Annotated in this window: 47 protein-coding genes, 1 tRNA gene and 3 riboswitches (2 of these 51 only partly in view); of the genes, 26 read left to right on the top strand and 22 right to left on the bottom strand. The window is 46.0% G+C overall.

The genetic code is table 11. The annotated features are described in order from the left end of the window. Positions 1 to 1,752: the 5' portion of an asparagine synthase (glutamine-hydrolyzing) gene (gene asnB / locus MKX30_RS08600; RefSeq protein ID WP_028541532.1), read on the bottom strand. The gene continues 93 nt to the left of window position 1, outside the view; 1,752 of the gene's 1,845 nt are visible here — the first part of the coding sequence; its start codon is at positions 1,750 to 1,752; the stop codon falls past the left edge of the window. A gap of 163 nt (positions 1,753 to 1,915) precedes the next feature. Between asnB and MKX30_RS08595 the strand changes: the two genes are divergently transcribed. Next, positions 1,916 to 2,275: a hypothetical protein gene (locus MKX30_RS08595; RefSeq protein ID WP_013311672.1), complete on the top strand. Its 360-nt coding sequence runs from the start codon at positions 1,916 to 1,918 to the stop codon at positions 2,273 to 2,275. A gap of 319 nt (positions 2,276 to 2,594) precedes the next feature. Here MKX30_RS08595 and MKX30_RS08590 read toward each other — a convergent pair whose 3' ends face one another. Then, positions 2,595 to 2,888 carry a DUF4870 domain-containing protein gene (locus tag MKX30_RS08590; protein ID WP_016324668.1) on the bottom strand — a complete coding sequence of 98 codons (294 nt, stop codon included), beginning with the start codon at positions 2,886 to 2,888 and terminating at the stop codon, positions 2,595 to 2,597. A 174-nt stretch (positions 2,889 to 3,062) separates the two neighbouring features. Between MKX30_RS08590 and MKX30_RS08585 the strand changes: the two genes are divergently transcribed. After that, positions 3,063 to 3,136 (top strand) — tRNA-Arg (locus tag MKX30_RS08585). Between the two features lie 127 nt (positions 3,137 to 3,263). Here MKX30_RS08585 and MKX30_RS08580 read toward each other — a convergent pair. Further along, the gene (locus MKX30_RS08580) at positions 3,264 to 3,872 is read right to left on the bottom strand and encodes a TetR/AcrR family transcriptional regulator (RefSeq protein ID WP_053325995.1); all 609 of its coding nucleotides are present in this window, start codon (positions 3,870 to 3,872) and stop codon (positions 3,264 to 3,266) included. A 191-nt stretch (positions 3,873 to 4,063) separates the two neighbouring features. Here MKX30_RS08580 and MKX30_RS08575 point away from each other — a divergent pair, with 191 nt between their 5' ends. Continuing rightward, complete coding sequence (locus MKX30_RS08575) at positions 4,064 to 5,038, top strand: nitronate monooxygenase (protein ID WP_023990023.1); 975 nt, start codon at positions 4,064 to 4,066, stop codon at positions 5,036 to 5,038. A gap of 95 nt (positions 5,039 to 5,133) precedes the next feature. On the opposite strand, the gene MKX30_RS08570 is transcribed toward MKX30_RS08575, so the two are convergent. Next, positions 5,134 to 6,477 (bottom strand): 6-phospho-beta-glucosidase, encoded by a 1,344-nt coding sequence (locus tag MKX30_RS08570; protein WP_013311670.1) that lies wholly within the window; start codon positions 6,475 to 6,477, stop codon positions 5,134 to 5,136. A 185-nt stretch (positions 6,478 to 6,662) separates the two neighbouring features. Here MKX30_RS08570 and MKX30_RS08565 point away from each other — a divergent pair, with 185 nt between their 5' ends. From MKX30_RS08565 to MKX30_RS08555, 3 genes are all read left to right on the top strand, one after another. After that, positions 6,663 to 7,637 (top strand): LacI family DNA-binding transcriptional regulator, encoded by a 975-nt coding sequence (locus MKX30_RS08565; RefSeq protein ID WP_076295599.1) that lies wholly within the window; start codon positions 6,663 to 6,665, stop codon positions 7,635 to 7,637. A 158-nt stretch (positions 7,638 to 7,795) separates the two neighbouring features. Continuing rightward, the gene (locus MKX30_RS08560; RefSeq protein WP_341062723.1) at positions 7,796 to 9,214 is read left to right on the top strand and encodes a helix-turn-helix domain-containing protein; all 1,419 of its coding nucleotides are present in this window, start codon (positions 7,796 to 7,798) and stop codon (positions 9,212 to 9,214) included. A gap of 392 nt (positions 9,215 to 9,606) precedes the next feature. Beyond that, positions 9,607 to 9,774 (top strand): aspartyl-phosphate phosphatase Spo0E family protein, encoded by a 168-nt coding sequence (locus MKX30_RS08555; RefSeq protein ID WP_071558335.1) that lies wholly within the window; start codon positions 9,607 to 9,609, stop codon positions 9,772 to 9,774. Here MKX30_RS08555 and thiE read toward each other — a convergent pair. From thiE to MKX30_RS08530, 5 genes are all read right to left on the bottom strand, one after another. Beyond that, positions 9,719 to 10,432 (bottom strand): thiamine phosphate synthase, encoded by a 714-nt coding sequence (thiE, locus tag MKX30_RS08550; protein ID WP_069080421.1) that lies wholly within the window; start codon positions 10,430 to 10,432, stop codon positions 9,719 to 9,721. The genes MKX30_RS08555 and thiE overlap by 56 nt on opposite strands. Further along, positions 10,429 to 11,259 carry a bifunctional hydroxymethylpyrimidine kinase/phosphomethylpyrimidine kinase gene (gene thiD / locus MKX30_RS08545; RefSeq protein ID WP_069080420.1) on the bottom strand — a complete coding sequence of 277 codons (831 nt, stop codon included), beginning with the start codon at positions 11,257 to 11,259 and terminating at the stop codon, positions 10,429 to 10,431. Before thiD ends, thiE begins: the two co-directional genes overlap by 4 nt. After that, on the bottom strand, positions 11,256 to 12,098 hold the full coding sequence (gene thiM, locus MKX30_RS08540) for a hydroxyethylthiazole kinase (RefSeq protein WP_179086212.1): 843 nt from the start codon (positions 12,096 to 12,098) through the stop codon (positions 11,256 to 11,258). The genes thiD and thiM overlap by 4 nt, the downstream gene beginning before the upstream one ends. A gap of 74 nt (positions 12,099 to 12,172) precedes the next feature. Further along, positions 12,173 to 12,862, bottom strand: a complete 690-nt coding sequence (gene tenA / locus MKX30_RS08535; protein ID WP_341062722.1) for a thiaminase II — start codon at positions 12,860 to 12,862, stop codon at positions 12,173 to 12,175. Between the two features lie 136 nt (positions 12,863 to 12,998). Further along, positions 12,999 to 13,101, bottom strand: a riboswitch (TPP riboswitch). 92 nt (positions 13,102 to 13,193) lie between these two features. Next, positions 13,194 to 14,915 carry an NAD-dependent malic enzyme gene (locus MKX30_RS08530; protein ID WP_341062720.1) on the bottom strand — a complete coding sequence of 574 codons (1,722 nt, stop codon included), beginning with the start codon at positions 14,913 to 14,915 and terminating at the stop codon, positions 13,194 to 13,196. Between the two features lie 505 nt (positions 14,916 to 15,420). Here MKX30_RS08530 and MKX30_RS08525 point away from each other — a divergent pair. The 4 genes from MKX30_RS08525 to MKX30_RS08510 are packed head-to-tail and all read left to right on the top strand — an operon-like array spanning position 15,421 to position 19,893. Continuing rightward, positions 15,421 to 16,542 (top strand): glycosyltransferase, encoded by a 1,122-nt coding sequence (locus MKX30_RS08525; protein WP_028541542.1) that lies wholly within the window; start codon positions 15,421 to 15,423, stop codon positions 16,540 to 16,542. Between the two features lie 4 nt (positions 16,543 to 16,546). Further along, on the top strand, positions 16,547 to 17,812 hold the full coding sequence (locus MKX30_RS08520) for a transporter (RefSeq protein WP_341062719.1): 1,266 nt from the start codon (positions 16,547 to 16,549) through the stop codon (positions 17,810 to 17,812). Further along, entirely contained in the window at positions 17,796 to 19,022 is a 1,227-nt protein-coding gene (locus MKX30_RS08515) for a glycosyltransferase family 4 protein (protein ID WP_023990011.1), read from the top strand. Before MKX30_RS08520 ends, MKX30_RS08515 begins: the two co-directional genes overlap by 17 nt. Further along, positions 18,982 to 19,893: a glycosyltransferase family 2 protein gene (locus MKX30_RS08510; RefSeq protein ID WP_023990010.1), complete on the top strand. Its 912-nt coding sequence runs from the start codon at positions 18,982 to 18,984 to the stop codon at positions 19,891 to 19,893. Before MKX30_RS08515 ends, MKX30_RS08510 begins: the two co-directional genes overlap by 41 nt. Here MKX30_RS08510 and MKX30_RS08505 read toward each other — a convergent pair. Next, positions 19,861 to 20,565 carry a response regulator gene (locus MKX30_RS08505; protein ID WP_023990009.1) on the bottom strand — a complete coding sequence of 235 codons (705 nt, stop codon included), beginning with the start codon at positions 20,563 to 20,565 and terminating at the stop codon, positions 19,861 to 19,863. The two genes, MKX30_RS08510 and MKX30_RS08505, sit on opposite strands and share 33 nt — an antisense overlap. Before the next feature lie 45 nt (positions 20,566 to 20,610). Here MKX30_RS08505 and MKX30_RS08500 point away from each other — a divergent pair, with 45 nt between their 5' ends. The 3 genes from MKX30_RS08500 to MKX30_RS08490 are packed head-to-tail and all read left to right on the top strand — an operon-like array spanning position 20,611 to position 27,274. After that, positions 20,611 to 21,060 (top strand): hypothetical protein, encoded by a 450-nt coding sequence (locus tag MKX30_RS08500; RefSeq protein ID WP_023990008.1) that lies wholly within the window; start codon positions 20,611 to 20,613, stop codon positions 21,058 to 21,060. Then, complete coding sequence (locus tag MKX30_RS08495; protein ID WP_068941713.1) at positions 21,057 to 22,793, top strand: ATP-binding protein; 1,737 nt, start codon at positions 21,057 to 21,059, stop codon at positions 22,791 to 22,793. Before MKX30_RS08500 ends, MKX30_RS08495 begins: the two co-directional genes overlap by 4 nt. Before the next feature lie 50 nt (positions 22,794 to 22,843). Further along, entirely contained in the window at positions 22,844 to 27,274 is a 4,431-nt protein-coding gene (locus MKX30_RS08490) for a hypothetical protein (RefSeq protein WP_338532763.1), read from the top strand. 42 nt (positions 27,275 to 27,316) lie between these two features. Here MKX30_RS08490 and MKX30_RS08485 read toward each other — a convergent pair whose 3' ends face one another. Then, positions 27,317 to 28,012 (bottom strand): response regulator transcription factor, encoded by a 696-nt coding sequence (locus tag MKX30_RS08485; RefSeq protein WP_023990005.1) that lies wholly within the window; start codon positions 28,010 to 28,012, stop codon positions 27,317 to 27,319. Positions 28,013 to 28,172: 160 nt separating this feature from the next. Between MKX30_RS08485 and MKX30_RS08480 the strand changes: the two genes are divergently transcribed. Continuing rightward, positions 28,173 to 29,531, top strand: a complete 1,359-nt coding sequence (locus tag MKX30_RS08480; RefSeq protein ID WP_338533717.1) for a sugar phosphate nucleotidyltransferase — start codon at positions 28,173 to 28,175, stop codon at positions 29,529 to 29,531. Between the two features lie 196 nt (positions 29,532 to 29,727). On the opposite strand, the gene MKX30_RS08475 is transcribed toward MKX30_RS08480, so the two are convergent. The 4 genes from MKX30_RS08475 to MKX30_RS08460 form a co-directional block, all read right to left on the bottom strand. Further along, a complete protein-coding gene (locus MKX30_RS08475) occupies positions 29,728 to 30,243 on the bottom strand; it encodes a thioredoxin family protein (protein WP_023990003.1) in 516 nt (171 codons plus the stop codon). Positions 30,244 to 30,499: 256 nt separating this feature from the next. Continuing rightward, positions 30,500 to 32,356, bottom strand: a complete 1,857-nt coding sequence (locus MKX30_RS08470) for a beta-glucoside-specific PTS transporter subunit IIABC (RefSeq protein WP_023990002.1) — start codon at positions 32,354 to 32,356, stop codon at positions 30,500 to 30,502. Between the two features lie 230 nt (positions 32,357 to 32,586). Beyond that, positions 32,587 to 33,429: a BglG family transcription antiterminator LicT gene (gene licT, locus MKX30_RS08465; protein ID WP_023990001.1), complete on the bottom strand. Its 843-nt coding sequence runs from the start codon at positions 33,427 to 33,429 to the stop codon at positions 32,587 to 32,589. 233 nt (positions 33,430 to 33,662) lie between these two features. Next, the gene (locus MKX30_RS08460; protein WP_023990000.1) at positions 33,663 to 34,634 is read right to left on the bottom strand and encodes a LacI family DNA-binding transcriptional regulator; all 972 of its coding nucleotides are present in this window, start codon (positions 34,632 to 34,634) and stop codon (positions 33,663 to 33,665) included. 213 nt (positions 34,635 to 34,847) lie between these two features. Between MKX30_RS08460 and MKX30_RS08455 the strand changes: the two genes are divergently transcribed. Both MKX30_RS08455 and MKX30_RS08450 read left to right on the top strand, forming a co-directional pair. Further along, complete coding sequence (locus MKX30_RS08455; protein WP_069079901.1) at positions 34,848 to 36,305, top strand: glycoside hydrolase family 1 protein; 1,458 nt, start codon at positions 34,848 to 34,850, stop codon at positions 36,303 to 36,305. Between the two features lie 172 nt (positions 36,306 to 36,477). Further along, a riboswitch (glycine riboswitch) is annotated at positions 36,478 to 36,554 on the top strand. An 18-nt stretch (positions 36,555 to 36,572) separates the two neighbouring features. After that, positions 36,573 to 36,667: riboswitch (glycine riboswitch) on the top strand. Between the two features lie 159 nt (positions 36,668 to 36,826). Continuing rightward, a complete protein-coding gene (locus tag MKX30_RS08450) occupies positions 36,827 to 38,245 on the top strand; it encodes an alanine/glycine:cation symporter family protein (RefSeq protein WP_023989998.1) in 1,419 nt (472 codons plus the stop codon). A 57-nt stretch (positions 38,246 to 38,302) separates the two neighbouring features. On the opposite strand, the gene MKX30_RS08445 is transcribed toward MKX30_RS08450, so the two are convergent. From MKX30_RS08445 to MKX30_RS08425, 5 genes are all read right to left on the bottom strand, one after another. Beyond that, positions 38,303 to 39,475, bottom strand: coding sequence for an iron-containing alcohol dehydrogenase (locus tag MKX30_RS08445; protein WP_053325982.1), 1,173 nt, complete (start codon positions 39,473 to 39,475; stop codon positions 38,303 to 38,305). A 151-nt stretch (positions 39,476 to 39,626) separates the two neighbouring features. Further along, complete coding sequence (locus MKX30_RS08440; protein ID WP_023989996.1) at positions 39,627 to 40,454, bottom strand: carbohydrate ABC transporter permease; 828 nt, start codon at positions 40,452 to 40,454, stop codon at positions 39,627 to 39,629. 22 nt (positions 40,455 to 40,476) lie between these two features. Beyond that, entirely contained in the window at positions 40,477 to 41,352 is an 876-nt protein-coding gene (locus tag MKX30_RS08435; protein ID WP_034095207.1) for a carbohydrate ABC transporter permease, read from the bottom strand. A 31-nt stretch (positions 41,353 to 41,383) separates the two neighbouring features. Then, positions 41,384 to 42,667, bottom strand: a complete 1,284-nt coding sequence (locus tag MKX30_RS08430) for an ABC transporter substrate-binding protein (RefSeq protein ID WP_023989994.1) — start codon at positions 42,665 to 42,667, stop codon at positions 41,384 to 41,386. Positions 42,668 to 42,896: 229 nt separating this feature from the next. Next, positions 42,897 to 43,769, bottom strand: a complete 873-nt coding sequence (locus MKX30_RS08425; protein ID WP_023989993.1) for a LysR family transcriptional regulator — start codon at positions 43,767 to 43,769, stop codon at positions 42,897 to 42,899. Positions 43,770 to 43,944: 175 nt separating this feature from the next. Here MKX30_RS08425 and MKX30_RS08420 point away from each other — a divergent pair, with 175 nt between their 5' ends. The 7 genes from MKX30_RS08420 to MKX30_RS08390 all read left to right on the top strand — a co-directional run bounded on the left by MKX30_RS08420 (position 43,945) and on the right by MKX30_RS08390 (position 51,094). Beyond that, positions 43,945 to 44,808, top strand: coding sequence for an ACP S-malonyltransferase (locus MKX30_RS08420; protein WP_023989992.1), 864 nt, complete (start codon positions 43,945 to 43,947; stop codon positions 44,806 to 44,808). After that, positions 44,805 to 46,451 (top strand): malonate decarboxylase subunit alpha, encoded by a 1,647-nt coding sequence (mdcA, locus tag MKX30_RS08415; RefSeq protein WP_023989991.1) that lies wholly within the window; start codon positions 44,805 to 44,807, stop codon positions 46,449 to 46,451. Before MKX30_RS08420 ends, mdcA begins: the two co-directional genes overlap by 4 nt. 4 nt (positions 46,452 to 46,455) lie before the next feature. Then, complete coding sequence (locus MKX30_RS08410) at positions 46,456 to 47,280, top strand: triphosphoribosyl-dephospho-CoA synthase (RefSeq protein ID WP_023989990.1); 825 nt, start codon at positions 46,456 to 46,458, stop codon at positions 47,278 to 47,280. 27 nt (positions 47,281 to 47,307) lie between these two features. Beyond that, positions 47,308 to 47,607: a malonate decarboxylase subunit delta gene (locus MKX30_RS08405; RefSeq protein WP_023989989.1), complete on the top strand. Its 300-nt coding sequence runs from the start codon at positions 47,308 to 47,310 to the stop codon at positions 47,605 to 47,607. Continuing rightward, on the top strand, positions 47,597 to 49,270 hold the full coding sequence (mdcD, locus tag MKX30_RS08400) for a biotin-independent malonate decarboxylase subunit beta (RefSeq protein WP_023989988.1): 1,674 nt from the start codon (positions 47,597 to 47,599) through the stop codon (positions 49,268 to 49,270). The genes MKX30_RS08405 and mdcD overlap by 11 nt, the downstream gene beginning before the upstream one ends. Further along, positions 49,264 to 49,884 (top strand): malonate decarboxylase holo-ACP synthase, encoded by a 621-nt coding sequence (locus MKX30_RS08395; protein WP_028541558.1) that lies wholly within the window; start codon positions 49,264 to 49,266, stop codon positions 49,882 to 49,884. Before mdcD ends, MKX30_RS08395 begins: the two co-directional genes overlap by 7 nt. Positions 49,885 to 49,963: 79 nt before the next feature. After that, positions 49,964 to 51,094, top strand: coding sequence for an acyltransferase (locus tag MKX30_RS08390; RefSeq protein ID WP_023989986.1), 1,131 nt, complete (start codon positions 49,964 to 49,966; stop codon positions 51,092 to 51,094). 141 nt (positions 51,095 to 51,235) lie between these two features. Here the strand turns inward: MKX30_RS08390 and MKX30_RS08385 are convergent, their stop codons facing one another. Continuing rightward, entirely contained in the window at positions 51,236 to 52,714 is a 1,479-nt protein-coding gene (locus tag MKX30_RS08385; RefSeq protein WP_339200759.1) for a PTS transporter subunit EIIC, read from the bottom strand. Between the two features lie 316 nt (positions 52,715 to 53,030). Here MKX30_RS08385 and MKX30_RS08380 point away from each other — a divergent pair, with 316 nt between their 5' ends. Then, positions 53,031 to 53,855: an MIP/aquaporin family protein gene (locus MKX30_RS08380; RefSeq protein ID WP_028541560.1), complete on the top strand. Its 825-nt coding sequence runs from the start codon at positions 53,031 to 53,033 to the stop codon at positions 53,853 to 53,855. Positions 53,856 to 53,887: 32 nt separating this feature from the next. Continuing rightward, positions 53,888 to 55,381 (top strand): glycerol kinase GlpK, encoded by a 1,494-nt coding sequence (glpK, locus tag MKX30_RS08375; RefSeq protein WP_341062717.1) that lies wholly within the window; start codon positions 53,888 to 53,890, stop codon positions 55,379 to 55,381. 85 nt (positions 55,382 to 55,466) lie between these two features. Here glpK and MKX30_RS08370 read toward each other — a convergent pair whose 3' ends face one another. Continuing rightward, the gene (locus MKX30_RS08370) at positions 55,467 to 56,507 is read right to left on the bottom strand and encodes a LacI family DNA-binding transcriptional regulator (protein ID WP_023989982.1); all 1,041 of its coding nucleotides are present in this window, start codon (positions 56,505 to 56,507) and stop codon (positions 55,467 to 55,469) included. Positions 56,508 to 56,791: 284 nt separating this feature from the next. Between MKX30_RS08370 and MKX30_RS08365 the strand changes: the two genes are divergently transcribed. Further along, positions 56,792 to 57,671, top strand: the 5' portion of a protein-coding gene (locus MKX30_RS08365) for an ABC transporter substrate-binding protein (RefSeq protein WP_071558347.1). The gene runs 449 nt beyond the window's last position; only the first 880 of its 1,329 coding nucleotides appear in the window; it begins with the start codon at positions 56,792 to 56,794; the stop codon falls past the right edge of the window.

Below are 57,671 nucleotides of genomic sequence, written 5' to 3'. Positions count from 1 at the left end.
AGGCAGATTGGTGGATGCCTCCGGTGAGGCGGCAATATCGCGTACCTTTTGCGCATCGATCAGCTTGAGCAGTGGGGAAGAGGAATCATCCAGCAGCTGCAACGCCTGCTTTTTCACAGCCTCAAGATAGGAAGGGTTATGCGTTTTGGGATATGGGCTTTTTTTGCGATACAGCACATCATCCGGCAATACGCCCTCCAGCGCCTTGCGCAAAATACCTTTTTCACGTCCGCCTGTCATCTTGATACTCCACGGAATGTTCCATACATATTGTACCAATCGATGATCGCAATACGGCACCCGCACTTCGAGTCCGGCTCCCATACTCATCCGATCCTTGCGATCCAGTAGAGTAGGCATAAAGCGGGTGATGTTCAAATAGGACATGACGCGCATTTGCGCAGCTTTTCCTGTTTCCCCCGGTAGCTTCGGCACTTCTCCTACCGCGTCTGAGTAGCGATCGTTCAAATACTCCAGCGGCTTGATCCAGTCCCGTACCTCGGGAGACAACAGACTGGCTCTCATATCGGGTGCAACTGCCCACGGGAATGTACCCGAATTCAGCATATCTTCCCGGTGGAACCAAGGATATCCGCCAAAAACTTCATCCGCAGCCTCGCCGGAAATAGCGACCGTGGCTCCTTTTTTAATCTCCCGGCAAAAGAGATACAGCGACGAATCCACGTCCGCCATGCCGGGTAAATCCCGCGTTAGTGTGGAGTTGTTCAGAGCTGCTACGACTTCTGGTGTATCGAATTCAATCCAGTGATGATTTGTCCCTAATTCATCCACCATCCGCTGAATCCAGGGGGCATCGGCTCCGGGTTGAAACGCATGGGCTTTAAAATGCTTGTCGTTATCCACATAATCCACCGAATACGTATGAACTTGTCCTTGCCCGGTACGGTTGTAATAATCGACAGCTAATGCGGATAGAGCGCTTGAATCCAGCCCGCCAGACAATAAGGTGCACACTGGAACATCCGAAATGAGCTGCCGCTCCACCGTATCCAGCAACAGTTCTCGTACCTTGAGCGCCGTTTCTTCGGTGTTATCCTCATGCGCAATGCTTTCCAACTTCCAGTAGGCTTGAATGCGCACGCCGTCGCGGGTGTAGGTTAGCGTATGCCCGGGACGTAGCTCCTTCATGGACGAATAGACGCCGTGTCCGGGGGTACGTGCAGGCCCAATGATAAAAATTTCGGCCAATCCCTCGGCGTCCACTGCTGCTTCTACTGCTGGATGCTGAAGCAGTGCTTTGGGTTCTGAGCCAAATACGAATACTTCTTCGGTCTGGCTATAAAATAACGGCTTCACTCCCAGCCGATCCCGTGCCAGAAATACCTGCTCCCGCTCGCTATCCCAGACCGCAAACGCAAAAATGCCGTTTAACCGATCCACACATTCAGGGCCCCATTCGATATAGGATTCGAGCAGCACCTCCGTGTCGCATTGTGTACGGAAAAAATGCCCGCGCTGTTGCAGCTCTTTTTTCAGCTCAGGCGCGTTATATATTTCCCCGTTATATACAATCGTATAAGTGATATCCTCCAGCTGCCGGATCATGGGCTGAGCGCCATTTTCCGGGTCCATTACGCTCAGTCTTCGGTGTCCGAAGGCACACGGGTTGGATATCCAGGTACCCGCAGCATCCGGTCCGCGATCGGAGAGCGTTTGTGTCATATTCAGCAGCAGCTCAGATTGATGCATTAAGTCTCCGTTCCACTGTATGAAACCTGTAATTCCGCACATGTCTGTTCATCCTCTCTTTGTCGTGTTCATCCAGTGTTGGAATGAATCAAAAACTAAATCCCCAGTTCATCAGTATATATGCCGAAAAGAAGCATAAAATGTCTGTCCGTTCCGAAAACTACAGATGGGGAAACCCGTCTACTCGCAAGGAAGGAGGGAGACCATGTACTACATCAAGGATGCCAAAATACGCCGCTTCACTGAACTTGACGGAGTGCGCTGCGCTGAGGTAGAGGTGCGGCCCGGTGCCGCAGATGACCCGGAATTGCTGGTCTATATCACGGCCAAGGATCAGACGGATGGTCAGCATGACTATGACATGGTACGGATCATCCGCAATGACGCCGATCTGGAGCTGGATTGGTACGACAATAATCTGCATTCGGCATTTGAGGAAGTGACAGACAAGGCTTTTACCGACTCTACACACATTACTGCTGGTGAGGAGCGAGAGAAGTTTAAAAAAGAATTGCTCTCCTATGGGCAGCTCAGCACAGAGTTCGCCAAGGAGTTCGGGGCATGAGGATATGGTGTGCTATGCCTCGGCTTTTGTTGATTTGGGCTCCGGCGCCATCGCCAGATCAGCGTGAAAGGAGGGGGAAATCATAGACGGCAAAGCGAAGTATAAGAAAAACAAAGGCAGCAGTTATATTCATAACAATGAGTTCGCGGAAGAAGTGCTGGAGAAAAACGTAAGACATGAAGTACGGAAAAGTCCTAAACGCTTTGGGAATAAATAAGCAGCCATTGAACTAAATAGCAACAGCAACTCATCAAAAATGACCCTAAAGAAGCCTCCGTATCCCGCCAAATTTGCGGTATGCAGGAGGCTTCTTTTTGAACTAAGCCGCTTCACGCAGCGTCATAATCCCTTTGTAGATGTTATAAACAAAAACCCCGAGATAGACCACTACGAATAGCAGTACAAACCCGATCACTGAACCTGCATGATTCGCCGTAATAATAAAATACACTAGCGGAATTGCCGCAATAATGGGGAAAATATGCGATAAAATAGCCTTTTTTGCATGTCCCTGAACATATTCGTCCCGTACTGCAATCCACACAATGACAGGTACTAGAAAAGGTGCGAAGAAAATGCTGAAATAACAAAGTGACGACAAAAGACCTCTCACGGATTAACCCCTCCTTTATGCATGGTTCTTTGTACATAATACCCCGTTAGCGTCCAAATGATTCCTTTTGCAGCCAGCTTCCCTGTATCATAAAAAAATGCTTTTGACAGTTGGCCGAATTGTGATATAATAATCAATGCGCTGAATACATAAGGTTTTATTGATCACCATCTTGTCCCAGTAGCTCAGCTGGATAGAGCAACGGCCTTCTAAGCCGTCGGTCGGGGGTTCGAATCCCTCCTGGGACGTATAGCAAAAAGCTTCCTACATGTAGGAAGCTTTTTTGTTTTTCAGTGCTGCCAAAGCGCTGCGCTACGATACCTGCGCACATGGTGGATTTTATCCGGTGAAGCTAATGGAGAGGGTATTCCATGTTCATGGAGCTTGAAAGAAGGTATGATGCATTCCAAATTTGATATTATCCATAATAATATTTGCCACATCCTTTGGAGTCATATTTGGTGAATATTCATACCACCATTTAACCGTTGTCATTGCAGATGCTGCAAACAAACGAGTTAATAACTCCTGCTTTTCTGAAAGTTCCTTCTTCGTAATTTCTGTTCCATTGCTATTTTCACGAAGACATTCCCCGGTTCTCCTTTCAAATATGCGTGTCATATCTTCATAGACATATAACTCCATATTTTTATTCCACAATATAAGGTACCAATCTTTATGATCATACATAAATTGGAGTTGTTTTCTTAAAGCATTCAAGGATTCGATGTCATTATTCTCCAGATTAAAAGATGCTAGATTAATATTGTTTGAAAGTTCTTCTAATGTTGATTTTACCAATGATTCTCTTAGCTGATATTTATCTTCATAATATTTGTAGAATGTAGAACGATTAATTCTTGCAGTTGTAGTAATATCTTTTACGGAAACAGATGAAAAGTTTTTTTGACTAATACATTTAGCAAACCCATGTTTTATATTTTCAAGTGTTTTCACAACACGTAAGTCTGTTATCTCATTCAATATGTGTCACACTCCAATTCACTAATTCTACATTTTAAAAACAACAAAAGCTATCAGAACTGTTGTTTAAGCAACATTCAGGGTAAGCCTTACTGATATTCTGAATCTTTTTTCTTTATTATAATCTTAATATAAAAGAATATTTGTATAAATGGTATCCATTTTGTTCAATATGAAAAGGAGAATTTTTTATGTCTAACAATCGTTTATGTAAAGTTTTAGGAATTGAAAAACCAATTATTCAAGGACCTATGGCTTGGGTTTCAACAGCACCATTAGTTGCAGCAGTTTCTGAAAGTGGAGGTCTTGGTGTATTAGGAGTAGGATTTGCTCCTTTAGATTTTATTAGGGACCAGATTATTGCTACAAGAAATCTTACGAGTAAACCGTTTGGAATCAATGTAATTATGAACTCTGAATTATTAGATCATGTAACTAAAGTTGCTTCGGAGGAAAAACCACCAGTAATATATGCAGATACGCTAGTGGGACTTGATTTTGAGTTATCCCGAAAATACTTTTCTATATGGCATGAATTAGGAATAAAAGTAATCGTAAAAGCAAGTACAATTCAAGATGCAATGACTGCGGAGAAGGCGGGGGCTGATGCAGTTATTGTAAAAGGCTGGGAAGGTGGCGGACATACTACTTATGAAGCAACAACGGTTCTTGTTCCACAAGCAGCGAACTGCTTATCTGTACCAGTGATAGCCTCTGGCGGTATTGCAGATGGAAGAGGAATGGCAGCAGCTATCGCTCTTGGTGCTGAAGGCATTGAAATGGGAACCATTTTTATGTGCGCAGAGGAAACAGTAGTACATGCAAATGTAAAAGATGCCATGTTAAAAGCTGGTGACATGGAGACTGTGATAACAGGATATTCTACTGATGAGCCATGCAGACAATTGAAGAACAAGCTTTCAGAGGAAATGACGGAAATTGAAAACAATTACAGCAAAAAAGAAGCAGCAGTAAAACTAAAAGAAGTTGCTGAAAGTTCTTTGAAAAAGGCGATGCTGGAAGGCGACGTTGAAGAGAAGGGCGCTGTTATGGTAGGACAAATAGTACCACTAATAACTGAGATTAAGAGTGTAAAAGATATCATAAATGATGTATTAGAAGGATACCATGAAACAATATCTAAGATGACTAAGTTTGAAGTTTAAAAGTTAATGTCATTATAAACGGCCGTGATCCCAACCGAAATGAGGGAGACGACCGTTTTTTCATACGTCCAGCATGAACAATCTGTTTTATAAATTTATACCGTTGCCTTCTCCTTATGAGCAAAAAATTGCGGTAAATGCTCTTTATGTGCTTCCAGCAATTCATCCAGTACGGTTTGAGCAATGTCCCCGCTTGGTACGAGCGGATTCAGGGTGAAGGCTTGCAGTGCGGTTGCATAGTCACCGGTGACCGCCGCTTCAATCGTCAGCTCTTCCATTGCCTTCATCACTTGCAGCAAGCCCCGCTGTGCAGGTGGGAATTTGCCAAAGTTGACAGGTTCGGCACCATGGGCGCGAATGACACTGGTCACTTCGATGGCGCTATCATAAGGAACATCATCAATCGCACCATTGTTACGTGTACTAACCACCATCAATGTGCCTTTGTTGTTATAAATGGAATTAATGATCTCACAGGCTGCATCGCTGTAATGCGCACCGCCGCGTTTGGATAGTTCCTCTGGTTTGTAATCCAGATTCGGATCTTTATACAATTCAAACAGACTTTCTTCCAGACGTTTGACCACTTGACCCCGAGTTCCTTCGTTTTTGGCTTCCTCTAATTCTTCCTTGAGCATGTTATCCGTCATATAGTAATACCGATGGTAAGGACAAGGCAGCATTTTCAATTGACGAACTTGATCATACAGGAAGCGCATGTTCTTAATATTTTCAACGACTTTCTCTGGCTTTGCGCCCGGAGCGTACAGTCCTTCAATGACTTGCTCTGTTAATTCTGCTCCTGTTTTGTCATAAACTTTGTGCCAATGAAGGTGGTTAATCCCTGCAAATTTAAAGAACAACTCTTCTTCCGGTTTGTCCAGCACAGCCGATGCACTCTTGATCGCGCCGATTGGAACATTACATAATCCAATGACTTTATCCCACTGACCATAACGAAGCACAGCTTCGGTGACCATACCCGCAGGGTTGGTAAAATTAATCAACCATGCATTCGGACACAGTTCTTTCATATCTTCGACAATACTGAGGATAACGGGTATGGTGCGAAACGCTTTGAACATTCCTCCGGCACCATTGGTCTCCTGACCGATCATGCCATGTTTTAACGGAATACTTTCATCCTTAATCCGGGCTTCCAGCAAGCCTACCCGAAATTGGGTCGTTACAAAATCGGCGTCCTTCAACGCTTCCCGACGATCCAGGGTCAAATGTACCTCACAATCAATGCCTGCGGCCTTCACCATCCGTTTGGCCATGGCGCCTACGATCTCCAGTTTTTCACGTCCTGCCTCAATATCTACCAGCCACAATTCCCGAATGGGAAGCTCTGCATAACGTTTGATGAAGCCTTCTACTAATTCTGGTGTATAACTGGAACCTCCGCCAATGGTTGCAATCTTTATGCCTTTTTTCATGGTTAGTGCCTCCTAAGTATGTTTTTTAACCGCTTTCTTAAGCACAAATTCACTGTAATCCCTGTAATGCATTACAGGTCAAGCGCTTTTAAAAAACTTATTTTGGGAAGGTGACAATTATAGGGCGGGCACTACGAACATGCTGAACACGAACATGCTAAAATAGAAAGAACGAGGTGAGAAAAATGGCGAATATTCATGAAATTGCAAAGCTGGCAGGTGTATCCTCGGCTACGGTGTCCCGTGTCATCAACAACCATCCGTACGTAAGTGAACCGACAAGACAGCGTGTGCAGGAGGTCATAGACCGACTGGATTATGTTCCTAATCTAAATGCGGTATCTTTAAAAAAAGGCATGACCAAGCTCATAGGGATTATTTCACTTTCTTTTAATGATTCATTGGGTTTATTTGTGCGTGGATTTACAATGTATGCCCAGGAGCATGGCTTTAATATAGCACTGTTTATTACGAATGGGGAGAAGGGGCGAGAACTTGAAGCGCTGGAAATGTTGCGGAGAAAGCAACTGGACGCCTTGGTCTGTATGATTCGTGTTAATGAGTGGAGTGTGATTGAGCACTATACAAAATATGGTCCGATTGTGACCTGGCAGCGTGTAAACATTGAGGCAATCCCGTCTGTATTTATGGATCAGTATCAGGGCTATACGATGGCGTTGGAACATTTGTACGCCCGAGGATATCGGAAAATTGTGAATGTGTACGGCAGCATGCGGGGGTTGAACACAAAAGAACGCATTCGAGCTTATCATGACTTTTGCGAAAAATACGATTTGGATGCTGAGGCCTTCCCGCATTTTTATGATTTAAATTCAATAGAAGCTGGTGAACAAATAGCTCATTGGTGGGCAGAACGAGAACAAACAGATAGACCGGATGCCTTTGCCTGTTCTACCGATTATTTGGCAGCAGGTCTTTTGACTGAAGCACGGAGACTCGGTGTTTCTGTACCAAGCGATTTTGCAGTAGTAGGCTTTGATAACACCGAAATCTCGCATTTGCTTGATTTAACTACGATTCATTATCCGATAGACAAGCAAGCGGAGAATGCGTTCATTATGATTTGCAATGCCCTTGAAGGGCTGGATGAAACGATACATCATCTGGAATTCAAATTAGTAGAACGAGCGACCACCTGATTCCAAAAGGAACTTCATGTTAGTGGTTATTAATTACCATATTCAAGTTTATATAGTAGGAATAATGGAAGAAAAATGTTGACACATGTTAATAATTGGTGAATAATTTGAGGTGAAAGTATAAAATTTGGATTTTTTGTATGAAGGGTGGTTATGACTTGGGACATACACCTACGATTTTGGCGAAGTTAGAGGATTATTTAGGGGAAAATAATTTGACGCTGGCACAATTTGCCGAATATTCAGGTGTTCATCAAAGAACACTTAATAATTGGATTGCCAAGCATCGTCCTGTTGCGATACATCAGCTAGATCGAATCACTTGGGCTATGGGACTACCAGAAGGTTTTTTTTACGAACTATACATAGATAACTACATCATTGAGCGTTCCCCGGATTGGAGGCGAATTGAGCCGTTGTTGTTTCGCTGTGCGGAACTGGACAAGTTGGATGCTATCCAGCTTGTAGTGGGACATATTATGGACAATCTTCTATATTCCCCAAAGTTATTTGATGCAGCAGAAAAATTATTCGCACAAGGTCAGCACAATGCTGCATTGTTGCTCTACGAAGGGATTGCGGAAGGCGAGAAGTACCAGCACTCTGAACGCTTGGCTGTCTGTCAGTATCGTCTGTTTACCATTCAGGTAGGGAACAATCAGATCCGAAATCTCAAGGCGGCTACACGATTTGAACCCTTTGTGGAACGTCTGAATGAAATAGATCAACTCGATGCGTTAAAAGATTTGGCGAATGTGTATCGTTCTCTGCGTGAATGGGACAAGCTCGATGCAACTGCTCGAAAAATGAGAGCCAAAGCGGAGATCCAATATTCTTTGAAACATCAACAGAAAAAGCGAGAGTGGGAGGAGTCTGAACAGAGGCTGAGTCGCCCGATGTTTGTGTACATTACCTATGCTGATTTACTGTGTGCGAGTGTCTGTGAAGCGCAAGGCGATTATCAGCAAGCATTACAATTTACGTACGCCTACTCTGATTTAGATTGGGTGATCGAGACAGACCAGGAAACCCAACACTGGGTCAACTTGTTCAAGCATTGGGCAGAAGGTAATACTTTTGTAAATAGACTCCTATCTGGAGATACCAATGTGCTTCCTCATTATGTTGAATATATTGCATCCACATCAATCACTACCGAGAATGAAAAGCTATCCAAGTTGCTGAACGTTATGATTGCTGCTAACCGATATGCAATAGATATCAATGATATCCTTTCACGTTTTGAAGTGGAGATTAATTCTTTTGCTCTGCTATCACAATCTACTGATATGTACACCCAACAAGTGATGCCGGATTATTTTGCATGGTTTGGTTACGAACTGGCTTATTACTATTTAAGGCGGGGAATGTACAATGATGGCTTTAAACACTTAATATATGCACTGGTAAAAGCCCACCTACTAAACAATGAGACTTATTTTATAAACTGTACAGGGCTTTTTGCACATTTCCAAGCACATGCGCTTCCCGAAACAAGGGAAGAGTATTTCAAACTATTAGAAAAGGTGTGGTTAGACAATGTTGAAAAAAATGATTCTGCTGGTCATCGCAGCTAGCTTCTTGTTTATTTTAGCAATGCCTGTTCAGTCGCATAACCAAAATCAAAGAATAACGCCTCACGTACAAATTGGAGGTGCTTAAACGGCTAGAAACAAAGACAATTCTCACCGACTAGTTCAAGTTTGGGGAGTTCAGCGACTATTAGAGATCAAACCAAATAAGGTTAATCTCTAGGTCAGAATTGGCATGTATGCTCTATATTCATTGGATTTCTTTATGAAAAGGGCCTCTGTTCCACTTAATTAGTGGAAACGGAGGCTCTTTTAACGTGGATTTAGGGGCATCTTTGTTTATGCAAACTTTTGGGATGTTCTTTTTTTGTTAGGCGCATCATTCGAAAATCCAAAAAACGTCTTTTTGTCATAAAATATGACATATAGGAGGGATCATGCTGATGAACCAAGGTGTGACTTTACTTTGTGTCGAACGAGCTAGGAAGAAACTGTACCAGGTCCAGAAAAAGTATGGATTTTTAACACATCCCAAAGTAATAGAACAATCTAAAAAGCTGGATGATCTGTTGAATCATTATCAAACATGTAGATCGGATCATTGAGAAATGATACCATATTTTTCTTTAATTCCTTGACCGCACCTCTAACCTGTTCTGACTGTGTCACGGCTGAAATCACCGCCACACCATCTGCACCTGCACGTGCGACTTCCTCAACACGGTCCACTGTAATACCTCCGATCCCAACAATCGGCACATCAATTCCCGCTTTACGCATCTCATATAAAATTGCCGGTCCCTGTACGGCATGGGCATCATCTTTCGAGATGGTGGGATAGATGGGTCCGACGCCGAGATAATCAGCACCTTGCAGGATGGCTCGACGTGCTTCCTCAATGGTATGGGCAGAGACGCCTAGAATTCGATTTCCGATTCGCTCGCGGACGGATTCGGCGGATTCATCGTCCTGACCGATGTGAACACCGTCGGCGTCGAGTTCAAGAGCCAGCTCCACATCGTCATTGATGATGAAGGGGACACCAGCGTGACGGCACAGTTCCTGTAGCTGGCGCGCAAGTTCGAACATAGGAACGCCCGTTAACGCGCCGAGACCCTTTTCCCGGAACTGGACCATGGTTGCGCCGCCAGCTAGAGCCTCTTGCACGACCCAGCCTGGTTCCGCGAGGCAATTCACGCTTCCAAGCACCAGGTACATCTGTAGCTGGCGGCGCACCACCTCTGACAACATTCTACCGCTCATAGCAGCACCTCCTGACGACGTTGGTAGGCCCAATGATTGGTGGGTCCATGTCCTTGTCCAAGCTGCAAAGGTTCCTCAATCGCTGCCTGGATGAAGGCTTTGCCATTCGAGATAGCCTCCGGTACAGACATCCCTTTCCCTAATTCCGCGGTAATCGCTGCTGAGAAGGTGCATCCTGTTCCGTGTGTATGAACAGTCCGTACTCGCTTGCCGCTCAGCTCTGTAAAGGCGGTTCCGTCAAAGAGTAGGTCCACAATCTGTTCGCTGCTCTCGCTCTCGTCAGCGTGGCCACCCTTGATCACAACGAATTTTGATCCCATACTGCTAATATGTCTCGCAGCCTCGCGGCGATCCTCCATCGTATGGATACTGATCCCTGTCAGGGCTTCCGCCTCCGGGATATTCGGTGTAACGACCAGGGCCAAGGGGAGCAGGTCGTCCTTCAGAGCCTGCATCGCTTCTGGCTGCAGCAGCTTTGCGCCTCCCTTGGCAATCATCACGGGATCGACGACAACCTTTTTCCAGCCGAACTTTCGAATCTGCTTGCTCACAAGACGGATGATGCCCGCATGAAACAGCATGCCAGTCTTCAGGGCATCCACTCCAAGGTCTAATCCTACAGCTTCGATCTGTTCCGCTGTTGCTTCCTGTGGCAGCGGATATACGCCGTGGACCCCTAAAGTATTCTGTACGGTAATGGCCGTAATAGCCGACATGCCGTAAACGCCAAGCTCCTGAAAGGTTTTGAGATCGGCTTGAATCCCGGCCCCGCCGCCACTGTCCGAACCGGCAATCGTCAGTGCTCTGGGTACACGAACGTCTGTCATCGCGCACCACCTGCTGTGGTTGTTCCGGCTTCACGGACAGTGACATGCCCCTCTAGCGAACCTGTATGTAGTTTGGCGAGCTCGTCGAGAAAGGCAATCTGGAAGCTGCCGGGCCCCAGCTCTGCGGTACGTGCTGCGGCTCGGGAAGCTGCTGCACCGTAAAATGCCAAGCCTGCTGTACCTGCGAGCAGCAGGCTGGGTTCAACAGCTGCAAAGGCACCTAACACAGAGGTCAGCAGGCAGCCTGCTCCGGTTACCTTCGTGAGCAGCGCGTCTCCACCGCTTATCATTCGTGCTTCGGCCCCATCGGTGATGACGTCCTCTTTTCCAGTAATGACAACCATTGTATTGAGCGTTTGAGCAGCCCGAATTGCCAGATCGACATTTCCGCTGTCAGCACTGTCACCAGCATCTACGCCTTTAATCTCACGCGCTTCTCCAACAAGATGCGCGACTTCGGCTGCATTGCCCCGCACCAATGAGATTTTGACTTCTCTCAGGATTCGCAGTGCCGATTCGGTTCTAAAGCTCGTTGCTCCCGCACCGACCGGATCTAGCAGGACCGGAACACCGTGTGCATTCGCCGATTGTCCAGCAATGATCATGGCATCCACCAGTTCGCGGTTCAGCGTACCGATGTTTAACACGACGGCTCCCGCTATTTTTGCCATGTCTGCTACTTCCTCGGGTGCATAGGCCATCACCGGGGAGGCGCCCAATGCATACAGGCCGTTGGCCGTAAAGTTAGTGACTACCACATTGGTCATATTGTGAACGAGGGGTTTGCTGTTTTGTACCTTCGTCAGGAGATCCGAATAACTTTTTTCCCATGTACTCATAATGATTATCCTCTCTATAGTTGGTGGTTCAACAGGGCATTAACTGTACTTCACGCATCGAATTGCCAGGCTGACTATTCCAAGACCGCTTCCTGTATCTGGACCGGCCATTCTTCCTGCTTATAGGCCATGTCCCAGAACTTATATTCCAGCTGGCAGCTCAGTATAAAATGCTCAATCATCCGCTCTCGCTCAGCAGCCGTTGCGCCTTCTGCCCAAGCATCTACACGTTCTCGGAACTTGAGTGTTGTATCATCAAGCTGGTCTCCATAGAAGCCCATCCATTCATAGAACGGATGAGACTCATCCGGCTTTACTTCATCCAGCAGCCTGCGACCAATCTCGGCATAGGTCCACATACATGGCAGCAGCACAGCCAAGATCTCGCCCAGGCTGCCCTCATGCGCAACCGTCAGCATGTGACGGATATAGTGATGGGCCGACGGAGCGAGCGGATATCCCTGCAACTCTTCATAGCTCACCCCTGCGACAGCACAGAAATTTTGATGCGGATGAACCTCGCTGTGGAGAATAAAAGAGATTTGTTCATTAAATACAGCCATGTCCTCCCGATTCGTGCATTTGGAGATTGCGATGCCGTATATCCGCATGTAGGCGTTCAAATATTCAAAGTCCTGTTTTACATAGTGAATCAGCTGTCCCCTTGTCAAACTTCCTTCAGCAATACCTCTCACAAAGGGATGCTCAAAAATCGCTTGAAAAATGCCGTCCGCCTGCCGACGGAGTTCTTGTGTAAAACTCAATTTCCCCACCTCCATTAAATTGAAGAGCAAGAAGTCCTGTAAGAATATAATTCCGGAACAACGCTAAAAAGCCGCCCCGGAAAAATGGAGCGGCTTCAACAATAGGCCCAATGCGCAAAAAACGCTTGAAACCTTATATACGAAGGCTCCACTTTCCTACGCTAGTACGAACTAGATCAGGTTCAAAGGGTCCAAGATACGCTCTTGTCTCAGCCATAGTGGCTCCCCTAGTGGACTTCTATTCTTTTGACTATTACTGTACATTCGTTCATATGCTATGTCAAACATAGTGTACAAAATATTAAATTTCCTCTAGTTAGGTGTTTTGGGCTTAGTGAGGGTGATGAATTACACTTTCCACTGCTTTGACCTTGGCATATTTCGGTTTCCACATTGCATCTTGTATAGCTTGTTCCACATCTGAAATGTGCGCCTGCGCTACCTGATCCTGAATCGCGGCTTTTGCAACCGCAATCGCAACAGCGTACGAAACTTCGCGTAATTTTCGGATATGAGGGAGTAGCGCACCGCCAGGCGTATTCGAATCTACACCATTGGCAACAGCAACTGCTGCCGCTGTAAACATCGCAGGGGTAATCCTTTTGGCTTTAACCACAATCGCACCCAGACCCAGTCCCGGAAAAACAAAGGCATTGTTCGCCTGTCCAATCTCAAAATTTGTATCGTTATAGGTAACGGGCTCAAAAGGACTTCCGGTTGCGATCAGTGCTCTGCCATCTGTCCACCGGATCAAATCCTCGGGTACTGCTTCTGCAAGGTTTGTAGGATTGGACATGGGCATAATGATCGGGCGTTCTACATGCTTCGCCATCTCCTTGATGATTTCTTCAGAAAAGGCACCTGCTACACCGGAAGTTCCAATCAATATCGTAGGCTTCACCTGACGGATGACCTCCAGTAGCGGTATTTTGCCGTCACCCGACCGGGTCCATGAGCTGACTTCATCCTTTTTGCGCACATACGGTTTCTGATACTCCAATACGTCTTCCATATCTTCCGTTAACAGCCCGCGATAATCAAAGGCCCAAAAGGACTTGAATGAATCATCTACGGAAAGGCCATCCTCGATCATAGCGCCCCGAATTTGATCAGCGTTACCGATCCCTGCAGCCCCTGGGCCGAAAACAAGTATTTTTTGTTCACGCAGCGGAGTCTTGGTGACACCCACCGCCGAAAGAATCGCAGCCAGGGTCACTGCTCCTGTACCTTGTATATCATCGTTGAAGGTGAGTATGCTTTGACCGTATTTTCCTATAATATGGCGCGCATTAACGCTGCCCACATCTTCCCAATGTAAAAGCGCCTTCGGGAATTGCGCTAACGTTTTGCTGATAAAAGTATCAATAAACTGGTTATAGGCTTCTCCGCGAACTCGTTTATGGCGGTTTCCGATGTACAGTGGATCATTCAGCAGCTTTTCATTATTCGTGCCTACATCCAGTACAATTGGCAGCACCCGCCCAGGATGAATGCCTGCCGCAGCCGTATATACTGCAAGCTTGCCAATAGCAATGTTAATCCCCCCGACGCCCCAGTCACCAATCCCCAAAATACTTTCGGAATCTGTTACGACGATCAGATCCACATCCTCGCCGCTTAATCCAGAGTTATAGAATGCTTGTCCAATACCATTCGGGTTATCTATTGACAAATATACGCCTCCAGGGCGGTTGTACTCGTGACTATATTCTTGAATCGCGGTTCCTACGGTCGGCGTGTAGACTACGGGCAGCATTTCACTCAAATGATCGGTTAGCAGCCGGTAGTAGAGTACGACATTTCGGTTGTGAAGGTCGTTGAGAGAAGCATTTTTACGCAGCATGGTGGGTTGTGCGAGAAACTGCTGATATGCCCGTACGCTCTGTTTCTCCAATGAAAGGACGGTTGGAGGAAGGATTCCTTCCAAACCCAGATCTTTGCGTTCTTCTTCTGTGAAAGCGACACCTTTGTTCAAAAGAGGATTTGCCAACACATCCTTTCCCCGTAATGGAGTAGATAATGACCCATCGCGATTGACATAAAATGCTTCCATAGAAAGACCTTCCTTCTCTTCATTTTCATAACGAAAGGATTTCACAAAATTCGATTCCAGTCGCTCCGAAGTGCAAAATATAGACGAACTAAACCATTTCGATCTATATCTTGTTCATTGAAAGTCGCTTATCGGATTTTTGCAAAATCCTCAAGATGACATGTTGTCCATAGTATGGACGTGCGAATCTGTTTTATTCTTCTATTTATCTATGACAAAATAACCATATATATTTCCTTCTGTTGATCTAAAAGAACTAATTTTCGATATAGATGCGCTAACTAATTCTGATGGTTTTGGTTCTAATGAATCAGGTCTAAATACTCTATTTTTATCAAATATGAAAATCAGTTTTTCTTCTCTTATATCCTTATATATCATGGAGTGTCAGCTATTTTGTTAAGGAAATATGAAGTATTTGGACATTAATTTAACTCCTATAAGCAAACATTCTTAATTCTTTTTCAACAAAATAGAACTATTCGGAGGAAAAGGAGAGGTTTGTGTGCAGGGACCTATAGCCATTTTTAGCGATAACGACAGGGCTATTGATTATCCCAATGTGATTTGTTTTTACCAATATATACAGTGCGAGGACACGGAGGCAGCTTCAGTCTACGAGAACGCATGTTGTTGCCTGATTGATTATAGGGAGCCGGGGCAGGCGGTGCGGAAAGCCAATCAGATCCGTAGCCAATTTCCGCAAATGCCATTGTTACTGGTGACGGATGTAACAATTCCGTTCAGTGATCAGCATATGGTGCAAATCACCGGAGTAGGCCGTTTGCGGCTGCTATTTTGGCAAGCCAATGACACCGAAGAAATGCTTTCGGAAATACAAAGCTTGCTCTATCCCGAGTATTCGACCAAAAGCCAACATATTGCATTTATCTTGTCTGTATATAACGAAGAGCAACGTTTTGTTCATGTCAAAACCTTTGCTGAACGACTGCAAGCCTTTATCCGCAGCCATATTATTGAAGGTTCGATTTATCTCATTGATGATGGCAGTCACGATGGTACCAATGCCTTGATTAAAGCGCTGGAGGCAGCAACGGACTTGTCCGTAAACAGGATTAATCAGAATCTTAGCCCGCTGCTTCAAACAAGGGAATTGGGACGCAATACACGTAAGGCAGGGACGTATCTGGAAGGGATGCGGACCATAGGTGCGGATTACTACGTATTTGTGGATGCGGACGACTCCTTTTTTATTGAGGATATTGCCAGAATGATTAATGTTGTTCAGCAGGGCTATTATGATGTCGTGATCGGAACCAAGGATATGACCGCCGAGAATCGATCTTTATTGCGATCTGTTGTCAGCTTTGGTAAGCGGGTCATTTCCCGTCCTTTTTTACCAACAGGTGTGGTAGATTCGCAGACTGGGCTTAAAGTGATGAGTTCGGTTGCAGTGAAACGGATGTTTCCGCATTTAAAGGAACAGCTCGGACTGGCGCTGGATCTAGAAATGATGTTTATTGCCAAGCGACTCCAGCTTCGTGTGCTGCAATTACCCGTCAAATGTATTGACCGCGATGGATCGCACATTCATGTCTGGAAGGATTCTATTCGTTTTTTACGCTCCATCATTGATATTTGGCGACTGGATCGGCGGGTGAGATAATAACGTGAACAACCGATTGCGATCGTTGATGTTCCCTCTCTTTAATGTGCTGCTTAACGGATTTAATTTTTTCTTCCACATTGCAGCGAGCTGGTATCTTACCGGACAAGCTTATGGCCAGGCGAATGCGCTGCTGGCACTTTTTGCACTTTTATCCGTTTTGGGTTTATCCATCCAGCTATTAACCGCCAAACTGGTCTCTAAGGGAGACCAAAAGCTTGCGCTACGAAGCTTACCGCTCGGTTCTTTATTACTCAAAGCACCTCTGGTGCTAACCGTGCTTGCCATGATCATTTTACTCATCTTTCATCCGTTACTGCGTTCGCTATTAGGCGTCGAATCCGGCCCGCTGTTCATGCTGTATGGCTTGATCGGACTGCATATTCTTGTAAGTTCGTGCCGCGGAGATTTACAGGGCAGGGAACGCATGTTGGCGCTCAATGTGAACTATTACATTGAGGTATTAGGGAAGCTGAGCCTGTTTTTTGTTCTGGCTGCACTGGGGTTAAAGCTGGAAGCCCTACTGTTAGCAAGCTGTGGAGGAATGTTGCTGTCGCTGCTCCACGGCTGGATCGTTTCGGCTCGTGGCTTGTCCTTATTCACATACAGTGGAGAACATATCCCTTCTGGGTTATGGAAATCATTGGGTCAGGATTTCACCGATAGCCTTATGACGAATTTATTCATTTTGTTTTGTATCTCCATCGACATGTTGTATGTACAGCATTACTTTCCTGAGCAGGCCAGCAGCTATGCCATTGCGCTGAAGTACAGCCAGTTGGTCTATTACGTTTCGTATAGCCTAATTGCTGCTTTTATTCCAAAGATCGGTGCGCAGGGGCATGACCGCCAAGCTTTGGGCAAGTTGATTGCCGTCTATGCCGGTTTAATGGCTATAGCTGCAATCTGTGTATATGTGGGCACGACCTTTGTGTTCCCTTCCTCTATTCCCATATTATTCGGAGTCTCTTACCAATCGGCCGAGGCCTATATTCCATGGGGAGGATGGGTGTACTGGCTATTTTCCATCGTGCTGTTTTTTGTGCATGTGCACGTATTGGTGGGCAGACGCAAATTTATGTTCAGTCTGATGGCAGGAGCCGCGGCTTTATTAGTAGCCTTTCATATTGCCCACACAGATCCGGTAGATTTTTTGCTATCTGAGTTCATAGTTTACGGGGCTATGGCTCTCTACTTTGTGATAGACGCCTATGTGCATTTGTTCAAAATAAAGATAAAGGGGGATTTACCCCATGAATACCATACATGAACAGGACGGTAAAACCGTAGTTCTATTGCTTTCCTGGCGTGACATTCGTTCACCTAAAAGCGGGGGAGCAGAAATTTTTACCCATGAAATGCTTAAACGCTCACAGCAAGGACGTTTCCAGTTCATTCATTTTTCACCCCAATTTGAGGGGATGCCTGAGCATGAAATTATTGACGGTATTACGTATATTCGAAAAGGGAACATATACAGTGTTATTTATTATGCGATGCGCTATTACCGTCGTCATCGAGGGAAGATCGATTATGTGATTAACCAGGCAAATACGCATCAATTCTTTACCCGATTTTGGGTGGAGGCATCCAAACGGATTTTTTTCATACATCAGCTAACAAGGGAAATATGGTTTGAGAACGCCAAATTCCCGCTAAATGTTATTGGGTTTCATATGGAGCCCTTGATGCTTAAGCTGGCTCGTAAGGATCGGACGCTTACGGTATCTCCGTCTACCCGATATGATCTGCTTAAGCTGGGCTTTCACCCGGATCGTGTTCATCTTTTACCGGAAGGCATTGAGTTTGATCATTGGCCGCGCGAACAATTTTTAACGAAGGAGCCTAATCCGACCTTCATGTATGCTGGGCGCTTCGTCAAATATAAAGGTATTGATCTGGTCGTTGAGGCCTTTGGGCAGCTCAAGGAAAAGTTCCCTCAGGCTATGTTATGGATTGCCGGAAAAACCGATAAAACCTATGTGGCAGAACAATTAGTGCCGATTATGAAACAGTATGGTTTGACATACGGAGAACCGGATGAACAGGGGCAATCGCAAGCCGATATTACCTTTTACGGATTTGTTTCAGCAGAGCATAAGCTGGAGCTGATGAGTCGTGCCCACGCGCTCGTATTTCCTTCCTTACGTGAAGGCTGGGGTTTGACGATTACCGAAGCGGCAGCCGTTGGAACCCCTAGCATTGTCAGCAATTCACCGGGTCTGGTGGATGCAACGGATTTTGGGAAGAGCGGGTATCTATGCTTTCACGGCGACATCCGAGGATTATCTGAACAAATGGAAAGAGCAGCAAAGGGCGGCGAAGATTACATGGCCATCCGTGAGCGGGCGTATCAATATGCGTTAAGATTCCATTTTGATCATACGGCTGCTGCGTTTGAGCAGTTGATGGAAGATTGGGTAGAGGAGGCGGAACAGAGTGGACAAAGTGGTCATTCTCTTCTCCACGTACAACAATGAACGGACGATAGAGCCTTGTTTGCGAAGCTGTATGGGGCAAAATTACAAGGATCTGCATATTGTAATTGCTGATGATGGCTCCAATGACCGGACCGTTGAGACGATTCGTATGCTGTCGGCAGGGAGTTCAGTACCCGTAACGGTATTGGAGCTTCCCCATGGGGAGCGGGGAGTCGCTAGGGTCAGGGCAGTTGAGGAAGCGAAACGCTTGGGTGCCGAATACATATTTGTATTGGATTCCGATATGATTTTAGCCGAACATCTGATTCAGCAGAGCATTGACTTTTTTGACGATCATCAGGATATTGGCGCCTTGGTCGTTCCGGAAGAGGCGTATTCGGAAGCAAATAATTTTTTTTCCAAAGTGAAAGTTTTTGAGCGAAATGTGATTAACAATGCGGGTGAGACCTTGGGAAAACGCTCCATTGAAGCGGCACGCTTCTGGCGAATGAGCGCTTACGAATCGACGGGCGGGTTTAATGCGGAGCAAATTGCTTTTGAAGAAATACAGCCGACCTTGCGTTATATAGAGTCTGGCGGAGTCATTCGCCGGGCGGTATTTACACGGGTATACCATGATGAAAAACAGGTGTATCTGCACGATGTATTACGTAAAAAAGCCTACTACTTTTCGGTGATGGATCGTACGATGTCATCTGAAGAGGGCGGATTGCGAAAAGCGCTGGAACGTTGGTACTTCTTCCGTCCGGTGCTGTATACATGGGGGAATTTGAAAAACTATATCCGTCACCCCTTGCTGACGATGGGGATGTTGTGGATGTATGTATGCCTGACTGTGATTGGGGTAGCCGCCGTGTTAAAGGGCGGCACCCGTCACTCAGGCGATCTCGCTAAGGCGGATAAGGCGTAACGATGAATGGCCGAGGGTCAGTGTATCCAGCGTGTATAAGTCGGGATCGGAAGATTCCGACTCCTCATACGGTATATATAATGAATGCGTGGTTAACTGAATACCTTCCCCGTCAGGATGACGTAGTGAGCAGCCGACAGGATACAGCTCAGCGAGTGCAATGTGTACAGCGGTTACGATATCTTGTTCATTCAGCAGCACATAGGGTCGGTACGGTGCATTCAAAATGCTGTCTATAAAAACTGACAGGTTGGAAGCTACGTTCTGGTCTGCATGTAGGCTGTTTCGGTTGAGTTTGGCCTGATCAAGCGCCTCATACAGTATTTTTTTTAGCGTATCATCATCCAGCTCCAGCGGTTTCGTCAAAAAACGGAACACACCGACTTGGTTAATCGCCGATAAAATGGACTGCGTATGCAGGTGACCAGACAAAATAATTCGTACGATATGTGGATAATCCTTCTTAATCATGCGAAGGAAGGTAATCCCATCCAGACCAGGCATGAGCAGATCGGAAACTACCACATCAATCGGGTGCTGTTCCAGCACTTGTAAGGCTTCTTTGGGCGTGTGAGCGGTATGTAAGGTGAATGCTTCTTGCGTCAAGGTCCGTTCAAGCAGGGACAGAACCATAGGGCTGTCGTCAACAAATAGAATGTTTTGGGGTGTCATAAGAACTGCGCAACTCCAATCAGGAAGTAAGAAATGAGGAACTACATGTATAATATCAGCGTTTTGGCATTTTTGAAAGATGTCAATACAGAACGGGCGTTGCGTCTTTTTTGTGAACGATTTGATTCGGCTGAACATGCCCTCTGGGAAAAAGGTATGCGTCTCCTTCATCAGTATCATGCTGCACGGCATACAGGAGTGACCCTGGCTGTCTCCAGCGCACTTCAGCATATGGACGATCGTCATGATATTTACGTTGTTGATCTGCGAGAATACGGCGAGGAAGAGCTGGATCGCTTATATATCGCAAAAACATGCGAGTTGATCCTACTGACGGACGGGGCAACGGAAACCGCTGCGAGGTTTGCTGCACTCCAGCGCCGCACTCCCCGGTTGCTGTGCGCACGGCTACCGCTGGTCAGCTACGAGCTGGAATGCCTGATGCAGGCTATTTTGAGCCGTCTTGAACAGAATGGAGGGGACAGGGAAGCATGAAGCAATGGGCTTTGTTGAAACCAGGTTGGCAAAAGCTGATCCTGTACCTGATCGTTCTGGGTGTGACATTGTTCTTGGCCGCTGTGCTTCAATGGTTTGTTGTGCGGCAATTCAGTGGTCACTTGGCGGAGATTCAGAACGAGCAGCTCCAGTATGAGGTACAGGAACTTTCCAGCAGCATAACCGAGCGTTATGCCGCATGGCAGACTGAACTGAAGGAGCTGTCGTCCAGTCTGGGCAGAGATATGCTAAATCAGGGAACACGCCAGTATCCTGAAGGGTTTAAGCGTGAAAGCGGCGGGGCCTTTTATGTGCTGGATGAGCAGTATCATGTGATGGTCGGGCGAGACAATCGTGAGATGAAAAGTGCGGTCCAGCAGATTAAATGGCTGCAAAATGGTTGTGCAGTAAGCTCTTTTGTGACAGAGGATCATCAGCCTGCCCAGTATATAGCATGCAGGATTCAAGGAGCGCAGATGGGCGGTTTTATGGTGCGCACGGTTGACGCTGATATGCTCAGCGGGATTATTAAAAGTAAACCGGTTAACCAGCATGAGACTTTATTTTATAACGGTCAATTTAAGGTCGTAGCTTCCCGAAGTACTCCGGATATTAACCGAACGGACATCACGGGCGTAACCCGTAGGCTGCTGGAGGGCAATACAGGTGTCATTGAAGATGACGGTGAGAAACACGGAATAGGATTCAGCCGCATTGGGGAAGAGGCCCTTTACATATCGATTAAGGATGTCAGCGAGGATACAGCACAGCGAATCAGCTCCTTTCGCAAACAATTGTGGATGGTCATGGTTCTGATATTGTTCATTCTGTGGGCCATGCTCGTACAGTTCCGCAAAAGGATTGTAAAGGATGCCATCGTGAACAATCAGGTGCGTGACCAACGGCGCGATGAAGATATGCGACAGCAGCAGGACACATATTATTTGCCGTTAATGCAGACGATTGAGCAGCAGCTACAAGAGCTGCAAGAGCAGACTAGCCGTCTCACAGGCGGTGATGATTTGAAGCTGCTGGGATTTTATCATGATCTAGCAAACCGTTTTGAAGCGGCTTCCAGTCAGGGAAAAGGAGCCTCTCATGAGGAACTGGAGTATTTTCGCGAGTTGAATGAAAATTTCATCCAGGGTCGTCTCAGACAGGAATCCTCACTGGGAGAGTTACTGACGGGAGTCCGTAGCTTGCGCGATGAGCTGGAAGAGAAGATGCATGATAATAGTGGAATTAGCTTTACAGATATGAATGAAGTATTGTCTGAGTCGCTGAAATGGGCGAACCGTTCATTGAACATGAAGAACATTCAAGTGATCTTGCGGCAAGAGCCTGTTCCATCGATTGCAGCACAAGCACCCATGCTGTACAAAACGATTCAGGGGCTGCTGGAAAATGCAGTTCAGGCCATGGGCCAAGGTGAAGAGCAGCCTGAGAATCAGGAAAAGGGCCGAACAGGTCTGCGGTCCAAGCGGCAATCTCAAGTGCTTAAGGTTAGTTCACGGCTGGAAGAAGGAGAAATTATTATTAACATTGAAGACACGGGCGGCGGGATTGATGATAAAATGCGTTGGAGCTATTTCCAGCCAGACTATTCCCAAAACTCCCAGGAGCATGCGTTCAGCCTGTATCATATGGATGCATACCTGAAGACCATAGGCGGTCGTTTAAAGCTGCGTAATACCGATCAGGGCTTGCAGGCAATCGTTCGTTTGAGGAGATAGGCCCAAGATAACCGACAGATATACGAGAAGTTCAAGAGAGGGGGACAAGCATGAAAAAATGGATATTTCGCTACCGCTACGATATGGCGGCAATGATGTTGATGCTGATTGCGATTGTTGCATATCTTGCACCCATCTATGGACCAGGGCAAATTGTGTTTAGCGACATTGCTTTTGGAGCCACCTCTCATCGGTATCTGGAGGAAATAACCGGAGTATGGAACGAGCGATGGTCTACCTCGACCTTGTTCAATGCTCCACGTATCCTGTACATCTTGCCCTTCTATGGACTGTCACTCTTATTTGACGAAAGCGGCCCGGTCTTGCTCAAGTCGTTTATTACAGGCTTGTTATTTGTTTCGGCATTTTCGATGTATGCCTTTGCCAAGCGTCTGGTTAGCGTGTATTATTCACCAAGCTTTACGAAGACCCGTATTTTTGCCATCATGGTCGGCTCGTTGTTTTATGCGCTGAATCCGTGGGTTATTTTCCGCATTCAGCATATTTATTTGCTCTGTGGATATAGTTTGTTTCCGTTAATGCTGCGATTCTTTTTCAGTGCGGTGGACCCCAAGTTTCAAATTCAACAAATTAAAAACTATCATCCCCACAAGTTGTATCAGCGAAACTGGATCGACCTGTTCCTGTTGGCTGCGGTATTCACCGTTAGTGCTGCAGCAATTCATTATTTTTTCTTCGGCATGATTTATTTGGGATTGTTCACCATGTTGCTATTAATCAAGTTGACCTGGACCCACCGTAAGGCCGGTCGCACCTATTTGCAGCCGTTATACGGCAATTTTTTGCGTAAAGGGATCATTTTTGGCGTGTTTTTCGGTCTGCTCAGTTTTTATTGGTTGTCTCTATATGTCGGTAGCATGTTGATGGACGCTCAAGCGTCTCAGCATAATATCAACGTCGTGGATACGTTGTCTTTGTTCAGCCGTAACAGCAGCTTAGATAATGTGGGTTATTTACTGAGCTATTGGTGGCCCATGTTTTCCTTGTCCTCACTGCCTGGCATGTTTTATGTAGGAGGGGGATTTTTGTTGCTATTGATTGGGTATGCGATGGTGACACGTTCACATAAAAATCCGATCATTCTGATCTTCTCGCTACTTACGTTGCTGTTTCTGGTTGCAGCTACCGGGACGACGTTCCCATCCATTGCCAAGTGGTTTGTCATTTTGGTTACGAAAACCCCTGTGATTGGTTCGGTTTTCCGTGATCCTAACAAATTTATTGGACTGATTGCCCTTAATTTCGGGGTGTTGCTGACCTTCGGTGTTATTCAATTTATGGAATGGTTCGGATCATCCCCGTTGCAGCGTGTATATAAAAAGCTGGCGGTAGTTATTGTCGTTTTATGCCTGGGGATATATTTTGCTCCCTTGCGTACTCAGTTCATTGAGGGGTACTACAAGCCGGTACAAGTGCCGGAGGCTTATAGTCAAATGGCTGAAAAGCTGACTGACCCGGATCGTTTCGATAGCAAGGCATTATACTTTCCGATTGCTGACAATATGATTCAGAGCTATAACGGAGTAGCCACGCCCAAATGGAATAAAGGGAAGACCGCAAACGAAAAGGCAACCGGAGATTTTCAGGTATACTCTTCTCCTAAAAATACGATCTTTCATCATGAGGGGAATGATCCCGGCATTACATACTATATGAATTTTCTGCAGTATGTCATGGACAATGGATTAAGCTCCCGATTAGGCTGGCTGTTCTCTACCTTTGGGGTCAATCAGTTGGTCTACCATGATGAATATGTGGGGCAGGAGAAGCGGCAGGATTTCCACCTGTCTCAGCTGGAAGGTCAGACCGGGCTGAAACGTACGTACCAGAACGGGCTATTTTCCATATTCAATCTCGATCAGACACCGCCCTATATGAACATCCTTGCGAGTAAAATTGTAACACCTTACGGTTTTAGCCGATTGGAGAGCTACAGTCATCTGCCTGGTTTTGATTTTAGCCGCTTTGGGGTGCTGTTCAGTGCGTTAAAGCCTGAGCTAAAAACCATCCAGACGATTAACAAAGGGGATTATGTGGAAGCGGCGTCCTTTAATGACTTGTTGTTGTCACAGCTTCCAGCCGAGGATTACTTACGCCCTTTTGATGCCATTGAGGATGGTAATGCCTTTTTAAAATGGTCCAAAACCTTTGCCTCGACTAACGATTGGTTATGGTATTTATCCTCCCAAAATATACGGAACTTTCCGTTCGATATGGAAATGGATGCAGGGATTGCGGTCACCTTTGCCAGTAAGAAGCTGGATGTGGCCCCGTATCAGATGAGCAGTATCGAAGGGAAGACGGTCGTGGACTTTGATTCCATGTTGCGGACCGAAACCTTCTTCAAGCCGGATAATCCGCAGTTGTTCAGTGTGCAGGCTAATCCCCGTGAGGAATTGAATGATGTGCCAACTCTGCACGGCGAAATTATGAAGGGAGACCCGAGTAATATATGGCAGGTCGCTAGATCGGGTTTGCTGGAAGCCAAGGAAAATAATCCGTATCAGTTCCAAATTACTGTTTCCGGTCGCGGAACGAACAAAATGCATGTGAAAATGAGATTTTACGATAAGCAAATGCGTGAACTGGGGGTTAGCTATGTCGTGGCGCCTTCGGAGGGATATAATTTTGACAGTGTGAAATTTTACGGGGAATACGTGTCGCCGCCCGGTAGCTATTGGATGCGAATGGATTTGTTAACCCTACAGCGTCCACAGCAAAAAAATTACTGGTGGATTCATGATATCCAGCTGCGTGATTTGGGGCAATATAGCAAGCCTAATACGTTTACGATGCACAAAAAACTGGATCAACCTCAAACCTCGCATGTATATGCTAGAGTGTTTATGAATAAGGCAGGCGGAAAATTACAAGTCACACTGCCGGACAAAGTGGTTAGTATCAAGACTCAGGATGATGGTTTAAACCAATTTCAATGGGTGGATCTGGGAGAACATGTTTTTCCAAAAGGAGATACTCCAGTCACGGTTAATAACCTGCAAGGCTTTAATGCGATCAATCAATTTGCGATTGTCCCTGTGGATCAGCTAGATCAGCTATCTTTTCCAGTGGAGCAGGCATTGAAGCGGGGCAAGCTTTTTTTCACCTTGGAGGCAGAGAGCGATTTTAACGCACAAGGGAATGTACAGACGGAACGTGCTTTACCAAGACTTAGTATGGGGCGGGGGATCAGCTATCAGAAGGGGACGTTAAGCAGGGATGTGGAAGTCGCCAAAACGGGAACCTATGCCACAGCTATTTTGGCTAATCTACCTGCAGGATACCATGGGTCATTAACGATGGAGTGGGTGAATGAAGAGACGGGAAGGGTGCTGACCAGAACGATTCGTACGGAGGAGTCGTATAAGCGGCTACCCGCGACCTCTTTATCCGAAAAGCAGGTTATTGAAACGGTGCCCGATCAGGATGGTTTTGCCAAGAAAATCATACAAATTCCCGGTCTGCTGAATGACTACGGCCGAGTCGAATTTAAAAATCTGTTCCTAACCAAGGGGAAGTATCGCTTAACCCTTGTGCTGGATAGTCAGGTGCCGTCATTGAGCCGTTTTGGAGATATTCATCGAATGGCTGCGCAGGAAGTGACGGTGATGCCGGGGGAGGATACGAAGGAATCATTGAGCACGACGGATGTCGGATGTGTGGCGGATATTCGACCTGGGCAGACGAATCTGTCAATCAAGGACGAAGGACTCTCTATCCGTTACGCACCTAGCTATTCCTGTGACTGGAATATTTATGCGTCCAAGAAAATGAAGGCAGAGCCGCTGCAAGAGTATGCCGTTCAGTTGGATGCGCGATCAGAACAAATTGGAAGTCGGCATATGAAGGTCATTTTTTTGAATAAAGCGTCCCAGGTTCTCCAAACCTCCTATATTGATGAGGTGGAGGAGAGAGATAAGGAACAATGGAATCATTATGATCAAATTGTGAAGGCTCCGGCAGGAACTGCCTTGATGCAGTTTCAGATTTTGGCGCATGCGCACAAGAAGCAGTCAGGCTTATTTCAAATGAAGCAATATTCCATCATCCCTTATCAAGCCATGATTACAGTGGATCAGTTTACGTTGTTTGAGGGATCGGATATGGATACCTTTTTTATGGCTCCACATGCATCGGAGAGCATTCAGGCAACTCGTGAAAATTCCATGGAACGCAGTTTTACGCTATATAATCCAACGCATGAACAGGTGCTGATCCGGGAGACCGAATCACCCAATCCACTGTGGGAGTTCAGGCTAGGTAGCGAAAATCAGCGAGCCCGTCTGTCTGTCAATGGAGTGACTACCGGATTCATTACCAATGGTAACGGGAACGGGAAAGTCGTCGTTATTCTGGCTTCCGCCTACCGTTTCGGCTGGGTACTGTTCCTCATAGGGATACTGGGTGGAGCAGCTTGTTTTCTTCCTTATCGGCGATGGAAGAAGCGAAATCTTCCATAAAAAGCAAGCTGCTCAGTGGGGAAATGGGTAGCCATGATACGGCTACATCTCATATTTGTAGCCTCTGCCCCAGACGGTACGGATATGCTGAGGATTTTTAGGGTCACGTTCTATTTTTTTGCGAAGGCTGGAAATATGTACGTCGATGGTACGATCCAGATAAGCGCCATCTCCGCCTTTGATCCGATCCATCAGCTCGCTGCGGGTAAAGACTTTACCTGGATTGCAGGACATCTCTTTTATAATGGAAAATTCAATTTGAGTGACTTCTATTTCTTGGTCATCGACTAACAGGCTATGACGGTAATCATTCACCCAAACCCTTACCTTTTTAAGCTTTTGAGTTACCGTTTGCGATTCAATGGGCATGTTGGGGCCGCAGCGGCGCAGCAGGGCTTTGATGCGGGCATTTAACTCTATCAGGCTGAATGGTTTGCATAAGAAGTCATCTGCTCCGTCGTCCAGAGCCTTTATTCTTATATTCAGCAGGGTGTTATTAGAGATGACCAGCATAGGGACCGTAGTAAATTGACGGATTTGGCTGATCAGCGCACATTCGACTTTACCGGAAAACATTAGAGCGGTCACAATAATATCGGGCTTAAAACGCATAAGTGTAGGAATTGCAAGTTTAGAGTCATAGATAAGTTCGGTATGATAGCCTTCCTCCTGCAGATGAAGAGCAATCATATCTGCCAAACTTTTTTGATCTTCAATGATGAGTATTTTTATGGGCATGACTGACATCTCCTGTACGGATAAAGATACAATTACATTGCATAAGTATGTATTTTCCACGATAATACATACTTATGTATTCGGCAGAAATGTGAAAATCGAACAGTCCTATAATGAAAGAAAAATATTAATTTAGAGGAAGAAGGTTGCATCTTTGCGAATGATTTTATTATCTGGAGGTTCGGGTAAACGTCTATGGCCCTTATCCAATGTGAACCGCCCCAAGCAGTTTCTTTCCATACTACGTCACGACGAACGGCCGGAAAGTATGCTGCAACGAATATGGAGGCAATTAGATGAGGCGAATTTGGCAGATGAGGCCTATTTTTCAACGAGTGGAACTCAGGCCGAGCTGATTCGGGGGCAAATTGGCGGAGATGCTGTAGTGATTGAGGAGCCGACTCAACGGGATACCTTCCCGGCCATTTCCCTGGCTACGGCCTACTTGCATGACATTGCAGGCGCATCACGCGATGAGATCGTAGGGGTCATGCCTGTGGACGGGTATGCGGGGGATGAATTTTTCGAGCATCTGCGTAGGCTTCCTTCGATATTAGAGCAATCAGGAAGCCATATCGCATTAATGGGGGCTGCTCCAACGGAGCCCTCAGATAAATACGGATATATTGTGCCTTCAGCCTCTCCTTCACTTGACCAGCCATATTATAGGGTTAGTTCATTTGTAGAAAAGCCGGATCTGATCCGTTCAGAAGCGTTGATCCGTGAAGGGGCCTTATGGAATTGCGGGGTGTTTGCTTTTAGACTAGGCTTTTTGTTGGATATTCTGAAGCAAATGGGTATACCAGCCGACTATGAATCTCTTTCGACAAATTATGCAGACTTGCCTAAAACTAGCTTCGATATTGCGGTAGTAGAGCATACTCATAAGCTCTCTGTGCTCCCATATCATGGAGAATGGAGAGACTTGGGCACATGGGATTCTTTGGTACGGGAAGTAAGTTCGAAGCTGAGTGGCCCGGGATATATTTCAGAAGCTTCACATGACTCGCATATCATCAATGAACTGGAGATTCCGGTTAGCATCTGGAATGTTCCAGACATTATTGTCGTTGCTGGTCCAGATGGCGTGCTGGTTACGGATCGACAGTCGTCAACAGGAATTAAGGATATGGTGGCAGAAATTGAAATCGGCCCGCGTTTTGAGGAGCGCTTCTGGGGAAAGCAAACCGTATTATCCCATCAACAGGCGGCAAGTGGATTGCAGACAGTGACCAAACGCGTGGTCATTTCAAATGGGAGATTTATCAGCTATCATGAGCATCAGTTTCGTAAAGAAGTTTGGACTATAGTTTCTGGAACCGGGAGTGTCTCTATCAATGGCGTGACACAGACAGTCAGCCCTGGTGAGGTCATCGTCATAGAACCCGGTACAAAGCATTTTATAGGGGCAGTAGAGGGAGATTTAGAATTCATTGAGTCACAAATCGGACATATCGTATCCGAAACGGATATTATCCGATATGAATTTCCTGATTCGATTGACGATCATACTCTATGAAGTGTCTACAATATAGGGACTGATAGATACGAACGAGGTTTATCAGAAGGCAGTGAAGAGTAGTAGGAACTATTTTTTATTAGAGCTTAGATGACCTGTACATTCCTAAAAAAGGTATTCATGCGCTACACGAATGAATACCTTTTTTTGCATAAACAGTTCTTTGTGTGCGTAATGAAATGGATAGAAAAGAGACTTATAAAATAAGTTTCTTGGAGGTCAGCCACTCTTTTACAGCGTCTGTACTGAGATCTCTTTTAGGCGTCCATTCTATTTTATCAACCAGCTTGCCGTTTCTGAATTCTGCAATGGTGGGGGTGTATTTAACGTTGTAATCCTCTTTGAATTTATTCCATTGGGGCTTGTCCTTATGGATTTTGTGAACGTTCAAAAAAGTAATTTTAGAGCCTAGATTATACTGTTCGATCATCTTGTTAAAGTTAGGCTCAAACCGATTGCAGTCGCCACAACTCGGTCTGCCGACATAGACAAATACACTTTGATCCTGTTGAATCAAACTCTTAAAACCATCAAATGTAACCGCATTCAAGTGGTCATATATTTCTGGGTAATTGCTTTTGCTCGCTTGGATTTCTTTGTCTTTTTGTAGAACAACCTGCTCTAGGTCTTGAAATTTAACTACAGCTGAAATAGCGATACCAATGATAAGCAACACAATGACACTTAACCCGGCGATATATCCTTTTTTCACAGAAATCCTCCTTTTTTTACATTCTTACACTTACAATAAATGATATTTCCATTTTTCGCTGTAACACTTGTCTCATTATGTATAAAAAAAGAAGCTTTCCATGGGGAAAGCTTCTTTAATCAGCATTTTGCATAATTCGATTCCCAACGCTTGTAAGTACAGTATATAGACGAACTAAAGCGTTTCGATCTATATACTGCTGATTTGAAAACGCTCCTGGGATTTATGCAAAATGCTCTAGTCTGAAAGTTAAACGTTAGACCACAACAGTCAACAAGTAATCCTCACGCTTCACTTCAGTTTCCATTGTGTTCAACACATCCAGGTATTGAGCGGAATTTGTTACGATAATCGGCGTAGCCGTAGTATAGCCTGCTGCCTTAATTTGCTCGATATCAAATTCAAGCAACAGTTGTCCTTGCTTAACTATATCGCCTTCCTTGACGCGCTTGTCAAAGAATTGTCCTTTCAGCTTCACTGTATTAACACCCACGTGAATCAGAATTTCTGCTCCGTCATTGGAAGTAATACCGATGGCATGTCCGGTCGGGAATACTGTCGTAATCGTTCCATTGACAGGAGATGTCAGCACACCCTCTGTAGGATCAATGAGGATTCCTTTCCCCATAGCACCTGAAGCAAAAGCAACATCAGAAGATTGTTCCAAAGGCAATACTTTACCTTGCAGTGGGCTTACGAGAATTTCTTTCTCGATTGCCACTTCTTTCTTTACGGGTGCAGCTTCTGTTTTTGCAGTTTCTTCTTTTGGATCATCAAAGCCCAAAATCATAACCAATACAACTGCAAGTACAAAGGCAACGAGCAAACCGATGACTACCCACAAGAATCCAGGTCCGAAATAAGTCGGCAACGCCAGTAGACCCGGTAATGCAAAGGATTGTGCGTGCGCTCCGCCAGAAGCGATAATCGCCCCGCCGATTGCCCCGGAAATACAAGCATAAATGAACGGCTTTTTCAATTTCAAAGTTATGCCATAAATTGTTGGTTCTGTAATCCCGAAAATAGCGGCCAGCGTAGAGGAACCTGCCAAAGCCTTCATCTGAGTGTTCCGGGATTTCAGGAATACCCCCAATGTTGCACCAGCCTGAGAAAGTACGGCTGCTGTAAGCATCGGAAGCATCGTGTCATAGCCCAATGTTGCAATATTCGACAGCATGACCGGAACGAAGCCCCAGTGTACGCCGAAAATAACAAACACTTGCCAGAATGCCCCGGCAACAGCCCCGGCAATTAGTGGGCTTAAATTGTATACCCATGTAAAACCGTTTGCCAAGCCCTGACTGATCAGGTTACCTACTGGACCAAAGGCCAGAAATGTTAACGGAATAACGACCAGGAGCGAAAGCATCGGCACGATAATGTTTTTAACCGATTGATGGATAAAGGAATTGAACCAGCGCTCCACATAGGACTGAACCCAGACCGCGAGAATAATTGGAATGACACTGGAACTGTAATTAATCAGAATGATCGGAATACCTAAAAACGCCAATCTTTCTGGGTTGCTTACCGCCGTTATAACTGCTGGATAGACCAGAGCTCCAGCGATTGCCACCGATACAAAGGTGTTTGTCTTAAATTTACGGGACGATGTAATAGCCAAAAACACAGGTAGAAAATAGAAAACACTGTCGGAAGCTGCACTTAGGATCAGGTACGTACCGCTTTTATCATTAATCCATTGAAAAGATAAAATTAACGCCAGTAGCCCTTTAAGCAAACCTGCCCCGGCAAGAGCACCGAGAATGGGAGAAAAAATGCTGGAAATGATATCGACCGCTTTGCCAAGAAAATTCGTTTTTTCAGAAGATTCTTCTTTTTTGGCATTAGGATTGTCTGCATCCTGCAAATTCGTTTCTGCCATCATATGCTCAAACACTTGACCTACATTGTTACCGATGACCACTTGAAACTGGCCGCTGCTTTCCACTACTGTAATGACACCAGGGGTTGCTTCCAGTGCGGCTTTGTCTGCTTTTGTACGATCATTTAATTTAAATCTCAAGCGTGTAGCGCAATGGAATACCGAATTGACATTCTCTTCGCCACCAACGAGGGTCACTATTTTTTTAGATAGTTCTTTATCACTCATGTTCAGAACTCCTTATGGGTTATTCTTGCTACTGATAGGATTTACTGTTTACATCTGTTGCTAAGATGCGCCGGCGTGCACCTTTTTAAACTTGTAAACAAGAAAAACCTAAACTCGTGGTGAAAACTACGCACTCTCCTATAGAGGAACGTCGATTTCACCATCAGTTTAGGTTTTGCCTGCCTTACCAGTCACAATCCATGAACGATGAGGATATGAAGTTGTTAATCTTATATGTTATTACGCTCAGTTACCCGATGAATATGGATAGTTAGATATACGTATTCATCCTTGCTTAAATATTGATCGTATGTTTTTTCCAGATACTCATTGATCTTTTGGGCACAAGCAAAAGCTTCGGTATACGTCTGCTTCACCTGGTTGTACAAAAATTCTTCACCACTGTGAATGACTTCTTTGCGAATCACTCGCATCGCAAAATATTGCAAATGTGTCAAAAATCTCGAATAGCTAAAAGAAGACTCATCCAGCACAATTCCGTAATGATACGTAATAATGTTCAATATATGTTGGACAATCTCGGTCATTTTCAGTGTAGATTTCATTTCGTTACCGTCGATCCGTGCATTCACCATATGCAATGCAATAAATCCCGCTTCATCTTCGCCCAATTTTACTCCGAGCGTATTTTCAATTTTTTGGAGAGCATCCAGTCCAACTGCAAATTCTTTTTTGTAAAAGCGTTTAATTTCATACAGCATCGCGTTTTGGAGTGCCAGTCCTTTTTCTTGCCGTTGTATGGCAAAATGAATATGGTCGGTCAATGTTAAATAAATATTATCGCTTAACTCCGTATCCAGCACTTCCGTTGCATGGGTTACGATTTCATTCACGACCTCCAGATGAGACACTGGAATATCGTTCAGCAGTTCAGTTAGTTTAGCCGTGAACTCGTTTTCATTTAACATGAAAATCTTATCTATTTTATCATCATCGACTTGATCGCCAGCCACCTTTTTGAAGGAAATACCTCTTCCCATCACGATGACCTCTTTGCCTTTATCGTTTTTAGTCAATAGGACGTTGTTATTGAGCACCTTCTCAATAATCATTGAAGTTCCCCCTCCCATCCTTTACCAATAAAAAATGCCTAAGCACAATTCAACACTATTGTTAGCAATAGCACTCAATTGAACTCAGGCATTGCCCGCATCACCGGTCACAATCCTTCGATATAGTGCTATTGTAGCACAAAAAAAAGCGATTTCAACATATTTTATTCTGTTTCGACAAAAAATATTTCATATCAAGGCCCTTTTGCCTAATTTGCAAGTAAATCGTTACCTTACGTGGTCGTACGTTCAATGAGGCAGTACTCTAGCGAATGAAGCTCCATTTGGCGTCCAATCAGCTGAGGGGAAAGCATGAAAAAAGCATTTTGTGCTTGAGCCATGATGGGATTTTGAATCGTTGTAATCCCCATCGTATGCGCCAGCTCCGTGTTATCGAATCCGACAATCGCCAGATCTTCCGGTACGTTCAGCCGTTGTCTGCGTGCTTCGCAGAGAATGCCCACTGCTACATAATCGTTAGCACATAAAATAGCCTCTGGGAATTCTTCCCGACGCTGTAACAAATCCCGTACGACCTGTTCGCCATCACGGATATTATAAATAGAAGAGTGATTCCAGTGTTGCAACACTGGCAGATTGTGCTCACTCATGATCTGTTCGTAGGCTCGTTGTCTGCTATGGGTATTGATGCTGCTCGGACGACCAAAAGCATTGGCTATACGAGTATAGCCTTTTTGTATCAAATGTTTTAGCGCTAACATATATCCTTCATACTGATCCATAGCGACGGAGCGAATATCGGTATGCTCCATTCGTTGCCACGAAACGATCGGGCCATATTTGCAATAGGTACTCAAAAAATCAGTGTCATTCACGCAGGAAATGATGACCAGCGCATCGACTCTTTTTCTTTTTAAATCCTCAAAGGCTTGAAGCTCTTTCTTTTTGTCTTCTCCCGAAGTATAAATAATGGTTTGGAATTCATACTGGCCGGCTACTTCCACAAAGCTGTCCAGAAAAGCGAGAACAATTTCATTAATAGTTGAAGTAATGATACCGATCTGAAGCGTCTGACCCTTGGATAGAGAAATGGCATTCCGATTAGGAACATAATCCAATTCCTGCATGATTTTCAAAATCTTAGTTCTTGTTTCGTGACTGACATGGGGTGACTGATTTAATACTCTGGATACCGTAGCTTTGGAAAAGCCCGCCAGTTTTGCAATTTGATCAAGATTCGACATGGTGCTTCTCCTCACATAAGAAAAAAATACTTGACATGAAACGCGTTACAACGATTAGGATGCTTATGAAGGCATTACGTCTATTTTAAAGCATCTGTCAATCCTTTTCAAAGGAAGAACGGTTACCGTTAGGTATTGATTCACATTTGCAGCACTTGATGGGATTACTTGACCAAAGTAAAAATCTTAAATACGGAAAGAGGTTTTTATACCATGACGAAGACGCTAAAAGGATTTCCGAAAAACTTCTTGTGGGGCGGGGCAACCGCAGCCAACCAATTGGAAGGTGCTTTTGACGTAGATGGAAAAGGATTGTCCAGTGCGGACATGGTTGCCTATGTACCCAAAGCAGAGCGCAAGAACGATCATGCTATGGAGATTTCGTCCGAGCGACTCGAAGACATTTTGGCAGGCAAAGTCAATGCCCGTTTTCCAAAACGTGAAGGTGTGGACTTCTTCCACCACTACAAAGAAGATATTGCATTGTTCGCGGAAATGGGCTTTAAGGTATTTCGTATGTCCATCAACTGGTCGCGGATTTTCCCAAATGGCTATGATGCCGAGCCGAATGAAGCGGGACTGCAATTCTACGACAATGTATTTGATGAGCTGCGCAAATATGGTATTGAACCGCTGGTAACATTGTCACATTATGAGACACCGCTGGGTTTGACTCAGAAGTATAATGGTTGGCTGGGTCGTGAAGTTATACAGCACTACGTAAATTATGCCGAAACTGTGTTCACGCGTTATAAGGATAAAGTAAAATACTGGCTGACCTTTAATGAAATCAATGTAATGACCATGAGTCCGTTTACTGGTGGCGGGGTGGTCATTGACCGCGTAGAAAACAAGCAGCAAGCGATATACCAAGCACTGCATCATCAATTTGTAGCTAGTGCACTGGCGACAAAACGAGGACATGAGATCATCCCGGGCTCTCAAATCGGCTGTATGCTGGCTCGTTTGGAAAGCTACCCACATACGTGTAACCCAGAGGATATACTGAAAGCCCAGCATGAAAATCAGATGAACCTGTTCTTTACGGATGTGCATGCCCGTGGGGAATATTCCAACTACATGAATCGTTATTTTGAAGAAAATAATGTTGTTATACACACAGAACCAGGCGATGCCGAAATTTTAAAAAATAACACGGTCGATTATATCTCATTCAGCTACTACATGACCTTGACCGTATCTGCAGGTCCAGAAGGCGAGAAAGCAGCAGGAAACCTGATTGGCGGCGTGAAAAATCCATATTTACAGTCCTCTGACTGGGGATGGCAAATTGATCCGATCGGTCTGCGTGTTACGCTGAACACGTTATATGACCGCTACCAAAAGCCACTGTTCATCGTGGAAAATGGCCTAGGTGCTTATGATAAGGTAGAGGAAGACGGTTCTGTGCATGACACATATCGTATTGATTACTTGCGTCAGCATATTGTTCAAATGAAGGAAGCAATTGCCGACGGTGTTGATCTGCTTGGTTACACCAGCTGGGGTCCTATCGACCTTGTGAGCATGTCTACTTCCGAAATGTCCAAGCGCTACGGATTTATTTACGTTGATCTGGATGATGACGGTAACGGAACGCTCAAACGCTCCAAAAAGGACTCATTTAACTGGTATAAAAATGTGATAGCAACCAATGGTGAAGAATTGTAATTCCAAATTTTCTCGGGCGGGTATAGCAGAGGACATCCTAAGGATGCAATCTGCTGTACCCGCTTTTTTGATAGACATAATAATAATATTTATTTCAGAGGGCTTCACAAACTTTTCACTTGTAATAAGCTGAAAGTTTTCTGTATAATAAATAAAAATTTCATATGTCTGGTTGATGTTTGCGGGAGATGGAACGAAAGTTCCGACCGAAGGGGCAAAACTCTCAGGTGCTTAGGCTGATTACAGCAACAAGCGGGGACCGTAAACGGACAGAACTCTGGAGAGACCCTTAATTGGGCGCCGAAGGTGCACCGCAGAGAACATCTGCTTAAACTCTCAGGCAAAAGGACAGAGACGCGAATAACCTGTGACAGGGGATGCCCTAGGCTTTTTTATAAGCTATTAGAGGCAGAAACCTGCGCAAGATGGTTGTATTTTTTCGTGCCTTTAACCTCTCCAGGAGTCGAATCAGCGGATTTGACTCTTTTTTGTTTTCTAATATGCTGGAGGAGCGGGTTGAAATGAATTTGGTACATGTGTTAGAAGCGATTAGCAGTTGGATATGGGGGGCGCCTCTCATCATTCTTGTCATGGGAACGGGGTTGTGGCTGACCATACGTTTGAAGATGCTGCAGGTATTCCGCCTGCCCCTGGCGATCAAGCTGATCGGTAAGGCCCCGAATGAAGGCAGCGGGGATGTAAGTAGTTTTGCGGCTTTGAGTACAGCGTTGGCGGCTACAGTTGGCACAGGAAGTATTGTCGGCGTAGCGACAGCCATTAAGCTGGGCGGGCCGGGTGCCTTGTTCTGGATGGTCGTTGCAGCCTTTTTTGGGATGGCGACGAAATATGCGGAAGGTGTACTTGCGGTAAAATACCGGGTGAAGGATCGGAATGGGCAATTTTCCGGCGGCCCGATGTATTATATTGAGAAAGGTCTGGGACGCCGTTTTAAACCGCTGGCGATGCTGTTTGCTTTTTCGGGCATGCTGGTAGCGTTGTTCGGGATTGGAACGTTTCCGCAGGTCAAAGCGATTGTATCTTCGACTGAAAATAGTTTTGGCGTTCCGCCCATTGTAACGGCACTGATTATTGCTATCCTTACAGGACTTGTTACTATTGGAGGACTCAAAAGCATTGCCAAGGTATCGACGAAGGTCGTTCCTTTTAAAACAGGCTTGTACGTACTGATCTGTCTCATCGTACTAATTCGGTTTGCTGACCAACTACCTGCCGCAATTGCGCTGGTGCTCCATTCGGCATTTTCAACTACATCTGCAACGGGCGGATTTGCCGGAGCTACGATTATGCTGGCGATGCGAAGTGGGGTAGCCAGAGGTATTTTTGCCAATGAGGCCGGATTGGGAAGCGCACCGATTGCAGCCGCAGCTGCCAAAACCAAATGGCCTGCGGAGCAAGGGCTAATTTCCATGACAGGCGTGTTTATTGATACGATGGTTATTTGTGTGATGACCGGGTTGACGCTACTGGTTAGTGGTGTGTGGAGCGGGCCTACCGATGCGGGCCTGATGACTCAGCAAGCATTTTCCAGCGCATTCCCGCTGGGGGCAGAACTGCTCACAATCATTCTGATTATGTTTGCGTTCACCACCATGCTCGGCTGGAACTATTACGGGGAACGCTGTGTTGAATATTTGCTTGGGGTCAAGTGGATTAAGCCATACCGCTATCTGTTCATCCTACTGGTTGCCGGGGGCGCGTTCATTAAACTGGATGCGATTTGGCTGCTGGCAGATATCTTTAACGCAATGATGGCTTTCCCGAACCTGATTGCCCTGCTCGGCTTATCAGGAATTGTAGTCGCAGAAACCCGAACCTATATGGATTCTCTGAATTCTAGTAAGAAAAAGGGCATTCTTGCAGGTGCCAGTGTAGGGGCAGCTATCCAAGTAGAAGAAAAAGGACAAACGGTTAATTCATAATTTCCAAAAGGGAGTGCCCTCAGTCATCACAGGCTTGAGGACACTCCCTTTTGAATGTTATAACGATGCGTGCAAAATAGCTGAAATATCTTCTTGGTTCAGCTTTTTATAATTACCGAAGCCTCCGTATTCCATTTCACGGGCTGCAATGTTTGCGACTTTTTCCAATTGCTCATCATTAATATTGTAATCGGCCAGGGTGGAAGGGGCACCGAGACTTGTCCAGAATGCACTCAGGCGATCAATCCCCTCCAAAGCAATTTCCTTATCCGTTTTACCAGTGGTATCTAAATCAAACATGCTGAGCATCAGCCGCTTCATGCGTGCAGCATCCTGATCCACCGTATGTCTCATCCAGTTGGGGAACAGGATCGCCAGACCGCCAGCATGAGGAATATCATATACAGCGGATAATGCATGTTCAATCGTATGCGAAGCCCAGTCCCCGAAGTAGCCCATTTGTAGTGTTCCGTTAAGGGCAATCGTTCCGGCATATAAAATCGTTTCACGATGCTCGTAGTTGTGCAAATCCTCCAGCAGCTTAGGTGCAGTTTCGATCACGGTTTGCAACACGGAAAAGCACATACGATCTTGCAACGGTGTATTTTTAACATTGTGAAAATATTGTTCAAACACATGGCTCATCATATCCACCATGCCATATACCGTCTGATCACGTGGCACAGAGAAGGTGTTTTTTGGGTCCAGAATCGAGAATTTCGGATGCGTTACCGCGCTGCCCCATACGTATTTTTCGTTCGTTTCCCAGTTGGTGATAACAGAATCCGGATTCATTTCTGAACCGGTGGCGGCGAGTGTGAGGATGGTGCCGAATGGCAGAGCCTGGGTCGGCATGTGCTTTTTGTTGATAATATCCCACACATCGCCGTCATATTCAGCCCCTGCTGCGATGGCTTTGGTGCAATCAATAACGCTTCCACCGCCTACAGCAAGTAAGAAGTCGATTTTTTCATTTCGGCAAATGTCGATACCCTTCTTAACGGTGGACAAGCGCGGATTCGGTTCTACGCCGGACAATTCATGAATGTTCAGATGTAGCGGTTCTAACGCGTTTAATACCTGGTCATATAGACCATTTCGTTTGACACTTCCGCCTCCATATACCAGCAAAATGTTTTTGCCGTAATTCAGCAGTTCCTGCTGGAGTTCTTCAATTTGATTGTCTCCAAAAATTAATTTGGTGGGGTTATAATATGTGAATTTGTTCATCTGGTAAGTTTCCCTCAGTTCTTCATTGTTCATGTTCAAATCGTAAATCGCTTAACCTGATTGCCTGTTGGATACCTAACTTCATCATGTAAGCTATTTGAAATGACGATTAACTATTATACATGAAATGAATAAGGGAATTCAAGTAAATCTAATCTTTGACCGCTCCGGCGGCAAGATCGGAAATAAACTGGCGGCTAATGAAAAGAAATAAAATAATAAGTGGCAGTACAGCCAGCAGGGTGCCCGCAATGACCATCGCATAATCCGTATTGTAAATCCCGTTCAATTGTGACAGTGCAATCTGGAGCGTGAATTTACGCTCATCCGTTAAGACGATTAGCGGCCATAAATAATCATTCCAGGCTCCTATAAAGGTAAACGCGCCGAGAAAAGCGAACGCAGGACGTAGAATAGGCAGTGCTACATTCAAGTACAGTCGAAAAAAGCTGCATCCGTCCATCCGGCCCGCATCCAGCAGTTCCTTTGGAATGGATTCTTCCGCATATTGACGAATCCAGAAAATGCCGAAGGCATTTACCATCCCCGGGATGATAAGCGCTTTGAACGTACCTACCCATCCAAAGGAGGCCATCATGACAAAGGAGGGGACAAGCGAAAGTTGTGAAGGGACCATCATCGTAGCTAGCAGAACGATAAATAGCACTTTTTTGCCCGGAAAATCAAACTTGGCGAATGCAAAACCTGCTAGTGAATCGAAAAACAGAACCAATAGGGTAACAGAACCGGCTACAAAAAGGGTATTAAAAAAGGCTCCGGCAAAATTAATCTGTTGTAATACTCTCGTTATGTTATCCAAGAAGTGGCTGCCAAACCACAATTGTGGTGGAAAACGATAGATGTCTGAGGTTGTACGGGTTGCCATGACGATCAGCCAGTAAAATGGAAACATCGACAGGATGATTCCCACCAACAATCCAGCATATAAAACAAAGGATTTTGCGCGTGTCTGCATCATGTTGTGAAGCTCCTTCCCATCGTTATTTTTTACCTTGAACGAGTTTCCAGTTTATGATGGAGAATAGAGCAATGATGAGGAACATGCCCCATCCGACGGCTGCACCATATCCAAAATAGTTGTTAATGAACGACTCGCGATACAGGTATAAAACGATGGTCATGCCACTTGCCCCGGAACCGCCGTCATTACCGACCAGGACCTGTGGCTCGGTGAAGAGCTGCATACCGCCGATGGTGGACGTAATCACCGTAAACAGAATGACTGGGCGTAGCATGGGGATAGTGATGCGGAAAAAAGCTTGCGCTCCGGTTGCCCCGTCTATTTTGGCGGCCTCATACAGCACATGCGGAATACTCTGGAGTCCAGCCAGATAGATGATTGAGTTATAGCCCATCCATCTCCATACGACCATAGAAGAAATGGCGATTTGGATACCCCATGGCACATTCAGCCATTGAACCATGGGTAGCCCCATGAGTTGCAGAAGGTAGTTGAGAAATCCAAAATTGTTGGCAAATAAGGCACCGAATATGATGGCAACAGCTACAATAGACGTCACATTTGGCAGGAAGAATCCGACTCGCCATAAGGTACGCATTTTCACAAAAGGGGCATAAAGCAGAAAGGCAATAATCAGTGCGAAGAATAGCATCGGAATCGTTGCATACACCCAGATCACAAAGGTGTTGCCTACAGCCTGCCAAAATTCATGATCTGTTACAAGGTAGCGAAAGTTGCCCCAGCCGTTGTAGGTCATGTCTCCGATCCCGTCCCATTTGTGAAACGCTAGATATAATGAAAAACCAATCGGAAACAGTCCAAAGATGCCAAACAGTAGATAAAACGGCGAGATCGCAGCATAAACGGCACGGTGCTTCCAGATTTCTCTCAGCATATTGTCCACACGCCTTTTTTGGATTTTGTTTTTACCGCTGTAATTCCCGTTCGATTCGATCCATTGTTTCCGTCCATAATGCATCGGAATTGGCATCCTGCTTGGCGACATTAGCAAGACGACGGGTCACAATGCCGTGGATGACAGGATAGCGCTCGCCGAAATAGCTGCTTTTCACATTACGTGCGGAGGTGGCAAAGATGAGTCCGGTGGCCTGACCACCAAAGAAAGGCTCGGGTGTCCCCATGATAGGATCGTTATAGACGCCGGGAGTGGACGGGAACAGTCCGATTTTGTGGTAGGCTTCCAGTTGGTGTTCCGGGTTTTGCAGCCAGGTCAGCACTTCAAAGGCTTCTTTGGGATGTTTGCTGGATTTGAGGATAGAAATGAAAGAACCACCCAGGTTGCCGTCTCCTCCAGGAGCACGGGCGACTCTCCATTTACCCGCTGTATCCGGCGCGGCCTCTGTGAGAACTTGCTTCATCCAGATAGCCCCTACAAAAGAGGCGATTTTGCCGTTATTGACTGAAGCGTTCCATTCGGGAGTCCAGCCATCCGCATTGGCGAGCAGATGCTTCTTGTGGAAATCGACAGCGGTTTTCCAGCCCAGACGGATGTCAGGAGATTGATTGCCGATATAGCTGCCATCTGGCTTGAAGTAAAGGTTTGTATGCTGAGCGAGTACCTGATTGTAAACGTTTACAATATTGTCAGCCAAAAATGAACGGCTTCCGAATTTCTGGCGAAGTTGTTCTCCGGCCGCCATGTAATCATCCCATGTGCGAATGGAGGCACTAACCTTTTCAGGATCACTAGGCAAGCCTGCTTGTTCAAACAGATCACTTCGGTAGAAGAGGGCGGTAGGTCCTGTATCCATGGGAAATGCGATCATTTTACCATCAGGAGTAATCCCCTGATTCCATTTCCATTCCAAATATTGATCCTTTAAGCGGTCTGCTCCGAGTTCCCTTAAGTCATAAAAACGATCCGCACTGGGGAACAGCTCCACCATCCAATCGTTCAGAGCTACGATGTCTGGTTCACCGGAACGAGCTGCGAGCGTTGTCTTCAGTTTGGCTTTGAAGTCACCGCCTATTTTTTGAGTTTTTAATTCAATGTTGGGAAATTGTTTTTCCGCCTGGGCGAGTAGTTCATCGTCAATGGAACGGTTCCAGTACCACAATGTAAGCGTTATCTTTTTTCCGTTTGACAAATTAGTTTCAGATGATTGACTTTCAGAGAACGAGGGTCCACTACAAGCACTGAACATCGTGAGAAAAGCAAGACATAATACCAGCCATTGTACTGTTTTCACATCATTTCCCTCCTTGCTGTCTGAGATAATCTGCCTGCTAAACAAGTTGTAAATGGTTTAGCTCCATCATATGAAGCTGTTACCCATTTATGTGCATTGACTTAACCAAAAACAAAAAAATTGAAACAAAGCATGTATAGAAATTAAATACTCTAAAGATATTGATCTTACTAATCCGAAGAATGATAAAACAATAAGGCAGATATTATGTCAAAAGGTATCTAAATCGTCAATGCTGAGCAATATCTTGGAAAAATCTAATGATGAATTCGAAGAACGATTTCTCTATATCGGTGTGCAGTTCCCCAGTAGGAAAGGACAGATAGATTGTTCGCGTACATCGAGGCTCCCTGATTTGAAGCAGCTTAATGTCTTCGGTTACGACGTTCCTCCACAGGATAGAAGGAATAAAGGAGATGCCAAGTCCTGTTTGAATCAACCCTCTTACCGTAGCCGGATCATCACTTTCAAAGACGATGTTGGGTTCAAAAGGGATGTGAGTAAAAAAGAGGTCCGTTGTTTTCCTAAGCGAATTACCAGGTGTAAGGCTGATAAACTTCTCATGCTCTAGATCTTTCAGGAATACGGTGTCCTGAACGCTCAGAGGGTGAGATTTTGGTACGCCAAGCAAAATTTCCTCCTCCAGCAGGATCGCATGCTCGTTGTCCGCCAACTCTTCGGACGTAATCGCAAAATCGTACGCCGGTCCTTTCTTCATCTTCGCAGGGTGCTGGGTCAGGTTGAATCTAATTTGAGGATAGAGATCGCGAAACTTGCCGACAAGGTTGGGCAATAGCATAGAGCCGACAGCGACGTATAACGTGATGACCTCTACCTTTTCGTTCTTCATTTCTTTGACTTCGGATACGCCTTGCTCTAGTGCTGATAGCGACTGGTTCACTCTTTTCAGGAACTTCTTGCCATATTCATTCAGCACGATATGTTTTCCTTCGCGGTCAAATAGCTGCACACCCAATTCCGTCTCCAGGTTTCTAATCATTTTACTTAAGGCAGGCTGTGAGATAAACAACTCGTTCGCGGCACGTGTGACATGCTCATACTTCGAGGTCACTTGAAAATACTTAAGCTGCAAATAATCCATAGTGAAAAATCTCCTTTATAACCACTAGGTTATCGATCATATGTGAATATATATATTTTACAGGTATTTACTCACTTCTTACAATTAACAATGTAAAGAAAATGAATCCGCTAAAGGTGGTGAGATTCTGAACATCGTTTTTACATTTCCCGGCCAGGGGTCACAGGTTCCTGGAATGCTCCAAGATGTACCCGAGTATGTGAAAAAGGCAACAAGTATCATCGGAACTGAACTGCGTGATGATGAGGAGGCTATGGGCTCAACGGTCTGGATTCAGATGGCACTCTTCGTTAAGGAGACGGCAATAGCCTACCGGTTGATCGAGCAGGGTATCCGGCCCCAATTCGTGGCAGGGCATTCCATTGGTGCATTTCCTGCGGCGGTCATCGCGGGAGTTCTCTCGTTCGAGGATGCGCTTCGGATCGTATGGCTCCGTGCCCGGTTGATGGAAGAAACCTTTCCTGAAGGCTATGGAATGGGTGTGATTATTGGGCTTACGCAGGCCGAGGTTCAACAAGCCGTGCTTCTCTCCCATAGTGAGGCGACGCCAGTCTACCTCTCGAATATAAACGCAGAGCAGCAAATCGTCGTATCCGGATCATTGGTAGGGTTAAATAAAGCATTTATGCATGTGAAAGAGCTTGGGACCGCTAAAACGGCGTTTCTGAAGGTTCCGATTCCTTCACACTCCCTGCTGATGTCAGAGGTAGCCAATAAGCTATTGCTGAAAATACACACTTTTTCTTTGCGGGACGCTCAAATACCATATTTGGTGAATCATACGGGCAGAAAGACGAAAGCCAAGGAAAAAATCGCGGAGGACCTTGCACTAAACGTAGCATATCCCGTTCGGTGGATGGATATGGCGGCTGTCTGCGTCGAATCGGGAGCTGACTGTTTCATCGAGATGCCGCCGGGTCATACTCTTTCCAGACTTGTCAAGCAAGCCCACAAGGATACCCGGCAAATGGCCGTGGACGAGATCGGTCTGGAAGCGACTCAGTATCTGATTAGAAAATGGAAGGAGCAAGAAGAATGAATAAAGTACTGCGATCCTGGTCACAAAAACGTGATAAAAAGCAGGAAAAGTTAGGAAAGGTGGAAAAGTGGCTCGACGGAAAATACATCGACTCCTCCCGAATTGTCGACCTGATGGAGGCGCTAATTGATCCAGGCGCGAAGGTCGTCCTGGAAGGAGATAACCAGAAGCAAGCGTCTTTCCTTTCCCAGAAGCTGCTGGAAGTCGATCCTGGCAAAGTGCATGATTTGCATATGATTATGTCCAGCATTTCAAGACCCGAACATTTGGATATTTTCGAGAAGGGCATCGCCGGGAAGCTGGACTTCTCCTACAGTGGCTCCCAAAGCCTGCGTGTTGCGCAAATGATTGATGACGGGATACTTAAGCTCGGTGACATCCATACGTATTTGGAATTGTTCGGACGTCTCTTCATTGACCTTATTCCAGATGTGGTGCTGGTAGCGGCAGACAAATCAGATCGCGAGGGCAATCTGTATACCGGAAACAATACGGAAGAAACTCCGACGATCGTGGAAGCAGCGGCTTTCAAGGATGGGATCGTAATCGTGCAGGTTAACGAAATCGTGGATGAGCTGCCGCGAACCGATATTCCAGCGTCCTGGGTCGACGTCATTGTACAGGCCGAAAAACCGTACGCACTGGAAGCACTGTTTACCCGTGATCCGCAGAATATTACTGAACTGCAAATCCTGATGGGCATGATGGCGATCAAGGGTATTTATGGAAAACATCAGGTGCAGTCGCTTAATCACGGCATTGGCTTTAATACTGCAGCGATTGAGCTTTTGCTGCCGACCTATGGTGAACAGCTTGGCCTGAAAGGGAAGATTGCCAAGCACTGGGCCCTGAATCCGCATCCAACTTTGATTCCGGCGATTGAATCGGGTTGGGTCGAAAGCATTCACAGCTTTGGAGGCGAGGTCGGTATGGAGAAATACATTGCGGCTCGTTCAGATGTGTTCTTCGTCGGCAAGGACGGATCTATGCGCTCCAACCGCGCGATGTGTCAGGTTGCAGGCCAGTTCGCTGTAGATATGTTTATCGGATCAACGCTACAAATGGACTGTGCAGGTAATTCGTCTACCGTTACTTCCGGCAGATTGTCCGGTTTTGGAGGAGCGCCGAATATGGGGCATGATCCTCGGGGGCGGCGACATGCGACTCCTGCCTGGCTTGACATGATCGAGCGCCCGACGGAACTCTCCAAAGGCCGGAAATTGGTCGTGCAGATGGTTGAAACATACGGTGCCAACAAAAAGCCAGTATTTGTAGATTCGCTAGATGCCATCAAGGTGAAGGATGAATCTGGTCTCGCCATTACGCCAATTATGATTTACGGGGATGATGTCACCCACGTCCTTACCGAGGAAGGCATTGCATACCTCTACAAGACGGACAGCATAGAGGAGAGAAAGAAGGCTCTCGCGGCAATCGGAGGCGTAACACCTTTAGGAATGGAAAGTAATGAAAGCGATGCAAGCCTGTTGCGTGACAGAGGGATCGTGGCCTATCCGGAGGATCTTGGGATCATGCGCAGACAAGCCAAGCGCTCGATGCTGGCAGCACAGACGATTAACGATCTCGTAGATTGGTCAGACGGATTGTATGATCCACCGGCTAAATTCCGGAGCTGGTCTTAAAGCCATGCTCACGATGAATCATTCAGCTTTCGCGGCTTCTCTGGCTGCCAAAGCTGTAAAGGCACTGATGGAAGAGGCTCTTCTTACGCCCAAGCCTGGACTTGTCGATGCCAGAGACAATGGCTCTCATACTGATATGTCCATCGATCTTATGCTTGCATCCGCAAGAGCATTGGAGGATACGTTTCGGGAAATAGCCATTGTGTCATACCTTCACCCGGTGGACCAGACTTTGCGTGAGCAGATCGCTCTAATCGGGCGGGAGGGCGAGAAGGTGATGCTCAGTGCAACGAACGGTGTCAATACACATAAGGGTGCCATTTGGGCCCTTGGGCTTTTAACAAGTGCACGGGCAGCCTTTCCAAGGGAGCGGGACCCACATCAGATTATGAGCATTGCAGGAAGAATTGCATCGTTCCATGACCGGTACCGTCCGATGCAGCAGACGAATGGACGAACGGTTAAGAAGAAATACGCGGTAGTGGGGGCAGAGGAAGAAGCGAAGCTAGGCTTTCCGCACATCCGGGACGAAGCTTTACCTGCTTTGCTGCGCGCTAGGGCTTGTGGGAAGACAGAGGTCGAAGCACGCTTAGAAGCTTTATTGGCCTTGGTGGCATGTGTGGATGATACCTGCATCCTACACCGCGGTCAGTTGACGGATCTGATGGCGATTCAGAGTATGGCCGCAGCCTTCCTTGCAGCAGATGGATTAAGAACCCAGTCGGGCAGAAAGCTGCTCTACCGCTTGTCCGAGTATTGTAATGTTAGACAACTCTCACCCGGAGGTAGTGCCGATCTGCTAGCTGCCACATTATTTCTAATCGATTGATACTTTAATTGGAGGTGTTTCTGAAGGATGGAAAAATTACAGTTTCAATACCAGACTACGAAGCCCATCTGTAAGCCGGCACATATAGGTGTTGTCGGTTCGGGAGATTTGGAGATTATTGTAGAACCTGTAAAAGGCCAGACCACCAACGTCAGCATTTTAACAGGCAGTGAAGGATTTGAACAAGTATGGGAGAATGTTCTGACCCGTTTTTTTAACCGTTATCCGATTACTGCCAATATTACAGTTCATGACTTCGGAGCTACTCCGGGTGTAGTAATGCTTAGATTTACGCAAGTGCTGGAGGTGCTGGATTATGCAGAATAGTTTTGTGGAGCTGAATGGACGCGAGAGAGCTAAAGCGCTGCTGGACGAAGGGACTTTCCGTGAGATACTTGGGCCGTTAGACAAAATCCAATCCCCCCACCTAGAGCCGCAAGGCATTGTTCCTCAGAGCGACGACGGGATTATTCTGGCTCTTGGCGAAATACACAAACAGAAGGTCTTGATCATTTCGATGGAAGGCGCTTTTCAAGGAGGGGGGATTGGAGAAGTCAGCGGGGCCAAAATTTCCGGAGCGCTCGAACTGGCACTGGAAGAGAATAAGAGAGGGAACAAACTATATCCCGTCATGATCTTCGATACAGGGGGTGTTCGGCTACAGGAAGCGAACTATGGATTGTTGTCGATTTCGGAGATTGCTACCCAGATCGTTGCCCTGCGTAAATACGTTCCTGTTATCGGACTGATCCCGGGCCGCGTAGGGGCATTTGGGGGAATGTCCATTACTGCAGAATTGTTTACCACTCTGATTGCTACGAAGAAAGCGCGCCTCGGTCTGAACGGGCCGGAGGTCATTGAGCAGGAAGCAGGGGTCATGGAGTTCGATGCAAGCGACAAAGCCTTGATTTGGAACACAATCGGAGCTAACCAGCGCTTCCAAACCGGATTGATTGACGAAATGGTGGAAGATACGACGGATGCAGTTGTCGAAGCGATTGATACTGCGCTCAAGGCACCGGCGAAGCCTGCTAAAACAGAGCAAATCGATTTCTATCTGACCCTGTTAAACACTCTTGATCCTACAGAAGCTTGGACACCTGAGCGCTATCGCGAATTTTACACGCAGATACAGCCTGTGCAGCAGCCTGTCCCGCTGGCAAAAGAGGGTGCGGCCGACATGTCGGATAGTAGAGGTTATCGCTGGTTCTCCCGCTTGACGGGCATTGCTCACCCAATCAGCGATGTTCCTTCAGTGCTTGCGGCAGACGTGGATAAGCACGGACAACTGTGCAGATATATCGCCATTGTTCCGAATGCCTCCAACCGATTCCCGCGTGTCAGAAACGGTGAGGTTGGTATGCTTGAAGGCTGGACGGTGGCTCAAATCATCAGGGACGCAATCCGTCAAGATGAGAAAAAAGAAACCAAACGTCCGATCATTGCCATCATTGATGTACCCAGTCAAGCCTATGGCTATAAGGAAGAAATGGTCGGTATCAGTCTTGCCCTGGCTGCAAGTGCAGATGCTTACGCAACCGCTAGATTAGAAGGCCATCCAGTTATCGGTGTGATTGTCGGTAACGCGATTTCCGGGGGCTTCCTCGCGCATGGGCTGCAATCGAATCGTTTGATCGCACTGGATGACAGCAAGGTCAATATTCAGGCCATGTCCAAGGCTTCTGCTGCTCGGATTACCAAGCGGACGATTGCCGAGCTTGAAGAAGCTACCAAGAAAGTTCCAGCTATGGCCTACGATGTTCGTAGCTACAGTACTCTGGGGGCATTATATCAGATGCTGAGCGGTATCCATGCAGACGATCCACAGAGTAGTGATGTAGCCATCGTGGAAAAGACCGTTTCCGAGGCAATCGAGAGTACAAAAGGAGCGCCCCGCGACCTTAGCTTCCGATTGCAGACTAAGGAAGCTATGGCGGGTGGGCGGACTGCAACCCGTGGCGTTCGAGATGCGCTTTTGGAGCAATGGTAATCCATCCACATGATCTGATTGAAGTGTCCAATTTGAAATATCTCTCCTTATATGAAGACAAGGAGTGGGTAACCGCCTCGCTGAGGCGGACCCCCTTTGTGGTCGTTCGCCGAGCCGATCCGTCGGCGGATGGTTGTATTCCCGTCGGAGTACGTGGACAGGAGCGAAATCAACGGGAAGCTGCATTCCTGGACCCGAAGGGGGTGTCCCAGCTCGTGTCTCCCTATGCGATAGTGAAACGTCAGATGTGGAACTCCTTGCCTACAGAGAGACGGCAGCAGCCTGTCCTTCAGTTGATGGACTTGTTAGCAGAAATGATGGCGGATTGGCGCTGGGGGCCAGCGGGGAGCGCAGGATTCGAAATAGTAACGCAATACCCGACTGTGAAGGAAACGAGTGATCTTGACCTTGTTATAGATGGTTCAGAGGTTATTGATTATGCAGTAGCTGAAAGACTTGTGCACAAGTTGGAGCATCTGGGTGTTCGAATTGACATTCAATTGGAGACAAGAGACGGTGCCTACGTCCTGCGCGAAATTCTTGAGAGACGGGCCAGCACTGTGGTGCTGCGAACTTCTTCGGGTCCCAAGCTCGTTCGTAATCCTTGGCAATAAGGAGCTATAATCAACGGCAAAAGGGAGGAATGCACGACCATTTGGCTTCAGGCAAGCTGTCAAAGGGGAAGTGCGTATTATGGAAAACACTGAAGAGCGGAATATTAATATTAATGAGAGCGACATCTTAAAGGTGTTTGCCGTCAGCGGAGCGATCTTGCAAAGCGTTCTGGGGATGTTTCTGAAGTATGCACACACTAACGATAACCTAGCCTTATTAGGCGTCATTTTCAATATAGTAAAGTATACTGCGCCAGTCTTTATTTTTGCCATTGTATATGGGATGGTGAAAAATAATCAGCATACGAAGGTATCCCATTTTTACAAGGAAAAATTCGGGGAGCTCGTGATCCCTTATTTACTGTGGGCAGCGGCTGGCTTAATTTTCTTCCCGGAAATTCAGGTTAATCAGCACGTTGCATCATTCCGGACGCTCATCGAGTCATTTGTGCTCGGTAATGCATCATCACAGTTTTGGTACACGGTGATGATGTTGCAATTTCAATTGCTGATGCCAGTCCTTATTTTCATCTGCTACAAATACTTGGCTAAGCCTAAGCGGGTCATTCCGCTGCTTATTGTGAGCTTCGTGATCTTCGGAGCGTGGCTATGGATGTACGATACCTTCGTATTCCAAGGAGCATATGCGATTAGTCTGCGTTACCTTGACCGCTTTTTCGTTAGTTATTTTATTTATGCTTTACTAGGTGGAATCGCTTGGGTATATAAGAAACAGTTCGACGGAGTGCTTCGCCGGATTCAGTTCATACTCATTCCGGTAATGCTTCTTATTCTCATTTGGACAAATCACGAATTTTTCGGTTTTGGATTTGAGGATATGTCCTTCGGAAATCTGATTTATCTGAAGCCGTCCATGACCTTGTACAGCTTGGTAGTGATTTTCCTGATTTACATGCTGGCAAGACATTTGATCAGCGTAAATTCCCGTTCACTTCCCTATTACAAATGGTTATCTACTTATGCGTACCGGGCCTTTACAGCGAACGTATTTATTTTGGTCATCGTGCTGCGCTTGGTCGGTGATTTGCTAAGTCAGCTTCCTTTATTTGTGGCACTGCTTTTGGTTTATCTGACGACTGTAGCATGCTCCTTCGGCATCGTCTATGCCTTTGCGCAGATAAAGGTAAAGGTATGTCGTGAATGGTTATTGTTGAAACAAAAAAGAGCGCAAAGCACCGATCTAAGATAAATGCCTAAAAGAAATAATACAGATAACAACGCATATATGACATCATAATTTAGGCGTATCTAAGTTATTGGCGTATTGACGGCAACCCCAAAGGGTATCTCGATGATTGAAGAGATACCCTTTTTGTGAACCTGAACTTACTTACATCAATCGCTGTATTTCATCTTTCAGAATTTCGGACCGAGTCCCGAAAATAACCTGCAGGGTACCGTTACCAAGCCTGATGATTCCCGATGCTCCGAGCTGCTTGAGAGCTTGATCATTAACCGCTTTGTCGTCTTTGACGACAAGACGCAGCCGTGTGATGCAAGCATCAATGCTTTGAATATTGTCTGAACCGCCGAGATAGGTTAGTATTCTGCCTGCCTGACTGGACTGAGTGTCGGATGTGGCGCTTGCCTTTCCAATGGGTACAGATTCGTTAGCCTCAGACAGGAGACTGTCTTCTACATCATCTTCACGCCCAGGAGTTTTTAGGTTGAATTTGAGAATGATAAATCGGAACAGAAAGTAATAGATGAGGGCAAAGACAAGCCCAACCGGGATCATTCGTAATGGGTGGGTGGAGAGTTTCATATTGACCAGATAGTCAATGAGTCCTGCTGAAAAAGAAAAGCCGAGTTTGACATCCAATAGGTATACGACCAGGCCGCTCAGGCCTGTCAGCAGAGCATGAACGCCGTAAAGCAATGGTGCAATGAACATAAACGAAAATTCGAGGGGCTCGGTAATTCCGGTCAGGAACGATGCCAGCGCAGAACCGATGAAAATGGAAGCGACGGCTTTACGTTTTTCCGGTTTGGCCGTATGGATGAATGCGAGGGCTGCTGCTGGGAGAGCGAACATCATAATGGGGAAGAAGCCGGACATGAATATACCCGCCGATGTATCGCCTGCGAAAAAACGCGTCAGGTCACCATGAACGACCTCACCGGCAGCATTGGTGTAGTCACCAATTTGAAACCATGCGATCGAGTTCAACACATGATGCAAACCGAGCGGGATCAGCAGCCGATTGGCAATCATGAATACCATTGATCCGATTCCGCCAAAGCCGACAATCCAGTTGCCGAAGACTGCAATCCCATCTTGTATCGGACTCCAGATCATACCGAGCAGAATGGCCAGAATCATGGTCGTAAAGGCGGTGATCATGGGGACAAAACGTTTGCCCGAGAAGAAGCCAAGCCAATCTGGGAGCTGAATATTGTGATATTTTTTAAACAGAAAAGCAGACCATCCACCGATAAAAATACCACCCAATACGCCCATGTCCAGCTTGACGTCGTCTGGAATATATGCAAATATACCCGGTACTGCCGCCAAAATACGGGTCAGCACCATATAGGCAATGACTGCCGATAATGCGGCTACTGCGTCGCCTGCCAGACCAATGGCAACACCGATGGAGAAAATGAGCGCAAGGTTACCGAAGATGGCCCCCGCCCCCTCGTTCAGAAAAGGAGTGACATAATGATTCAGAAATCCGCCAACTCCGGGACCAAGTGGTATATCCGTTTCATAATTAATCAGTGCTAATCCTTGTAAAATCCCTGCGGCGGGTAGAGTGGCTACTGGAAGCATTAACGACTTGCCGATTTTTTGCAGAAATTTCAGCATAACATTCTTCCCTTCTTCATCGAGTTTGGGAGTGTCGTATTCATCCTGAAACCCTTACATTAAACCATTTTTTTACATCATAAATCGGAGAAACTAACATGGTCAACGATTATTTTAAGCTATGAAAAGACGTAAATCCGTAGTTGACATCGCTTACATGCTTATATAGTATCAAATTTAAGTTAATAATCGTGACGGAGACAAGAGAGCCACGCAGACACCCATGGTACAGCACAGGGTTGGTTTGTGATGGCTTTTCTTTTTTTGCGCGATGAAAGCGATCGAAATCGGATGATCTATTGAGGAGGTAGGTTGTATGTCGCCATACGCAGCCGAATTCATAGGGACAATGATTCTTATTGCCCTAGGTGGCGGAGTGTGCGCAGGGGTGTCTCTGAAAAAGTCATTTGCTCACGCTTCCGGCTGGATTGTGATTGGAATGGGATGGGGGCTCGCGGTTGCTATTGGGGTGTATGCAGTGGGTGAAATCAGCGGAGCGCATTTGAATCCGGCAGTGACACTGGCGTTGGCATTTCAGGGCATTTTTCCATGGCAGGACGTTCCCGGCTATATTGTGGCTCAGCTTCTCGGGGCCATGGCGGGTGCGATAATCGTCGTTTTGCATTATTGGCCTCACTGGAAAGAGACGGAGGACACAGCAACCAAACTCAGTGTATTTGCGACAGGACCGGCTATTGATCATCCGTTTGCCAACGTGCTTAGTGAAATGATAGGTACTTTCATCTTTGTTCTTGCTCTGCAGTCATTTGGTGCCAATTCATTTACAGGGGGCTTGAAACCGCTGATTGTGGGTTTTTTGGTTGTCAGTATCGGTTTATCCTTTGGAGGCACAACGGGCTATGCCATCAATCCAGCGAGAGATTTTGGGCCGCGTCTGATGCATTATTTACTACCGATTCCCGGTAAGGGAGCATCCAATTGGAAATATGCCTGGGTACCCATTGTAGGGCCGCTGTTGGGTGGATCTTTCGCAGGGCTATTTTATCAGGCTGTTTTTAAGGGGAGTGTAACTCCGGCTTTCTGGATTTTACTAGGGATCATCGTGATTGTACTTTTGATTACCTTCCGTATGAGTCGTACTTATAAAAATCATAAAACGGATCACAAACTTACAGCTTAAAAACGATGGATTTACACGAGGAGAGATGAACAATGGGAAAATATATTTTGTCACTAGATCAGGGAACGACAAGCTCAAGAGCGATTTTGTTCAATAGCGAAGGAGATGTAGTGTACTCGGCTCAGCGAGAATTTCCACAATATTTTCCTCATCCCGGCTGGGTGGAGCAGAATGCGAATGAAATCTGGAGCTCTATTCTCGGAGTCATTGCCTCCTGTCTTTCCGAATCCGGTGTAAAAGCAAATCAAGTGGCTGCCATTGGCATTACCAATCAGCGAGAATCGGTGGCTGTGTGGGACAAAAATACAGGAGTGCCCGTGTATAACGTACTCGTATGGCAATCACGCCAAACCTCGGACATCTGTGAAGAATTGAAGCGGCAAGGGCACGAGGAGCTGTTTCACAGCAAAACAGGCCTGTTGATCGACCCGTATTTTTCAGGCACTAAAGTAAAGTGGATACTGGACCATGTGGAGGGCGCTCGGGAAAAGGCAGAACGAGGTGACCTATTATTCGGTACGATTGACTCGTGGCTGATCTGGAAATTATCCGGCGGAACGGCACATGTAACAGACTACTCCAATGCAGCCAGGACGCTGATGTACAACATTTATGAACTAAAGTGGGACGAAGAGCTGCTGGACATTCTGGGTGTTCCGAAAATCATGCTACCTGAGGTGAGACCTTCTTCCGAGGTATATGCGCACACCGTGGATTATCATTTCTTTGGTCAGAATGTACCAATCGCCGGTGCAGCAGGTGACCAGCAGGCAGCTTTGTTTGGTCAGGCATGTTACGAAAAAGGGATGATCAAAAATACTTACGGCACAGGCTGCTTCATGCTGATGAATACGGGGGATCAGCCTGTTGAATCCAAGCACGGCCTGATTACGACCATCGCTTGGGGACTGGAGGAAGGCAAAGTGCAATACGCACTCGAGGGGAGTGTGTTTGTAGCGGGGTCGGCGATCCAGTGGCTGCGAGACGGGCTGCGCATGTTCCGTGAAGCGAAGGACAGTGAGCCTTATGCCGCCCGTGTTTCGTCTACAGAAGGAGTGTATCTTGTACCCGCTTTTGTCGGACTGGGCAGCCCCTACTGGGATAGTGAGGTGCGCGGAGCGATGTTCGGCCTGACACGCGGGACCACGAAGGAGCATTTTATCCGCGCCACATTGGAGTCACTTGCTTATCAGACCAAGGATGTGCTTACAGCCATGGAGATTGATTCAGGTATTGCAGTGAAGACGCTGCGGGTGGATGGGGGAGCTGTATTGAACAATTTTCTGATGCAATTCCAGAGCGATATTTTGGATGCAACAGTGGAGCGGCCAGTTATCCATGAGACGACGGCACTGGGGGCTGCATGTCTGGCAGGTTTGGCTATTGGATATTGGAAGAGCACGGATGAACTTCGCAAGCGGGTGAGGGTGGAAACCTCTTTTGCCCCGGATATGGATGAATCAACACGTGAAAGCTTGTATGAAGGCTGGAAAAAGGCTGTGAAGGCGACGATGGCCTACAAGTAATAGATTAAGCGATGGGTCTCTGAATATTAAACTGCAAAAAGATGACTTCTGAATTTATCAGGAGTCATCTTTTTTTAGGCATGTGCTAACTCTTGACCTTCGTATGGTTCCAATGTTGCCGGGCTCCGCAGGAGCTACGAATAACTAGTTCCGGCTCTACTTTAATACATTTCGTGTCCATTTGTTTATTCATCAGGTCAAACAGCACCATAGCGGCTAGACGGCCTATTTTTTGCTTGTCTTGTTTTACCGTCGTCAGTGGAGGTTCGGTATAACGACAGGCTTCTATATCATCACATCCCACTACAGCAATATCCTCGGGTACCCTCAAGCCGCTTTCCTTGAAAGCACGTATGGCACCAAAAGCAAGTAAGTCGGTAGCCGCAAAAATAGCTTTTGGTAAATTTCCTTGCTGTATCCACGCCTTCGCGATCTGGTATCCATCTTCTGCCGCGTAGTCCTTACCATACACGATCCATTCAGGTCTGACATCAAGACTAAACCGTTTTAGTGAAGCAATAAAAGCCTCCTCTCTCTCTTTAATAACCAAGGAGGGGCGTTCAATGCCTATAAAACCCATTTCGCGGTATCCATTCATGTAAAAGTGCTCAACAACCTTCATTGAAATCTTCTGATTGTCGGACATGATATAGCAGGAACTAGCTCCGGTTAGCTCAATATCGACACCGATGCAGGGGATAGGGCTGGCGTCGAGATCAAAAACACTCTTCTCCACCTCATCTCCAGCAATAATAATGCACCCGTCCACTGAAAAATATTTCGAGCGAGCCAAATAGTCCTCTCCATTATCCAGAAATTTCTCATTTGAAAAAAACAGCAGATCGTAACCGAGCAAGCCAATCTGTTTTTTGAAGACATTAATGATATCTACAAAAAAAGGATGACTAAAATCAACATTCAGCTTGCCGGCAAATATAACGCCTACCAGATTAGATTTTTTGGTAGCAAGCGTTTTAGCCGAGGAGGAGGGTCTATAGCCTGTTTCCTCCATGATTTTAAGTACCCGCTGCCGGGTTTCCTCACTGATGTCCGTGTAATTGTTAATGATTTTCGAAACCGTTGCCACTGAAACGCCTGCCATGCTAGCTATTGTTTTTATATTCATGGAATCCTCCGTAACTAAACTGATTTAGTTAAATTGACTTTGCTTTTCAAACTTAATGATTACTCGTATTCTATGCTACCTCATAGAAGTGAGTCAACAGTGCGAATAAAGGATGTTGCCTAATATTTTAAAGAGTAATAACGATAATTTGTGTTTTTTTCGATAATTTACAAATCTCTATTTACAAATACAGGCTATCCGATACATAATAGTAGCTGTAATTAACTAAACCGCTTTCGTAAAAGTAAATGCATTTATTCTAAGATTACAGGGGGAATTTTGCAATGCTGAAAAAGTGTTTTTCTTTACTTGTTGTAACCGCTTTAATAGTGGTATTGGCTGCTTGCGGCAAAGGTGGTGAAGCTGGACAGAACGGGAATAAAAAGGTCACGTTAAAGATTATTCATTGGCAGCAAGAAAATATTAATAACTATATAAAGGAATTTAATAAAAAGTTTGAAGAGAAGTATCCCGATGTTCAGGTGGAGTATACGACGGTTCCTGCTGATTCAACTTATGATCAACTGATGCAAACGCGTATGAATGCTGGTTCAACCGGTGATGCAGACATTATTCCTTTGAAATTCAGCTTCGTAGGCGCACCGCAGGAATGGTCTAAGGGAGCAGCTGATCCGATGTGGAAGCAGTGGATTGAGGGAGGACTCATTGCAGATCTGTCGGATCAAGCTTTTATCAAAAACTATAATCCTACAGATGTCAAAAATGCCATGACCTACAACGACAAAGTATACGGTGTAAACATGGGAAAGGTGGCCCTGACAGGTCTGTTTTACAACAAAAAGATTTTTGAAAAATATAATCTTACTGTGCCAACGACATGGGACGAACTGGTGAATGTGATGAAGGTGCTCAAGGATAATGGCGTAGAACCGCTTGGTTTTGGCGGTAAGGATGTATGGCCTATTAACCTTGCTGTCCAAGGGCTTCAAGCCTCTATCCATGATGATCAGCTGGAATATATCAAAGGGCTGTGGACAGGTAAGACGAAGCTGACAGACCCCGCCCAGCTTGAAGTGCTGGAAAAAACACAAGTTTTAATGAACAACGCCATTGGTGGATTTATGGGGATTGACTATGGAACCTTGCCAAGTTTGTTTGCTTCAGGGCGTGTAGCTATGATTGCGGATGGTACGTGGGATGCAA

The sequence above is a fragment of the Paenibacillus sp. FSL P2-0173 genome, assembly GCF_038008045.1.
Classification (GTDB): domain Bacteria; phylum Bacillota; class Bacilli; order Paenibacillales; family Paenibacillaceae; genus Paenibacillus; species Paenibacillus polymyxa_B.
This window is presented reverse-complemented; position numbering and strand designations above follow the sequence as displayed.

What these genes read in the sequence shown, in the direction of transcription:
- MKX30_RS08595 (WP_013311672.1), top strand. Translation starts at nt 1,916, where the DNA reads ATGTACTACATCAAGGATGCCAAAATACGCCGCTTCACTGAACTTGAC.
- MKX30_RS08575 (WP_023990023.1), top strand. Translation starts at nt 4,064, where the DNA reads ATGTCTAACAATCGTTTATGTAAAGTTTTAGGAATTGAAAAACCAATT.
- MKX30_RS08570 (WP_013311670.1), bottom strand. Translation starts at nt 6,477, where the DNA reads ATGAAAAAAGGCATAAAGATTGCAACCATTGGCGGAGGTTCCAGTTAT.
- MKX30_RS08565 (WP_076295599.1), top strand. Translation starts at nt 6,663, where the DNA reads ATGGCGAATATTCATGAAATTGCAAAGCTGGCAGGTGTATCCTCGGCT.
- MKX30_RS08555 (WP_071558335.1), top strand. Translation starts at nt 9,607, where the DNA reads ATGCTGATGAACCAAGGTGTGACTTTACTTTGTGTCGAACGAGCTAGG.
- thiE (WP_069080421.1), bottom strand. Translation starts at nt 10,432, where the DNA reads ATGAGCGGTAGAATGTTGTCAGAGGTGGTGCGCCGCCAGCTACAGATG.
- thiD (WP_069080420.1), bottom strand. Translation starts at nt 11,259, where the DNA reads ATGACAGACGTTCGTGTACCCAGAGCACTGACGATTGCCGGTTCGGAC.
- thiM (WP_179086212.1), bottom strand. Translation starts at nt 12,098, where the DNA reads ATGAGTACATGGGAAAAAAGTTATTCGGATCTCCTGACGAAGGTACAA.
- MKX30_RS08530 (WP_341062720.1), bottom strand. Translation starts at nt 14,915, where the DNA reads ATGGAAGCATTTTATGTCAATCGCGATGGGTCATTATCTACTCCATTA.
- MKX30_RS08515 (WP_023990011.1), top strand. Translation starts at nt 17,796, where the DNA reads ATGAATACCATACATGAACAGGACGGTAAAACCGTAGTTCTATTGCTT.
- MKX30_RS08505 (WP_023990009.1), bottom strand. Translation starts at nt 20,565, where the DNA reads ATGACACCCCAAAACATTCTATTTGTTGACGACAGCCCTATGGTTCTG.
- MKX30_RS08500 (WP_023990008.1), top strand. Translation starts at nt 20,611, where the DNA reads ATGTATAATATCAGCGTTTTGGCATTTTTGAAAGATGTCAATACAGAA.
- MKX30_RS08495 (WP_068941713.1), top strand. Translation starts at nt 21,057, where the DNA reads ATGAAGCAATGGGCTTTGTTGAAACCAGGTTGGCAAAAGCTGATCCTG.
- MKX30_RS08490 (WP_338532763.1), top strand. Translation starts at nt 22,844, where the DNA reads ATGAAAAAATGGATATTTCGCTACCGCTACGATATGGCGGCAATGATG.
- MKX30_RS08485 (WP_023990005.1), bottom strand. Translation starts at nt 28,012, where the DNA reads ATGCCCATAAAAATACTCATCATTGAAGATCAAAAAAGTTTGGCAGAT.
- MKX30_RS08480 (WP_338533717.1), top strand. Translation starts at nt 28,173, where the DNA reads ATGATTTTATTATCTGGAGGTTCGGGTAAACGTCTATGGCCCTTATCC.
- MKX30_RS08470 (WP_023990002.1), bottom strand. Translation starts at nt 32,356, where the DNA reads ATGAGTGATAAAGAACTATCTAAAAAAATAGTGACCCTCGTTGGTGGC.
- licT (WP_023990001.1), bottom strand. Translation starts at nt 33,429, where the DNA reads ATGATTATTGAGAAGGTGCTCAATAACAACGTCCTATTGACTAAAAAC.
- MKX30_RS08460 (WP_023990000.1), bottom strand. Translation starts at nt 34,634, where the DNA reads ATGTCGAATCTTGATCAAATTGCAAAACTGGCGGGCTTTTCCAAAGCT.
- MKX30_RS08455 (WP_069079901.1), top strand. Translation starts at nt 34,848, where the DNA reads ATGACGAAGACGCTAAAAGGATTTCCGAAAAACTTCTTGTGGGGCGGG.
- MKX30_RS08450 (WP_023989998.1), top strand. Translation starts at nt 36,827, where the DNA reads ATGAATTTGGTACATGTGTTAGAAGCGATTAGCAGTTGGATATGGGGG.
- MKX30_RS08445 (WP_053325982.1), bottom strand. Translation starts at nt 39,475, where the DNA reads ATGAACAAATTCACATATTATAACCCCACCAAATTAATTTTTGGAGAC.
- MKX30_RS08440 (WP_023989996.1), bottom strand. Translation starts at nt 40,454, where the DNA reads ATGATGCAGACACGCGCAAAATCCTTTGTTTTATATGCTGGATTGTTG.
- MKX30_RS08435 (WP_034095207.1), bottom strand. Translation starts at nt 41,352, where the DNA reads ATGCTGAGAGAAATCTGGAAGCACCGTGCCGTTTATGCTGCGATCTCG.
- MKX30_RS08425 (WP_023989993.1), bottom strand. Translation starts at nt 43,769, where the DNA reads ATGGATTATTTGCAGCTTAAGTATTTTCAAGTGACCTCGAAGTATGAG.
- MKX30_RS08420 (WP_023989992.1), top strand. Translation starts at nt 43,945, where the DNA reads ATGCTCCAAGATGTACCCGAGTATGTGAAAAAGGCAACAAGTATCATC.
- mdcA (WP_023989991.1), top strand. Translation starts at nt 44,805, where the DNA reads ATGAATAAAGTACTGCGATCCTGGTCACAAAAACGTGATAAAAAGCAG.
- MKX30_RS08410 (WP_023989990.1), top strand. Translation starts at nt 46,456, where the DNA reads ATGCTCACGATGAATCATTCAGCTTTCGCGGCTTCTCTGGCTGCCAAA.
- MKX30_RS08405 (WP_023989989.1), top strand. Translation starts at nt 47,308, where the DNA reads ATGGAAAAATTACAGTTTCAATACCAGACTACGAAGCCCATCTGTAAG.
- mdcD (WP_023989988.1), top strand. Translation starts at nt 47,597, where the DNA reads ATGCAGAATAGTTTTGTGGAGCTGAATGGACGCGAGAGAGCTAAAGCG.
- MKX30_RS08395 (WP_028541558.1), top strand. Translation starts at nt 49,264, where the DNA reads ATGGTAATCCATCCACATGATCTGATTGAAGTGTCCAATTTGAAATAT.
- MKX30_RS08390 (WP_023989986.1), top strand. Translation starts at nt 49,964, where the DNA reads ATGGAAAACACTGAAGAGCGGAATATTAATATTAATGAGAGCGACATC.
- MKX30_RS08385 (WP_339200759.1), bottom strand. Translation starts at nt 52,714, where the DNA reads ATGCTGAAATTTCTGCAAAAAATCGGCAAGTCGTTAATGCTTCCAGTA.
- MKX30_RS08380 (WP_028541560.1), top strand. Translation starts at nt 53,031, where the DNA reads ATGTCGCCATACGCAGCCGAATTCATAGGGACAATGATTCTTATTGCC.
- glpK (WP_341062717.1), top strand. Translation starts at nt 53,888, where the DNA reads ATGGGAAAATATATTTTGTCACTAGATCAGGGAACGACAAGCTCAAGA.
- MKX30_RS08370 (WP_023989982.1), bottom strand. Translation starts at nt 56,507, where the DNA reads ATGAATATAAAAACAATAGCTAGCATGGCAGGCGTTTCAGTGGCAACG.